We start from the raw sequence: 57,671 nt of genomic DNA on the forward strand, positions 1-57,671 counted from the left end.
CGAAAAACAGTAGAAGTGAAGCAGTTAGAACGGTCCATCTTATGTATGGTTTCATTGTGAATATCTTCATAAAACTTCTCTCCATAGAAACAACGATAGGAGACATTCTCCTATCGTTGGCATTATTTTTCTAAATTAAATCGGTCATATAAATCATCTAACATAAGGTTGGCAGCACGAATACCTCCAGCCATGTTCCAAGTGACTTGATCGACGTTGTAAACTTGATCATTTTTCACCGCATCAAGTTTCTGCCATAGAGGGTGCATTGTCCATTCATCGTAAGTTTCTTTCACTGTGGGCTCATCTTCCATGAAGATATAGAATACATCCGCATTCATTTCGGTAATGCTTTCTTTATCCGAAAGTTTAATTCCCCATACATCTTCCTGTTGATTTTTGGGGCGAGTGAACCCAGCTTCTCTCAGAATGGAACCGGCGAAACCGTCAAAGTATATACGAGCATGATCACTGCGAAAGTTGATGAGAGAAACGTTCTTCGGCCATTCGTCTACTAACTTCTCGGTTGCTTTCGTTTGGAAATCTTCAATACGGTTATTCCAGTCTGAAAGGATCTCATCTGACTTGTCTTGTTGATTCAGAGCATCTCCCATCAATTCGACAGTACCTTTAAAATCATACAGTTCTTCAATGGCGATCGTCGGCGCAATTTGGTTCAGCTTTTCGTAAATTTCTTCATGACGCGTTTTTGAGGCGAAAATGACATCTGGTTTCAATGCTGCAATTTCTTCCAAGTTCGGCTGTGTTTCTTCTCCAATAATCTTAGTTCCTTCCAGGTCATCAAGAAGGTATTTGTAAATTGGCTTTTCCACCCAAGATTCCACAATTCCCTCAGGATCTATATCGAAAACTGTGGCTGCATCTGTAGCTCCCTGGTAAAGCGTCACCACTCTTTCTGGCGTTCCTTCAATCGTTGTGGTCCCCATCGCATGTTCAACATCACGAATATTCGACTCATTTGATGTAGAGTTTCCGGATGTCTTCCCTGAATCCGATGAATCGTCAGAAGAAGCGGAATTGCCGCATGCGGCTAGAAGAACAGTAAAAAATAAACCGATAAGTAATAGTCCCCATTTGGACGAGTGTTTTATCATATGTATCCCACCTTGTTTGAAATTGAGAATCATTCTCATCTTTGTATAGCTTATTCTAAATGAGAATGGTTGTCAATGGTAGAGTGGGCACTCCTATTAGTTTCATAGAAGTAAATAGCCAGCGATCACTATGAATCTGCTGAATTATCGTTTAATAGTAACTGGATAATTGACCCTGTATCTCGAGATTCAAGTTTTCCATAATCCTGACCTTTAACGGCATAATATTCCATTTGAAGATGAACCTTCTATGTCCTTTGTTCATCCTAAAAAAAGGAGTCTCACAGAAAAGATAATCTTTTTCCATCAAAAGGTGCCACTTCTATTTATACCATTCAAAGGCACTATCTACAGTCATCCGTTCTTAAGGCTCTTCACCATATTTACCCAGCAAATTCGCTTACTTTTTTTAATTTTCCCTTCCATCATCAAACAAATGAATATTTGCTTACGCCTTTTCTGATAAAAACGCATAGGAAATGTGAGCTCTGCCCAAGCGTATTGGACAAAGTTGCATAGTATATAGTAAGTCGGGGTTTTACCCAGACAACTTTCTAGAAGTTAGGGGGATTTATGATGTGGTTCCCATTTTCCAATCGGTGTGAAAGAGATAGAAGAGATGATTTTCATTGTTGCCGTTTTTGGGACAACTTGATGTTCATCCATTGTTCATGCGGTGATGACCATGATGTTTGCGACAAGCCAAGAAGAAGAGAATTCGATGAAAAAGAAATAAAATGTTTTAAAATAGAGGATAAACATGATTGTGACTGTCATAAAAAAGATCACCATCATCGTGATTGCGGATGCTTTAAGAAGCATGAACACCATTGTGGCTGCCATAAAAAGAAACATCACCATAAGTGTAATTGTCATCGATGCAAACACGATTACTAATTAATCAATCTGTAATGCTGGACCCACCCTGGTTGGGATGGGCTCTTTTTTTATTCTCTATTCCATTACTTTTTCAAACAACCCATATAAAATTGAAGAAAGAAGAATTATATTTTACATAAATTCAGATTCAACTTACTCCTTTTCCCCACTTAAAAAACCCCAGATTCAGTATAGACTTATTCTGAAAAAGAGGTTTTTATAGAATATGAGAGTATGTTGTTTACCATGCTCTTTATTTTTAAGCAGGATATTTATTCAGTATGTTTTACCGAATAATACTTAACGGGGTTTGTTTGGGAGTTTTTAATAACCTTAGAGATTGCTCCTGTAAGACTGTATGACCCTTTTGCATCCAGTCCTACCTCCCAGATCATCATTCCTCCAAATCCGTTGTATAATGCCAGGCTTGTTTTCTTTTGCATGGTTGCTTCACCATTATAGTAGTAAGTTGTGCCGTTCATGCTGATAATGTCCTTGTCGTCAATTTCCGGATTATGGTTAATAATAGCTTCATATGATACTGGCTTAATTGAGGGGTCTTCAGGCTGTCCATAGAAAGGAACTCCTAGAACCAGCTTATTCCTTGGAATGCTATGTGAATCAAATAGGCTCCCCCAATAGTTTACGATTTTCTCAGTAAAAGGATAAGGTGCCATATTGGCCGCATTATAGCCACCATCCCACTGTCCGTCGTATGCCATGATGTTTACATAATCAACATGCTGAAACATGGAAGCATCGTAATTTACAAAGTCAGTCTCAGTGCCAGTAACACTATGAATCTTTGCATGGACAGCAACCGACAGCTCCTTATTCACAGCATGGAGCTTTTTACTTAGATCATTGATGAAAGCGGCAAGATATTGAGCATCCTTCTTTGAACGAGGATGCTCAATATCAATATCGATGCCATCTAGATTTTCCCTGTTAGCGGTGCCAACAAGTTCATTCGCCAACTTTTCCCTAGAAGAAGGGCTTGCTATCGCCGATTTAAAGTAGTCATAGGATTCCCCGCCTTTTATATGGAACCATCCGCCTACTGCCAGGATTGCTTTTGCATCATGTTTATGTGCGTTAGAAACCGTACGGCGCAGATTATTCATAGCAGTATCACCATTAAAAGTAAGGCGTCCATCTTTTTCAGGGTGTGCGAACGAAAATATTACATGTGTTAAATTCGAATAATCAATAGCGGATGGGTCACGATAATCCTGCACGTAACCAATCAACACCTTAGAAGGTGCATCCGATATCGTTTTAGGTGAACTTTTTAGAACTGGATTTTTAGTAGATTGTTCTGCTGTCTTTGCTAGTTTTGTGGACACCTGGTGAACACTATTTTTTGTGAAAAATGTCCCTGCAGTAAAACCGATAGCAAAGATGGTCGCAATCATAATTAGAATCTGAACTTTTTTAATCATAAACACTAACCTCCGTATTGAAACCCTTTAAAGTGTAACAAAAAAGGGGGAGGTCAGGTTATGGTAATATATTGCTTGCATTCCTTAACTGTTAATAATCTGTGCATTTCCGATTGCCCATTTATATTCTGTTTGTTATTTCTCCATTAAATGGTATCATATTACCCAAAAGGAGGTGGAATGATGTCATCATCTGTTTTTATGGCACTTTATCGTCCCAAACCAGGAAAAGAAAGAGAATTAAAGGAAATTCTTAAAGTGCATATCCCTACTCTTCGAGAAGAAGGATTGATTACAAATCGTGAATTATTAACGCTTCAAGCGGAAGATGGGACCATTATTGAAATTGCTGAGTGGAAATCTAATGAGGCAATAGAAATGGCACATCAATCAAAAAATGTGATGTCCATTTGGGATAAAATCGGTTCAGTTGCTGAACTTACCAACCTATCCACGCTTAACGAGTCAAAGGAACCTTTTCCTAATTTCAAACCTTTATAACCTTACATCTTGACTCTACATATTTCTGTTACTGATATATAAATCAAATATATTTACAACACCTCTCTTGGTATAGTTTCATTCCTTTTTTGAGACAATAGTAAATGGAGGTGGATAAAAAATGTCAAGTCATCGCAAAGATTTTACATCATTTAAATATAGTATATGGAATACACGAACAGAAGAAAATCTCCATGGTTTTAAAGAAAAAAAGCTGACAGAATCAATTGAAAAAGACAACAACCATTCAATTAACGAAAAACAGAAATAACCATGTACAGCAAGCATAACCGGTTGCTTTTTGTTAATGATTTAACTTAATAAAAGGTATTCATATAAAATCCTTCTTCGTTATATTTATTTATATTTCTACTGCTTTGTATTCAAATAGAATAAATCACCAGGAATCTGCAAAATTTAATAAACATAAAGTAGTTCGAAATCCAAATGAATATTTTACACAATGCTCATGTTATATAATCGAATCTTATAACAAGTAAGGATGGATATTATGCAATCATTGGGTCATACAATACATCGCCCATTCCCACCACCTGAAAAAAAATGGATCATGCAACAAACATGGTCGAATCTTTTGTTTGTTCATTTTCCAGTATCAATAAACTCATTAAAAGAAGTTGTCCCAAGATCATTATCCATAGATACTTATACAGAAGTAGCTTGGGTAAGCCTTGTACTATTTACCATCGAAAATATATCTTTTAAAAACTTTCGAATGTTTACTCTGATACCATCATTTGCTGAAATGAACATTAGAACGTATGTAACCTATAAAGGTAAACCAGGTGTATATTTCATCAGCTGTGATGCAGGGAATCGATTCGTCTGTAACGTCGTCAAACGTTGGTATTCTATCAATTTCTATTTTGCAAAAAATATACTGATAAAGAAAAATCATAATAATCAACTATTCTTTAAAAGTAGCCGCATGGATAAGAACATGAATGATCAAAACATCGAAGCTCTATATCAACCAACATCATCCGTAATTTCTCACGCTAAGAAAGACACACTTGACTACTTTCTAACAGAACGTTATTGCCTTTTCAGCTGTAATATTAAGAATGACCTTTTCATTGGAAATATTCATCATGACCAATGGCCTCTTCAGCCTGCATATGCGGAACTTAATACCCCGGAGATACAAATATCCAATGACGTTTATATTCCTGTTTCTCCTACTAAGCTTCACTATGTTAAAAGGATGGATGCCCTATTTTGGAACATAGAAAAACTATAGATATTCACTTCATCCCACTTTGTGATGCTATTCCCTAATCATTATAGGTATTAAATGAATAGGGAATACCTAAATATTTTGCTGTTTTTTCATCATAAGAAACGATGTCAGTTGAAGATAATTGTTTTAAAGATGTTTTCCCCATCGCTCTCAGTGCCACTTTCATTTCTTCTGTACATGCTGTTAAGAATTTATGCCCTGCTTCTGCCCCCTTCTCAACGTCGAAACGATCTTCATATTTACCTCCATACCACACAAGCTGTGTTGGCGGCTCCCAAGGCATGGATTTGTTTAGTTGACTATGAGAAATCGCATATAGCATGGATGATCCTAAATAAACCGCATCTGCACCCATTGCAATCACTTTTAAGAAATCACCAGGAGTCGTCAAACCTCCCGATACAATCAAACTTATTTTCTCTTTCACTCCTCTAGCTTTTAAATAATTGGATGCACGAACGACGGCATGTAAAGTGGGGATTCCAAAATCATCTTGAATGATCGTTGGAGAATCGTGAGTAGATGCTTGTCCTCCGTCAACTGCAATAAAGTCAATGTCCAATTCAATTATTCGATTGAGGTCTTCCTCTAATTTCCCACCTGCCCCTATTTTGACCCCTATTGGGACCCCTTTTGAAAATTTCCGCAGATCTTCTACCAACTCCTTAAAATCCTCTAAGGTTTGATTTTCGAAGAAATGCTCATGGATGATCGCATCTTCTCCGTCTTTTATATTCATAATCTCTCTTGCTCTTCCTTTAAGCTTTTCAGGTGGGATCCTTGCTCCCATACCACCAAGGGCACCTTGGCCCAGCTTGATTTCAATCATCTTTGCTTTACTAATTTCATACTCATCTTTTCCCCAAGATGTTTTTGAAAACTGAAGAATGAAGTTTTCAGCTGCTTCTACTTCCTCCGGCAAAATTCCTCCTTCACCTGAATTAATAGCCGTGCCTGCTTTTGTAGCCGCTTGTGCCAATGCTATTTTTGATTTTTCACTTAATCCAACTCCATACCCCATCCCACTAATAAGCAAGGGAATTTTTAAATGAAGTGGTTTCTTAGCTTTTGGCCCGATAGTAATTGAGACATCGATATCAGTTTCATTACTTGTAGGAAATGGAAAAGTCTGTGCAGGGATAAATGTAATCGTTTCAAAGTTCGGCCAATTGCGTGGAGATCCCATTGGCCGATGAAGGACGTTTCCTCCTTCAGCACGCAAGCTATTTTCAATGATGGTCAATAGTCCAAATCGCTTCGTTCCTGGAAATAACTCTGCTACATTTTCGTCATAGGCATCGGATAAAATTCTTTTCATCATCATGTGATATATGATCGAAACAAGCCTTTTCCAATTCAAGAGGATAATAAAAAAGATGACATTCGATAGAATGAGAATGGCTAAAAGAATTTCAGTAACCATGGTCCCCTACTTCCCTCCTTTCATGAAATGAAATGTCCCTAAATATGAAGTCTTTCTGGTTCATTACTATAATAAAAAAATGAGTTTATTCTTGTTTATTAATCTTTCTACCCTGTGTTTGAAACTGTCGAATATGTACATTCACTTTAGTATCGATTTCTGTATCAACAAACCGTTCTTCCCAGTCTTCTTTTATTTTCTTCCACATTTTCGGGTGATGGATACGTAAACTATCTCCGAAGCCGGCGACATCAACCCTCAAGTCTTGTTGCGTTTTCATTAATCCGGATTCTATCATCCGTTTGATTTCTTTTTTTATTTGTTCTTCTGCTTTTTGAATAAACTTTTCATCAAATGCATCGCTGCTTTCAATCCAATCTTCTGATAATCGTCCTTCCGTGTCGATGTTTACATTAAATGAAATTTCTTCACCTTTCACCTTTGGAACAATTCTGCTCCTCAGGTTGTCAATTTCATAAGTAATGATTTGATCTGTTCTATCATCTTTCCCTGTAATAGCACCCGCTTTCGCTTCTCCAGTCACGAGATTTATTCCAAAGGTTTCCTCATCATTTAACTCTCCTATCATTTTATGGGTGTGACCTTTAATAATAGCTGTACCGATTACTTGAACTCCTCCATTAATTGCTTTTACTTTTTGTATCATAACACTGGAATTCGAAGACATTTTTTCAGAGAAATCCCCCAAGGTCGAGACAGGAGGCATTTTTCCTGTTTTTGTTTCCATATGTTCTGAAATAGAATACAAAGTTAAGGCAGGGATAGGTTCGATCCCTCCCTTAATATCTAAGATTTCACTTGCATCTTCTTCGGAGATTAATACATGGACGGTCCTTCTTATTTCATGATCGCGAAAAAAAAAGTTCAATAATTGAAGCAAATTAATGGATCGAGCAAATTTTTTACTGATAACCAAGACTTTCAAATGGGCATAATTAGGACTGCGGCTTGTGACTGTCGAATGTGTTCTACCACCTTCAAACAAAGAAGATTCCTGGATCGAAACGTTATGGAATGGCAATTCCTGGCCACCACCCTTTTCACCAGCCAACACGCTGGGTACAACATACTGTAATGTGAATTGGGGTGTGTGACGTTCATCTTCCATGTTATCAAGGGCTACACCAATTACCAGCCCGGTATCTTCAATTTCAACACGATCCCAACACCCTGTCGTGAACAGAAGAGAGAGGCAACAACAAGAAACCAATAAACCTTTTTTTACTCTTATCATGTCGCACCCTCCTTTTTTCATCTGGTAATAAATCAATCAGGATAATGAGAAAGTCATCTTTATTAAGATTCCTCGGAATTTGCTTTTCTACTTTTCTTCTTCACTAATGTTATGAACCATAAGGATAGTGGGAAGATCCCGCTGACTAAAATTCCAAAGTAACCAACATAATCACCATATTTAAATACGCTATTAATATCCTGTGGATACATCGCTGCTAAATAAATGACAGGTATTAAGACATACGTAATGATTGAACTCTTCTTATTAAAGGTTTGTTGCCAACCTAAAGAGGCAATGTACAAAGAAATAGTGAAAGTTGTGAAGGTAGTGATCACCCACATAATAATAAAGAATGTTTCAAACCTTTCCAGGAAAAACCCTTTAAGTTCAATCGATTTTACCAGTTCCATTGTAGGGAAGGTAAGGAGCCGCACCTCTTCTACAGTTAGTGCCCCGATAACCAGGACCAACATGATCAAATAGATGACCATGGTTAATCCAATACCCATTAATGTTGTGTAGAGGGCCTTTTGTGGCTTGTCCATATAGGCTGTTAAAATAAACATGATTTCAAAACCGAAATACGAAAGTGCTGTCGGTTTAATTCCTTGAATGATAGGCCTTATCCCGTCACCTAAGACAGGTCTGACATTATCTACTTCAAAGTTGGTAAAACTTAAGATAAACATAAATAGAAAAAAAACAAGAATGATTGGAAAATAAAGTTCAAAGAGTTTAACAATCGGCTTTATCCCTCCAACCACTAAATACACACCTACACTGATAAAGATGGACATTGTCACTTCAATCGGTGTTTGGTCCAATAAATAACCACGAATAACCTCTGCCATTGCACGCACTTCATATCCAGATAATGTTATGAAATAACTTGCGATGGTCAAGTTAAGCAGGAAGCCAATTGGCTTTCCAGTGATATGACGGCTATATTGGTAAAACGTTTGCCTTGGGAACTTCCTGCTGAGACTGACGACGAAAAATGCAAAAATCATTGCAATGCATCCTGACAAGATCACACTTAACCAAATATCGGGTGTTTTAACAGCTTCTGCACTTACCCTTGGGAGTGATATGATTCCTACACCCATGATCATCATAAACACTGCAACCGAAGCTTGAACATTTGTGATCTTGTTTTGTGAATTCGGAATCATTCAACTCACCTCCAACTATTAAAACGGTTAGTCCATGCGTTTGGAGTCTTTTGGTTTAAACATATCCGGTCTTTGGGTTAAAGACTTTGTTGGAAAACGAACGATCGCATCTTTCCAATCGCTGAATGAATATGGAACGAGAGGAGAGGTGTAATCCACACCAAAGCTTTTTAATTTCACGAGATGGATAGATATGACCATGGCAAACATGATAATGCCGTACAATCCAAGTATGGCAGCAGTTAACATCATACCAAATCGTAGTATTCGGATTGCAATCCCAACTCCATATTGTGGCAATGCGAAGGAAGAGACAGCTGTAAGAGCTACAACAATAACCATCATTGGACTTACTAAACCTGCTGATACAGCTGCCTCACCGATGACCAGTCCACCAACAATTCCTACGGTTTGCCCAATTGGTTTTGGCAATCTTACCCCTGCTTCGCGTAGGATTTCAATTGTCACTTCCATCATTAAAGCTTCCGCAATGGACGGAAACGGGACCCCTTCACGGCTTCCTGCAATGGAGATCACCAAGTCGGTTGGAATAAGACCGGGATGATAAGATACAAGGGCCACATATAAAGAAGGAGCAAACAATGAAACGATCACTGCGCCAAATCTCATTAATCTCAGGAGTGTTCCCACGAACCATCTTTCATAGTAGTCTTCAGGTCCCTGAAGAATGGATTTAATGGTTATTGGGAGTAGCAGAACAAACGGAGTTCCATCTATTACAATCGCTATGCGTCCTTCTAATAGACTAGTCGCCACTTTATCTGGCCGTTCAGTTGTCAAAATCTGTGGAAATGGTGAATAGATATCATCTTCAATTAACTGCTCAATGATTCCTGATTCAGGAACTTGATCAATGTCTATTTGATCTAAGCGTTTTTTTACCTCTTTGATCAGCGTTTCATTAGTAATATCTTTCATATATGTAAGAATAACCGTTGTTTTACTCCTTCTTCCAATGGTATATTTCTCAAACATTAAATTCGCATCTTTAATTCGCCTTCTAATTAAAGATATGTTTACAAGAAAATTCTCTACAAATCCTTCTCTAGAACCCCTGACCGTAGCTTCAGTAATGGGTTCTTCTATTTGTCTTGAAGGCCACTGTTTCGTTCCCAACAGAAGAGCAGTATCACACCCGTCAATGAATAAAGCTGTATCTCCACTTAAAATGTCCATAAGGCCATCTTCAATTTCTTTAACTTCCTTGACATCGGTTAAGGTAACGACATGTTTATTTATTTCATTTATTATGGAACCGCTATTCCATTCTTTATTATCATTGTTCCCATGCTTATCAAGATCTAACATGATGGATTTTAAAATTTGCTCATATATTTGCTCTTTATCAACAAGCCCTTTAATAAATACAATGGCAGCATTGACGTTAAAAACATCAATATAAAATTTCCGAATGGCGAAATCAGGATTATTCCCTAAAATCATTTGTAATTGTTCGAGATTAGAATTCAGGCTCGATGAAAAGAACTCTTCACTTGATACCATAGTCGTTTGTTGTTGAGAAAAATGAATCTGTTTTTTCTTCTTTTGTGACCAAACCCATTTATTCATCCCCTTCACCACCTTCTATAAATCATAATTAGATTCGAAAGGGTTACAAGCCCGTAATATTTCTTCGGTTACATCCTAACTTACATTTCCTTCTTTTTTACTTGAGTTCCGTAACCACCTTGATATCCTCGAAATCGTAAATGGAATAATAAACGCAATAAAAGCCCCTACTATATGATCCCATTGTGGGAGATAAGCCAATACTTTTTCCATAACTGCATCACCTACTGCTTATATTTCCCAATCTATCCTTATTCATTCAGTTCAATAATCGTTTATTAGCCTCTTATCTTTTTGTAACGGGTCAATAGATCTTCTCCTAAGTTGATCACGATATTGAGAATACTTTTTTAAAAATTTTCCATGCCTATGAAAAAAGAAAGAGGCTGGGACAAAACTAAAAAACCACGATAAAAAGACGAACAATAGAAGTGTAGGTTCTTCATACCGCTAATGATTTCCGTGCAAGACTACGCTTTCCGCGGGTAGCCCGTGAGCCTCCACGGCAAGCCTGCGGGGTCTCACATAAGCTACTTTCCCGCAGGAGTCTTCGTCTTGCACTCCAATCAACCGCTGGAAACAGCTAAAATCAAATGATTCGAAAATAAATAATAAACCCGAACAAATCTGCTCACTAAGAAGCAGGTTTGTTCGGGTTTGACTTAGGATAAAAAACTTTTGTCCCAGCCTCTTTCTTCTAATCACCCATTCTATTAAGGAATCTAAAAATGATAAACCCTACTAAACAAAGTCAAAGCCTCAATCTGATTGAAATCCGGCTCATAACCGATTCCTGGCGTTTCAGGTACAGCAATGTATCCGTCCTTCATGGATACCTCCGGCTTAATGATATCCCGTTTCCAATAATGTGATGAAGGAGCGGTATCTCCTGGAAGAATAAAGTTACTCAGTGAGGTAATGGCGAGATTATGAGCTCTTCCAATCCCTGCTTCAAGCATTCCACCGCACCACATCGGAATATGATTCTCGACACATAAGTCGTGAATTCTCTTTGATTCCGTAAGCCCGCCTACCCGACCGATTTTTAGATTCATGATTCTACAGCTTCCAAGCTCAATCGCCTTTCTCGCATCCTCATAGCTGTGGATGCTTTCGTCCAAGCAGATGGGCGTTTTAAGCTGAGACTGCAGCTTGGCGTGGTCAATGATATCATCATGATCCAATGGCTGTTCAATCATCATTAAATCGAATTCATCCAGAGCTTTGAGGGTTTTAATGTCTTTTAGAGAATAAGCGCAGTTTGCATCGGCCATGAGTGGGATATTCGGAAATTCCTGTCGAATCGATCTAATGATTCCGGTATCCCATCCTGGTTGAATTTTCACCTTGATCCGCTTATAGCCTTCTTTCAAATAATCTTCAATTTGCTTTAACATAAGGGTCTCGGATTGCTGAATACCTACACTTACTCCTACTTCGATTCTGTCTTTCGTCCCCCCCAGAGCTTTTGCTAGCGAGAGGTTGTTCTCCTTTGCATATAGGTCCCAAATCGCACATTCAATGGCCGCTTTGGCATTATAATTGCCTCTGATTTTCTTAAATCTGCTGTATGCCTCATCAGGATGTTGGACCGCTTCCCTCTGCAGAAGAGGAATCAAGTGGTCGCTCATCATATGCCAGTTGGTTTCCACCGTTTCTTCGTTATAGATCGGCTGGGTAATCGCAACCGACTCCCCCCATCCTGATAAACCTGATGCTGACTTCACTTCAACAAGAATAATCGTTTTATCTGTTTCCGTCCCTACACTCGTCGTAAAAGGATGCAGTAAATCCATCTTGATCTGTCTAAGAATGATTCGTTTGATTTCCATATTGATGTTCACCTTTCTCCATGAGGTATAGGTATTGCCCGTGATGTTCTTTATCTTCGACGAGGTCTGTCACGATCCAACCATGATTTAAGTAGTGAGAAAAGACTTCTCTTGTTTTTTTCCGCCAATCGATAGCAAGTGAAAGATTTGCCCTTTTGATTTCCTGGAAATGGCCAGGAACCGAAACGGAAATGTGATTTTGGTTGAGGGTTAAATCTACCTTATCTACAAGCCAACCATGTTCACATTCTTTTAAATCAATAGCACAATGAAGGTTTTTCCCTGTCACGCTATTACGATTCGTTTGACGTACCCACCACTCTACAAGAAACCTGTCGGTCGCTATTCCCGCATTCAATTGATCAGACATTTCTCCATAAATATTGGGGATATACTTACGGACAACAGCCCCAAGTTTATGTAAGTTCAGGTTACCGTTCACGGTTTCCAACGGATCATATGTCCAAGTGATGACATCATACCCCATCTCGCCAGCCGTATTTTTTTGTGCTCTTTTCAGGATTTCTCCAATCCCAAATTTCCTGAAATCGGGATGGATTCCTAAACTATGTGATACAAGATACACCTTTTTTCCATCAAAACCGGGAAAACTATATTGAAAGCCGATAAGCTTCTCATGATAATAGGCTCCAAGAATGAATCCGCCATTCTTTACCACAGCTACACTTTGATTAACCGGTACAGAATCTTCAAAACTCCACACAAGTGACTCCAATCTTCTGACAGCCTCTAAATCCTCTAGAGAGTGCAGCGTCCGGATCTTCAATGATGTTTGTATGTCTTGTTTCACGATCTTTACCTCCTCATTACCAGTCGTGTCGATCCGCTACTAATAACATCTCTATTAATATCTTTGTTCCATAAACCAGAGATTCTTGATTAAATTCCATGTGAGGATGATGTAATCCTGGTGAGAGACCACATCCAAGCCCGATCATAGTCGAAGATAAACCAGGATGTTTGATCGAATAAAAATGAAAGTCTTCTGCTCCAGGAGAAATACATTCTAATACCTCATTTTTCTCTCCAAGAACCGAACGAATTGCTTCACGAGCTAGTTCGATTGCCCGTGGATCCTTTACAGCAGCTGGCAGATATTCTTCCACTTGATAGGTGATGTCGGTATCCGTCTCCTGTTGAATATCTGAAATCAGCTGTTCTGCTTTTTCCAATAATGCTGTCATGGTGTCATTCGATTCAGCTCTTAAATCGAAGGTGAAATGTGCATTTTCCGGAATGGAGTTGGATGATTCGCCTCCGTGCAGCTCAGTGATCTTAATGGAATAACGATTTTTGACATTCAATCTGATCTGCTTGACCGCTTGAATCAATAAAGACGCAGCCTCCAGAGGATTGTTCCCATGTTCCGGCCTTGCTGCATGTGCAGGTATTCCTTTAATCGTTCCCTTTAGCGCTGCAGTAGAACTATGAACGATAACAGGAGCAGCCATTTCATAAGGGACCTCCATTTCTGGTCGAAGATGAATTCCGCCAAGAAACTTTACATCATCGAGAACATTCTCTTCTATCATTTTCAGTGCCCCCGCTGCCTTTTCTTCAGCTGGCTGAAAGATGAAGCGAATCGTATAATTTAATTTTCTTTTCGCTAGTGCAAGAGCTGTATACAAAACCATCGTACTATGGGCATCATGACCACAAGAATGATTCGGTTTAACCACTCCATCCACTTCTTGAAGCAATGCATCCATATCGGCACGAAGAGCAATTACCTTTGACTGCTCACCCTTTAACTCTGCAATAAATCCGAAATGCCCTTCGTACGTTTTAACAGAAAAGCCGGCTTCTAAAAGTTTAGTTTTTAAATAGGTGGATGTCTTTTCTTCCAACCAGCTCGGTTCAGCCAGTTGATGCAGCTCCTGATAGGTTTTTAGAATCTCATAACGATGTTCATTTACAAAGTTCATAGTGTTTCTTCCTCCTATCAAAAAATCATATGTGCAATCACTACGACAATAGGTAGAGTAATGCATGTCCGGATTAAAAAGATCAAGATCAAATCTACGATGCTGACAGGCAGCTTCGAACCAAGAAGCAATCCACCCATTTCAGACATATAGATTAATTGTGTAACAGATACACATGCAATGACAAACCGGGTAAGTTCACTTTCAATTCCACTACCGATGACCGCGGGAAGGAACATGTCGGCAAATCCGACTACCATGGTCTGGGCCGCTTCACTTGCTTCAGGAACCTGCATGATGGTAAGGATAGGTTCGAAAGGTTTCCCAAGATAGGTGAAGAGAGGTGTATAATCTGCTATCACCAGTGCGACTGTCCCTATCGCCATAACGATCGGTAAGACCCCCAGCCACATATCCAATACGTTCTGAACGCCTTCTTTTACGACAGAAACAGGTCCATTATTCTTTTTAGCCTTTGTTACAGCTTGATGAAAACCCCATTTAACAACGGAAAAATCGGATGGAATCCCTTTTTCGTTCTTTAATTCCGTTCTTTCATAACCAGTATTCGGTTTTCTTGACAATGGTGGTATACGTGGCATGATCAATGCCGCTACAAGCCCGGCAAAGATGATCGTTGCGTAATAGTGCAGGAAATATTGCTCTAAATTCAAATAAGAAATGACTACAATCGTAAACGTAATCGAAACAACAGAAAAGGTAGTGGCAATCACAGCCGCTTCACGTTTGGTATAATACCCTTCTTCATATTGCTTGGTCGTCAGAAGAACGCCTATTGTGCCATCTCCCACCCACGATGCCAGACAGTCGAGTGAAGAACGGCCAGGTAATGTAAAAACAGGTCTCATCACTTTCAACAACAAGGCACCAAAGAACTCTAATAAACCAAAATTAAGAAGGAGAGGAAGCAGTAGACCTGCCAGTAGAAAAGTAGAAAATAGTATAGGAATCAGATCATAGATTAAGAGTCCACCAGTGTTTTCTGAGAAAACCATCACTGGTCCAAATTGATAAATCGTCATCACAGCAAACAATGTGCCGAGGACACGTGCAACAAGCCAAAACGGACTAATGATTAAAAGAGTGCTTAAATATCGACTATTTGTAATAAAAGCTGGTTTGATCGTTATCGCTATGAGTGACCCTATGACAGATAGCGCCATAATTAGCGCTGTTATTGCAGGGATAACTTCACCTAGATACACATTTATTTGTCCAGCTAAATAAGCGACAGGAATCGTGATGCCATCTTCTGTTGTAATCGGTACAATAAATAATAGGATTCCAATTAATGATGGAATCAGGAATTTCCATATGTCACTGGTAGTATATGCTTTCGCTTCTATTTTTTGATTCGTTTGTGATGCCCCGTTCATAAATTCTCCACCCCTCTATTTGTCTTATTCAATAAATAATCCCTCATTTGTATATAATTGCTCTAGCTTCCTTTGCCGAATACTTATGTTGTCTTGATCTCGATGTTGAAGACCTATTAAAATGAGTTCGACTAAACTAACGACAGATGCAATCGAATGATGTCCTGAATTCATCCCTTCCTCGGTTGTGAGTGTAAGGTCAGAAATTTGTCCGAGGGGTGATAATTGTCTATTGGTGATCGCAATGACATAAGAACCTTGTTTTTTTGCCTTCTCCACAAGCTCAATGGATTCAGTGCGGAACCGGGGAAACGAAAACATAACCACAGTAGAACGTTGATCCAAATCACATATATCTTCAGGGGGAAATCCTGCTGGACTAGAGAGGAACACGTTTGTCCTGTATTGTTTTAACGTATAATACATCCAATAAGCCGCTCCATAAGAACTCCCAAATCCACCAATATAAACTCGCTCTGATAGTTTTAAGCGATCAATGGTTTTCCATATTTCTTTCACGTCTAATTGACTCATTAGCTGCTCCAGTACGGATTTTTCTTTCTCAATGACCTTGCTGAATACACTCTCCTCATCACCATCTGTTGAGGATGAAGGAAATGATTCATTTTCATTAACCTGCTTCTTCTCTAACCAATCCCTTCGCACCACTTCCTGCATTTCAGAATATCCTTTAAAGCCTAACGCGTATCCTAATCGAATCACAGTTGTTTCACTTACACCAACTTTCCTCCCCATCTGAAAAGCCGTGAGTATCGCTGCTTCACCTTGCTGCTGAAGAATCAACTCAGCGACTTTTTTTTGCCCGGCAGATAAGGAAGAATAGTTTTCTTTAATAATTCGTGCAATTGATTTTTGAACCATGACTACTCCTTTCTGTGCACCGAAGGAAATCCTTCGTTTTTTATAGTATAGTGTATGATATACTTCATATTCAATGAGAAATTTTATAATTCTGATATTTCCAAGTAAAAAGAATGCAATCGATGCGAACTACATTCTTTTAATAAGATTTCACAACCTAAAAATGGCGTCCGATATAATACCAGACGCCATTTTATGGAAAATCATTGAATGATCTCTTGTTTATTCAACCTAGTTACTTTCTTGAGATCCTTTATATTGTTTTGGTTTCTTGATAGGCTCTTTGCTTGGTTCTTTTGTTGGTTCTTTCACTGGTTCCTTGGTTGGTTCTTTGCTTGGTTCTTTCACTGGTTCTTTGCTTGGTTCTTTCGCTGGTTCTTTACTTGGTTCTTTAGCTGGTTCTTCAAATTTTACAGGACCTTCTTTTTCAGGCTTTTGTTCTTCTCCCAAGTCTTCGTCTTTTCCTTGGCCATCACCTGCTCCTTGACCTTCACCTGCTCCTTGACCTTCGCCTGCTCCTTGACCTTCACCTGCTCCTTGACCTTCGCCTGCTCCTTGGCCTTCACCTACTCCTTGGCCTTCGCCTGCTCCTTGACCTTCACCTGCTCCTTGGCCATCACCTGCTCCTTGCCCTTTACCTGCTCCTTGGCCATCACCTGCTCCTTGGCCTTCACCTGCTCCTTGACCTTCGCCTGCTCCTTGGCCTTCACCTGCTCCTTGGCCTTCACCTGCTCCTTGGCCATCACCTGCTCCTTGGCCTTTGTTTTTACCACCACCTGATGGTGATGGGAACTTTAGTTTAGAGTAAGTATAGGTAATTGATTCAAACGTTTTACTATCCACTGCACCTGTTGCTGGGAGGCCATGTTTTTTCTGGAAATATTTCACTCCCTGAACAGTGGTACCATCATACTTCCCATGAATTTTACCTGCGTAGCTCCCTATGGACTTAAGCATTCCCTGAATGACGTAAACATCAGGTCCTTTTGCATCTTTTCCAACAGCATTACTGACTGATGACATGGAAAGTAGCAATATAAGAGCCAGAACAAAAGTACCAACCCCCTTAATGATTTTATCCCCCAGACTCCTTTTTTCTTTGTAAGATTTTTTGGTTAAATACTTTTTCATTTAAGTACACCTTCCTTATGTTGAGAGTTATAGTTACAAATCTTACTATCCCCAAAATATCTCGTATCATGACGCGAATTCCAGACTTTTTTCAATTAACCTTTACCGGCCTTTATGTACTTTTGAAAAGAAATCCTAACCAGCATATTTGTACTTTAATTAAAATTTTCCATCACCATTTTTTTAAATAGGCGATTTGAACAGAGAAAAAAACAAAAAAAAACACTTGAAAAATTCAAATGTTTTTTTGTCCGAGATTTTCAAATCAGTATAAATATATCCTTACTACCCTTGCAAACCTGATTGAAATACAGTTGGACAATCAGTACGAGTAGGCTGATAAAAGCAATGACTTTTAAATCTGCCTGAGTTTGCTTGATTATACCATTTACTTGGACAATTACCAGATGGCTTGAAAAACCACATGCTAAAACTAGCAGGATGTATTCGTCGGCCATTTATTACTTTTCTAGCCATGTCGAGTTCGTTACTTCTTGCCCTTTGATAAAAGTATCCTTTTTGCGTTGCTTCAAATCCTCCAGGGCTTTGGTAGACCATTTGCTTGATACTTCTGATTTTCTTAAAATCCAAACAATCCCCTAATACCCGATTAACACCTACATTACCGACCATCATCATCCCTTGATTTCCTTCACCCTCAGCTTCTGCCCTCATTAATCTGGCAAGAAGTTTAACTTCTTCTTCATTGTGTTTTATTAATGGCACTTTTATCAGCCTCCCTCATATCCTCATATCAATATATGGGTGGTCAGACTGTCCTATACTAGGTGCAGACATCATCATATAATGAAAATAAGGTCCCACAAAGGACCTCATTTCGTTATCGTGTATTTTCTTTCCGGTAAATATTTTCTCGAAGTAAAAACTTTTGAATCTTACCACTTGCATTCCGAGGAAGTTCTTCTACGAATATATATTCACGAGGCCTCTTATAATCGGCCAACAGATCCCCATTTTTCATAAAGAGATCGAGATCTTGCGAAGACAATGAAGGATTTTTGGACACGACAACGGCAATCACCTGTTCTCCCCATTTTTCATGAGGCCGACCGAGTACCGCAACATCTACAATATCTTCATGGGCGTGCAAAGCATCCTCTACTTCACGGGGGTACACATTTTCTCCTCCCGATATCACCAAATCATCCACCCGATCAGCGACGTATAGATACCCGTCCTCATCCATATAGCCTAAATCACTGGAATGATACCAGCCTTTATACAATGCTCTTTCCGTCGCTTCCTTGCGATTGAAATATTCAAGCATTGTACAGGAACCACGAACAATGATTTCCCCGACTTCACCAGGCTTGCAAAGTTCATCCGGTTCAGAAGGGCCGTTTTCATTCGGTTTGACTACACGTATTTCATGATTATAGGCAGCCCTTCCTGCCGAGCCTGTCTTGATTAGCTGCTCATCCTGAAGGAGGAAGGTAACCGCTGGACCCATCTCAGTCTGACCATAGGCTTGTATCAAGTCAATCTTCATTTTCTCATGGAGAGCACTCACAAGGACTGGTGCCATTGGGGCAGCCCCATAAAGACCAACCCGTAAAGATGAAGTATCGTAATCATCCACCCCGTGTTGCAGAAGCATATTCCACATCGTTGGAGCGGCAAAAAAAGAACTGACCTTTTCCCGCTCAATCACTTCCAATACGGTTTGCGGATGAAACTGATGAACGATAATATTCTTCGCTCCCGCTTGAACACGTGGAAGGAAACAGCAATGAAGCTCTGCACAATGAAACATAGGTGCTGTAACTAGCCCTATGTCATTAGGTGTCAGTCCCATAACAGACGTACAAATCAAGCTCTGCTCAGCCATATCCCTATGCCTGTGCAGCACACCCTTTGGTCTTCCGGTTGTCCCGCTCGTATACATAATCGCATATGCGTCCGTTTCTTTTACCGGGATGTCTATTAAGACATTCGAACATTGATTCACAACTTCTTTATAGTTTTGAGAAAAAATAGGGGCATCGTCTCCAACATACCAAAAAAGGGTCTGTCGAAAATCTTGTGAAATCCGCTCAATCGGTAGGGTGAGGGCTTCTTCAAAAATCACTACCTTTGGTTCGGCATCTTCTAAAATGTAGTGTATTTCTTGAGACTTCAATCGGAAATTAATTGGGTTAATCACCGCACCAATCTTTCCACACGCAAAGTACACAGTTGCTAACTCCAGAGTATTAAATAGATACGTCGAAACCCGATCTCCCTTTTTCACACCTGCCTTTAGCAACGCATTGGCTGCACGATGAACTTCATCCTGCCACTGTGCAAATGTTAACCTGGTACCTGTTTTCTCTTCTACAATCGCCTCTTTGTTCCGAAATTTTTCTACCGTTTGATCAAAAATGGATCCTGTGGTTGCGTACATATTTCTCCTCCTTTTAAGTATGGGATATCCCATTACTGTAATATTCCCTAATCAATTATGTTCGAGATTGTTGTACGTATACCCTCCTTTAATATCTGATAATTCAGAAATATATTCATAAAGAAAAACGTCACCTTCTACTTGAGAAAAGGTGACGTTCTTTCTGCAACAATGATTACGAAGCTTTCTGCTCATTCAACACAACATTGAGCTTGCGTTTAGAAAACACGTTAAAAAACATATTCAGTCCAATGGCTGTTATACTTCCAGCAACAATCCCGTTATCCGTCAAGATTCGGATGCTGGATGGCATCTGAGCAAATAATTCCGGAACAGCAGTTACTCCTAATCCCATTCCAACTGAACAGGCGATAATCAATAGATTTTCTTGAGATGCAAAATTCACATGGCTAAGCATCTTAATCCCATAAGCTACCACCATCCCGAACATGGCCACCATCGCCCCGCCTAATACTGAAGCAGGAATCACTGTCGTTAAAGCACCAATCTTTGGTACCAATCCAAGGATCACGAGAAATGCTCCTGTTGCATAAATCACACTGTTGCGCTTCACACCTGAAAGCTGAACCAAACCTACGTTTTGTGAATAAGCGGTGTAAGGGAATGCATTGAATAAACCACCTAGTACGATTGCCAGCCCTTCAGCACGGTAGCCCCTTGATAAATCCTCTTCTGTAATCTCTTTATCGCTGATATCTGCAAGAGCAAAATAAACACCTGTTGATTCCACCAAACTCACCATCGCTACTAAAATCATGGTTAGTATGGCTGTTATTTCAAACGTCGGCATCCCAAAGTAGAAAGGTTTTGCCATATGAAACCAGGATGCATCCCCAACCGCACTAAAATCTACTTTGCCTAAAACAAATGCAACGGCTGTTCCTGCCATCAACCCGAGTAGAATGGAGACAGAGCGAACAAAACCGGTAAAGAACTTATAAAGGATTAAAATAAAAAATAACGTTCCAAAAGCCAGAGACAAATTTTCCAATGATCCGAAATCAGCGCTCCCTTGTCCTCCTGCCATATTGTTCATGGCTACTGGAATCAAGGTAATCCCTATGATCGTTACTACAGAACCAGTCACTACAGGAGGGAAGAAACGAACCAGTTTCCCAAAGTACTTACTGATTACAACAACGAATAATCCTGAAACCAGTATGGAACCGTAGATCGCTGAAATACCATATTGCCCACCAATCGCGATCATTGGCCCTACTGCCGTAAACGTACATCCGAGTACGACCGGAAGTCCTATCCCAAAGAAACGATTCTTCCATACTTGAAGCAAAGTTGCGATCCCGCACATAAAGATATCAATGGAGACCAGATAAGTGAGTTGTTCTCCCGTTAATCCTAATGCTCCTCCTACGATCAGAGGAACAATGACCGCTCCCGCATACATAGCGAGAACGTGCTGAATCCCGAGTGACGCGAGTTTGATAGGCTGATTTTTCATTATACCCGCGCCTCCTCTTGCTTGAATGTCACTTTCCCATTTTCAAGGGATTGGATTTCCGCTAATGATTCAACTCTGAATCCTGTTTCACGAACGAGCTTGCCTCCGTCTTGGAAGGACTTTTCAATAACAATCCCGATTCCGGCAACATGGGCGCCTGCTTGCTTAACTAAATCGATTAATCCCAGGGCCGCTTGTCCATTTGCTAAGAAATCGTCAATTAATAGGACACAATCATTTTCTCCTATGTATTTACTAGAAATAGAGATTGTGTTTTCTTCCTGCTTTGTGTAGGAGTAAACTTTTGATGTAAGAACCCCTTCTGAAAGGGTTAACGATTTGCGCTTACGTGCAAATACAAGCGGAACATTTAATTGAAGAGCAGCCATCACGCCAGGAGCAATTCCGGACGACTCAATGGTTAACACCTTCGTAATTCCCAGATCTTTGAAACGATGTGCAAATTCTTTCCCGATCTCCATCATCAATTCAGGGTCCACTTGATGATTCAGAAATGAATCTACCTTTAATACAGTATCCGAAAGGACGACACCTTCATCTTCAATTTTATTCTTTAATAAATTCATAATCAAACGCTCCTTTACTGTAATAGAACCTGGAAGTCTACAAAAAAACCCAAAGGCTATTGTTCTCTGGCTAGAGTGAGACAATGACCTTTGGGTTAGGCAAAGAGCGTCCGTATTGACGGACAATCCATTGCTCACTCATAGTCGAATCATTTACGGTAATCCGGTAGAAACTCGCGAGCCATATCCCCGCTATTATATGAGTGAAAACGAATATTGATTTGATATTGGATAGTATAACGGGAACTCAGCAGTTTGTAAAGGTTCATTTCTTAACAATATGTGCATTTTATATAAAAATGTTCGTATAATGAGTAAACGGGCATAAAGTTTCATCCACTTTACACCCGTTCAGATAGTTCCTTTAATCGTTTCCTTTTCTCCCCATCAGATAAGTCTGATGCCTTGATTTCTTTTCTCTTTGTGGCAATGAAATCTAGCTTTTCTATATAGGAATCATCAAATGGTTGGAAGATTTGATTGGTAAGCCTTTTTGCTAAGAATGGACTAGCTCCGCCGGTGGAAACGGCAATCGTTAAGTTCCCTTTTTGTCTAAAGGAGACCATCTGCAAATTTCCGCAATCACCGTCATCCACCACACATAATAGTTGATTTTCCTCGGATTGCATTTTCACCTGTTCATTCACCCATCGTTCATTCGTGGCAGCGATGACGATAAAAGCACCTCGTAAATCATCACGTTCCACTTCTCTTTTGATCCATATAATTCTTTTTTCTTCATGTAATGCTTGAATTCCATCAATAGCGTCAGGACTGATGACTGTTATCATCGCTCCCTGCTCTAAAAATACAAAGAGCTTCCTATATGCCACTTTCCCTCCGCCTACAATCGTAACTTGTTTTCCGTTCACATCAATCATGACAGGCAGCATGTAATTCTCCTTTATCGCATAGGGTTTCATTCACGCGGTCCAGAAATGCTTCTTCCACAAGGGGGTCATACCCTAAATAATCACCCAGAATAATATGCTCATTTTTCGTTTGGCTGATCTCCCTTTCAATTCCTTTCATGAGTAAACCGGTAAATAGCAAGTAGGGAATGAAAATGACGTTTCTCTCTGTATTCTTGACAGATTCCAAGGTGTCTGAAAAGCTTGGTGAGGCTGCTGTTAAGTAACAGGTCCTCACATCTGCTAACGGGCTATTTTCATACACAAGTTCAGCTAGGGCCCCTAAATCCTTTGTAACATCAGGGTCTGAACTACCTCTACCTATCAATATGGCAACGGTAGAAGAGTCAATTGAAGCTGCATCGTGTATTTTCTTCATGACACTTTCAGCCATCTTATTGTGAACCCCAATAGGCTTTCCATACTTTACCTTAATCCAAGGATAGGCTTCTTGACATTTTTGAACTTCATCTGGAATGTCTTTTTTTGCATGAACCGCCGTCAAAAGGAGAAGGGGAACGACGGAAACGTGTGAAGCTCCTTTTTCCACGCATGCTTTAAACCCTTCTTCAATGGTAGGTGATGCAAGCTCAAGAAAGCTTATTTCCTGAATATCCGCTTCCACTTGGTTCTGGCATCTTTTAATAAAATCAATGGCTTCTTCACGGGCTTTCACAATACGACTTCCATGACAGACGTATAAGATCGCGCGTCTCACTTAGAGTGCCTCGCTCATGATCGATTTCTTTTCAAAGGCTTCTTCAAACCATTGAATCTTCTCCCGGAAACGGACCACTTCTCCGACGATGATCATACTTGGATTCTCAATTTTTTCTTCTTTCACAATATCGATTATCGTTTCCAGCGTCCCTGTTACAGTCCTTTGTACTTCTGTTGTTCCCCAGTGGACGAGAGCCACAGGAGTATCCTTGCACTTCCCATAATGAATGAGCTTTTCTTTAATGTAAGGGAGATTGCCGACTCCCATATAAATGGCCAGGGTATCGATTCCTTTGGCCAGACTCTCCCACTTTTCATCTTCTTGTTGATTATTTTGTTTATGCCCGGTAACAAAGGCGACACTTGAACTGGCTTCCCGGTGTGTAACGGGAATCCCTGCGTAGGCTGCCGCTGCTATTCCTGAAGTGATACCGGGGACAATTTCAAAGGGAATCCCTTTTTTTGCAAGTGCTTCAGCTTCTTCTCCACCCCTTCCAAACACGAAGGGATCTCCACCTTTTAATCTCACCACTACCTTGCCGCTGGAAGCATATCGCACGAGAAAATGATTGATCGTATCTTGTTTCATTGTATGATAGTTTGGCAGTTTCCCGCAGTATATCAAATCGGCTCCTTTTTTTGCATCGGAGAGAAGCTCTTTATTCACCAGACGGTCATATAATATGACATCTGCCTTTTGTATTGATTTCAATGCTTTTAGTGTGATTAATTCAGGATCTCCAGGACCCGCTCCCACCAAGTAAACTTTCCCCATCCATTATTCCTCCTTAAGATTTGATGATTGTTTCTTGTTCATGCAGAACAAACCCTGCACCATTTCCCCGGATTCTACGTTTCTCGTAAAGAGAGATGTCTATCACATCAGGCTTTTTCAAAAAATACTTCTCAAGTTCAATTTCTACAAGATCAAAGGCTTTCTCATCTGATTCAGCCGCTACTACGACAATCGTGACAAATACGTGAGTAGTGACTTCAAATCGATACAAATTCATCCCATGTGCCTCCTTAAGCTTCCTGAAGTAATTGATCTAACGATTCTTGAAAGGGAGCGGTACCAACCCGGTTGATATAGTCAAAAAAGGCTTCTCCAGGTTCTTTTGTTTGCTTAAAATGAAGGAGGAGTTGCTTTACCACTCCTGTCAAATTGCCAGCCTCCACTTTCCCTTTTAACTTTTCATTCAGCTTTCCACCGTCTTGAAGTGTTCCTCCGACATATATTTCAAATGCTTCGATCATCTTCTTATCTTTCGTTCTCATTTTAATTCCTTGAAGACCGATATCTGCGATTTGTCGTTGACCGCATGAATTAGGGCATCCGACCATGTGGATTCTGACAGGGACATCCAATGAAAGTTCCTGATCCAATTGATTCGCGATTTGTCTCATCCGTTCCTTCGTTTCCACTAAAGCTAGATTACAATATTCGATCCCTGTGCATGATACAGAATACCCGATGAAGGATAGGGGACTTGTTGAAATGCGATCAAAGATTTTCTCAGAAAGCAAAGCATCAACGTGTTCATCTGGTATGTTGGGAATGATGAGATTTTGAGAATTACAGTTTCTCAGTTCTCCATTCCCATATTTCTTGGAAATCCTCGCAAGTTCATATACTTCATCAGAATTTAAGCGTCCAACCGGTACATTCAGCCCCACATAATTGAGTCCTTCCTGTTTCTGTGGATGTACTCCGTAGAAATATCCCGCATTCCACCCTTCCACGGCATCAACTCCCGCAGGTAAAAGTTCAACATACTGTAATAGCGTTTCCTTGAATTTCTCTGGTCCCCAATCGGCCATTAAGAATTTCAACCGGGCCAAATGTCTTTTTTCCCGATAACCGAAGTCGCGAAAAATCGTGGTGACCGCTATCGCAACTTCCTTCACTTGATGAGGAAGGATGAATACATCCAACTCTTGGGCGAGGAATGGTCTTGCGGACAATCCTCCACCAATCTTCAGATGGAAGCCGGCTTCTTCTTTACCGTCTATCTGCTTTTTTGCCGGAACAAAGGAAACACAATTGATTTCAGCATTCGACGCATTATTGATATTTGCGGAGATTGCTACTTTATATTTCCGCGGTAAATTTGAGAAATCTTCGTTGTGCTGAAAGAAATCATATACTTCTTTCACAATGCTCCTTGTATCGAAAAGTTCATCAGGATCGATTCCTGCCAGGGGGTTCCCGACGATATTACGTGTGATATCACCGCATGCACCGGCAGAAGACAATCCAACTTTTTCCAGACGTTTAAAGATGTCGGGAATCTGTTCAATCTTTAACCAGTGAAATTGGATCGCCTGGCGGGTGGTGATGTCATAGACGTCTCTTCCATACTCTTTACAAATGGCAGCAAGTTCCCGTGACTGTTCATAGGTCAAAATGCCCGACGGGACGTTCACTCTCATCATGAAATAGCCGTCTTCCTTTGGTCTTTGTAAATACAAACCTGCCCATTTAAACTTATCCCACTCTTCTTTCGGAATCGAAGAGAAGCCATTTTCCGCATAGTACGGAATATCTTCAAAGATAGACAACCCGTCTTTCTCCAGTTTCCATTGTTCCGTTTTGTTTAATTTCTCATTTGACTCCCAAGATTTTGAATATGCCATGATTTCTCCCCCTATATAAGCTGTTTTTGATTCAATACAGTTAGTAAGTACTCCACGCATTCTTCAATTGAATGTTTCTCTGTATCCAGTACCACTTCCGGTTTTTCAGGTGCCTCATAAGGAGCACTGATTCCTGTGAAATGAGTGATTTCCTCATTCCGAGCTTTTTTGTACAAACCTTTTGGGTCACGTTTTTCACATTCTTCTAATGAACAATGCACATATACTTCGATGAATTCATCTTTCTCCACTAAATTTCGTACGAGAGCACGGTCTTCCCTATATGGTGAAATAAAGGCCGTTAGCACAATTTGTCCGCTATCGATGAAAAGTTTGGACACTTCGCCGATTCTCCTGATATTCTCCTTACGATCTTCTTCCTTGAATCCCAAATCATGATTTAATCCATGACGGACATTATCTCCGTCCAGAACATAGACTTGTTTTCCTTGATGGAAAAGGGAGTGAGACAATGCATTGGCAACACTCGATTTCCCTGAAGCGGATAAACCCGTGAACCATAAAATAAAGCTTTGATGTCTATTTTTTTTTCGTCTCTCTTTTTTCGTTACTGCGGTTTCATGCCATACGATGTTTTCTGTTTTTTCATTCAACCCTGTATCCTCCTTAAGTCGTTTGTCCAGCTTCTTGTTTTAGACCTTTAATTAACACTTCGATCACTTCAGGGCGACTGAATGTTGAAGGGGGAACTTCCCCGTTTCGGAGCATCCCTCTCACTTTTGTCCCTGATAAAATAACGTGATCGGTCTTATCATGAGGACATGTCTTCGTAGTCGCCATCCCTTCGCATCTCTCACAGTAAAAACTATGCTCAAAGCGGAGAGGGATAATACCAATCTCATCTTCACTGAACTGATTAAATATTTTCTGCGCATCATAGGTACCATAATAATCCCCAACACCTGCATGATCTCTCCCGACGATAAAATGCGTGCATCCATAATTTTTCCGTACCAGTGCATGAAAGATGGCTTCCCTTGGACCTGCATACCTCATAGCAGCAGGGAAGACTCCTAAAAACACACGATCTTTAGGGTAATAGTTCTGTAACAGAACTTCATAGCTCTCCATTCTGATGCCGGCTGAAATATCATCCGCCTTTGTTTCGCCTACCAACGGATTTAAGAAGAGTGCATCAACGGTTTCCAATGCCGTTTTTTGAATATATTCATGGGCCCTGTGAACAGGATTTCTCGTTTGGAAACCGACAATCGTTTCCCATCCCTTTTCCTTAAACAACTTTCTGGTTTCACTTGGGTCAAATGTATACTCGGTGAAAGGTTTGGAAAGACGTTTAATAAGGGTGATCTTCCCTCCTACGTACGCATCTCCGCGTTGGAATAATTTCTTGACACCTGGATGATCAACGTCGGTCGTTCCGTATACGAGAAGGGCTTCTTTCTGTTTATCTGGTTCATAAATATCCTCGACCTCAATGAGTCCATAGGTTTCTCCCTTATAAACAAGGCGACTCTTTAAGCCTTTCTTTACGTCTCTTGCTTTTTCTATTCCAATGGGGAGGGTAATCGGGATACTCCACACATTGCCATTTCGCAATCGTAATGTTTCCACCACATGTTGATAATCAACTTCGGTCAAGAAACCATTTATAGGGCTGTAGGCACCTATTCCAATGAGTTCCAAATCACTTAACGCGGTTTCGTCTAAAGGGATCTCATTGAGAATATCCTCATAAGGTTCTTCTGGTAAATATGATTGAACAAGCTTTCCTCCGTGGGGCTGTAAACTCATTATTTATCCTCCTTAACATATTGTTTTAATCGGAATTAAGATTAAATTCCGCCTCCGTCTTCGTGAACGGATCGCCTTTCTTCATTGATCACACGCATAAGGGATAATGCTCCCACAGTAGCGATAATGACGCATATTGGAACCACGATCGAATACAGATCGCTATCAATCACGAGCTTTACTAAAAAATATGAAATACTGAGTGAAATAAGGGGAGAAACCACCCATATTTTGACGATTTTTTTGACAATTTTCTTTTGCAGCATATGTTTGCCGTTCTTCGCCATCCCGAGGCCTATGATAGAGGACGAAGTAACCTGAGTTAGCGGGATCGGTAATCCGTACAGTGAGCTCATCATCACCAGGATCGCTCCCGTAAAGGAAATGAGAATTCCTTCGGCTTTTGAATATTGTGTAATTTTTTTCCCGTTTGTTTCCACTACTTTTTTCCCCAGTAAGACAGCTCCGAGGGCAACGAATAATCCACCCAGCCAAATCCCACGGGAGGGAGACAGTAAACCCGCACCCACTAATGGACCGACGGCGTTGGCTACATTATTCATCCCTGCCGAAAAGGCTTCAAAGAACCCGGCGATAATCAAAAGGTACGCAAGCCATTTTTTTTCAAAATGGAAACCGCGCTTTTCAAGTTTTACTAATCCTGTACCGAATACCCATGTAACTCCGAAGGCAATGACCGGGACGATCACCCAGAATGACATAATCGTTAAGAGTGACTTCACATAAAGAACTTGAAATGCGACTCCAACTCCTACAACCGCTCCGACCGTTACTTCACTTGTAGACAACGGGATTCCAATCACATTTGCCAGAAACAAGGAAATGGTGGCGGATAACAAAATGATAACCACTATTTTGATGGAGAGTACATGCTGAGGGATAATCCCTGAACTTATGGTTTTAACTACTTCCCCACCACCTAAAACCGCCCCGCTCAGCACACCGGCTGCGCATATCCATAATGAAACCCTGATGTTTTTTATGGCTCCTGCACCATACGCAACCCCCATCGATGCTGCCGCTCCACTGGCACCGATGTTCATAGCGAAAAACAAACTTATGATCAGGGCGAATACTTCAATCAAAGAATGTAACCCCTTTTAATGAAGACCGCATTCGGTTTTCCCTTTTCCTTGCCATCTTCCGGAGCGGAGATCATTGATGTCTATGGCTGGAGTTGTACAATGGAAGCATCCGATACTTGGATACCCCTGATCATGAAGTGGATTATAGGATAGGTTATGTTTATGGACATACCTCCAAATCTCCTTCCAAGTCCAGTGAATCAAAGGACAAATCTTAACCGATTGAAACTTGTCATCCTTATTGATGAATTCAACCTGACTTCTTGTCGGTGATTGCTCTCTTCTTAATCCTGAAATCCAGGCATTTCCTTTGGATAAGGTTTCTTTTAAAGGGTTGAGCTTTCGAATTTGACAGCATTGGTTCGCATTTCTCTCCCACAACTTATCTCCATATGTTTCTGCTTGCTCTTGGAGCGTTAAATCAGGCTTTTTCATATAAATGGTGATACCAGGATACTTCTCCTTCACCTTTTCAATCGTTTCGTAGGTTTGCTTGAAATGAACACCTGTATCAAGAAATACTATGGTTGCTTCCGGTTGTACTTTGGTTAAAAGGTCGATTAATACGATCCCTTCTATCCCAAAACTGCATGCATATACGACACTTTCACCGTAATGATCATACGTCCACTCAAGTACGTTTACAGCTCCTTTATATACCGGATCAATTTCAAATTGGACAGATGGTTTATTCCAAGTTTGATAGGTTAACATGATACACCCCTTTCCCGCTCATCCAAACAAAAAGAGGCGATAACAAGATATAGGGATTTCCCTTATCTGTGTTATGCGCCTCTAGTTTGTCTAGTCAGCTTATTTAATTCGCACTTTCTCGTTTTTCTCTAATTGAATGACTTTACCGTCCTGAACCACAATGGTAATTGATCCAAAACTCATCGTCTTCAACATCGAAGTGATTTTCTCGACTACTACATCATACTGTGCCTCTTGATTATTTTCTTTAGTCACATGATTCCCCCAATTTTCATCTTATCCAGAAAATCATGAATGAAAAAACAACCTTCCATTTTGGAAGGTTGTTCAGGTAAGGATACCTTATCTTCCAAAATGACTTCACATTTTGCTGGAATTAGCACCTTACATACGTAGGTTGCTGGGCTTCGCGGGGCCAGATCCCTCCACCACTCTGGATAAGAGTTATTATTTTTAATATTCTAAATAATATCACATTCTGCAGGGAAGTCAACCCGAGTTTTTCTATCGGATTTAAGTCTTTTGACTTATTTTTTCTTTCAGAACATTAATTCTCTTTATTTCTATTCGCTCTATGAAAGCTATAGGACACAATTTCACATGAATGCTCAAAATAGTTGAAACATCAATTTACCCTCGATCACTTTCTTCTGGTCCTGATTGACGGCAAAGACTTTAAAATGTAAGAGATCATCCTGTTTTTCTGATACTTCTGCAAACATTGTAATGACATCGTCCAAAAAAACCATCCCTTTAAAGCGAACGGTGTAATCTTTGATAAATCCTTCTTCATAATGATCACTAAAAAGCTTGGAGACATTGCCCATTGTCCACATGCCATGAGCAATGATTCCTGGAAGCCCCAGTTTATGGGCTTCCTCATCGATCGTATGAATGGGGTTATAATCCCCAGATGCTCCTGCATATTTGATTAAGTCGATTCTCGAGACTGGAGCTAATTCGACAATGGGAATCGTTTCACCTATATTAATGGATGATAGTATAGTCATTTTCCCAACCTCTCTCTGACCGCTTCAGTGATAATGACAATCGCCTCGGAGGTGAAAATCCTTTTCCCTCCTGAGTCTTCACCTATATCTTCGATTACAAGAAAGCCTAGTGTTCCACCCGATCCTTTCCGCTCATAGTAATCTTTTATCTCTGTATAACACTGAATACGTTCCCCAACCTTCAGTGGTCTTACATAGTGAAAAGATTGTTCCCCATGAATTAACCCGATATTCGGTAGATGAAAACCCTCAATTGTTCCATAGTCAAATACTCTGGGAAACGTGGGGGGAGCGATATTCCCCCTGTATTTAGATCGCTTTCCTGCTTCTTCATCCACATAAATGGGATGTAGATCTCCGATGGCTTCGGCAAACTTATGAACCGCTCCTTTTTCTACACAATTTTCTACGGAAGTTGAGCGTTTACCGATATAAGATTGAAACATATCCTTCACCTCTTTCTCCCATTAGGCTTTCGGCCCTCCAGCTACGTAGAGGATTTGTCCATTAACGAATGACGATCTTTCATCCGCAAAAAACGCCACTGCATTCGCTATATCTTCCGGCTGCCCGCTTCTCCCGACAGGAATACCTTGAAGACTTGCTTCCACCAATTCTTCAAAGGTAATTCCGATTCGCATAGCTGTTTCTCTAGTCATATCCGTTTCGATGAATCCGGGGGCTACTGCATTGGTCGTAATACCAAGAGGACCAAGCTCTATAGCCAAAGTTTTCGTTAAGCCTTGAAGACCCGCTTTAGCCGTAGCGTAATTTGCCTGACCCCGGTTACCGAGTGCCGAGGTAGAAGAGATATTAATCATCCGGCCATACCTATTCTTCACCATATAACCTTGCGCTGCTTTCGCTACGTTAAATGCTCCTTTCAAATGCACATCCATGACCGTTTGCCAATCTGTATCAGTCATTTTAAACAACAGGTTATCTCTGATGACTCCTGCATTGTTGACAACAATGTCAACGGACCCGAAAGTTTCAAAGACTTCGTTGACGGCCTCTTCTACTTCTTTGAATTCTACTACATTCGCAATTCTTGTATATATTTCATACTCTCTCAATTCCTCACTGACTTCCAAGAGTGCCTCTTCATTCACGTCAATGATGGCAACCTTTGCCCCTTCTCCTGCAAAGAGCTTGGCAATCGCTTTACCGATCCCCCGGCTCCCGCCTGTTACTAAAGCTACTTTCCCTCTGAATCTTTCACCCATTTACATTACCTCCTTATCCCTTTAAACAAATTGGCCCACTTTCACATGCCCTTTTAATAGATTCCGAGAAATGATCAGTTTTTGAATTTCATCAGTACCATCATAAATACGCCACAATCTTGCTTCACGATACCAGCGTTCAATCGGAAGTTCTCTTGTGTAGCCCATCCCTCCGTGAATTTGAAGGACCCGATCCGCTACCCGATTTCCCATGTTCGATCCGTACAGTTTGGCAATCGATGCAACATGGCGATTATCTTCTCCTTGATCCAGCGTGAATGCTGCATTTAACACAAGCCATCTGGCAGCTTCAATTTCCACGGCAGAATCAGCAATCTGCCATTGAATCGCCTGTCGATCCGCGATTGGCTTTCCAAATGTCTCTCTTTCCTTGGAATAATCAATCGCCATTTGCAGTAAACGTTCTGCTGCGCCTACCGCTTGTGCACCAACAATCCAGCGTGCGAACCCGATCCATTCCAGTCCCAAATTGTAACCACCATCGATTTCACCGAGAATATTTTCTTCAGGTACCCGCACGTCATCAAAAAACAGACTGGCCGGTCCCCATTCCCCCATGGTATGAATGTATTCGGATGTCCAACCCATACTTCGATCGGCTATAAAACAGGTTACTCCTTCCCGACCCGTTCTCCGATGCTTTTCCTTATCGGTCACCGCCATGACCATGACAAAGTCTGCTTCATTTCCGCCAGTAATAAACGTTTTTTCACCATTTAATACCCACTCATTTCCATCCTTCACTGCGGTCATCCGAATGTTTTGAGTATCGGATCCAGCTCCCGGTTCCGTCATGGCAAAGCAGGACTTTTTCTCTCCGTTTATCGTGGGGATCAAATAGTTCTTTTTCTGTTCTTCGTTGGCATAGTATAGGATGTTATCTGCATAACCACCGAAACTGAAAGGCACAAAGGTTTTAGAGATTTCCATATAAACAATGGCCATCATCATTTGCCCGAGATCCGCTCCGCCGTACTCTTCTGGTGTATTGATCCCCCAGAACCCTGCTTCCTTTGCTTTTAACTGCAGCTCGCTCCTTTTTTCCGGGGAAAGACTTGGTTTTCCTTCCCGTTCATTTCTTAGCACTTCATTTTCTAAAGGTATTAGTTCTTTCTCAACAAATTTACGGATGGTTTTTTGGATCATCCTTTGTTCATCTGATAACCGTAAGTTCATCCCGGTTCCCCCCTATAAGATGGATCGTATACTAACTGGTTAGTATTATGGCTGCAGGATTACCTTTCCTACCGTTTTTCTTGCTTGCATGAGTGTATGAACCTTAGCTGCATCTTCTAAAGGAAATACATGTCCAACCGTTACTTTCAATTCCCCGGACGCTACATAATGAAAGATTTCATGAAGGGTTTTCTGGGTCAGTTCAGCATCTCTCATGAGAGGAGGTAGGAAGAACCCGATAACAGACTGATTCTTTGCCATCAAAGAAGAAGGATAAAATCTGCTCTGCTCTCCGCTTGCTACTCCGTAAATCACCATTCTTCCGAAATAGTCAAGACATTTTAACGTTTTATAGAAAACATCACCGCCTGCCATTTCCAATGCCAGGTTTACACCCTTTCCATTTGTGGCTTCCAGAACTTCTGATTCCCAGCCCTCTTGAGTGTAGTTGACTAACACATTCGCTCCCATACCCTCAGCCAGACGTAATTTTTCTTCTGTGCTGGCCGTAGCGATGATCTTACCTGCACCAAATCGTTTTGCCAGTTGGACGGCAAGCAGGCCTACTCCACCAGCCGCTGCATGAATGAGGACGGTTTCTCCCTGCTGCAACCTTCCCAAGGTTTTTAATATGTGATAGGCACTTAATCCTTGAACAGGGATGGCGGCCGCTTCTTTGAAATCCAATCCATATGGGAGGGGGATCAATGAACGCTCATCTGTCAGGGCAAATTCTGCATAGCCTCCGGAATCCAACATGGCTACAACCCGGTCTCCTTTTCTTACTCTCTTCACATCTTCTCCCACTTCAGTGACGATTCCCGCCACTTCAGAACCCGGGATATATGGGAGTGGAGTTTTCACCACATATTGCCCTTCCCGTCTTGCTGTATCAGCATAATTGACTGCAGATGCATGAACATCAATAAGGACTTCTCTCCCCCGAGGCGTCGGAACATTTATATCCACATTTTCTAATACATTAGGGCTTCCAAACTCCCTGAACTGAATGGCTTTCATCCTAATCCCTCCTATTTTCCAGAAAACGATGGTCTTCTTTTGTTTTTAAATGCTGAAACTCCCTCACCATGATCTTCAGTTGTAATCATCAAGGTTTGTGTGATTCGTTCTTGTTCAAGTATCTCATCCAAAGATGAGGTGAATGAACGATCAATCATTTTCTTCATCATTCCATAAGCTTTACTTGGCCCTAAGGCTAACTCTCTAGCCCAATCAGTTGTTTCCTTATCAAGTCTTTCAAAAGGGACAATACGGTTTACCACACCTAAGTTATACATTCTTCCGGCAGCCACAGGTTCTCCTGAAAAGAAGAATTCTTTCGCTAAATGTGGGCCTATGATGCGTGGAAGAAAATACGAACCTCCGCCATCGGAAATAAGACCTACTTTAGAGAAGCTTAAAGCGAATTGACTATCTTCTGAAGCGATAATCAAATCACTGGCCAGGGCTAAATTAAAACCGGCACCTGCTGCAAAGCCGTGTACCGAGGCGATGACCGGTTTATCTATTTCTTTTATTGCTTTAATGCATGTATTTAATATCCCGATGTGTTCATAGACTTCGGTTGAAGTGGCACTCCCCATCGTTTTCACGTCGCCGCCTGCAGAAAAGGCCCTCCCGGCACCGCGAATCACAATGGCTCTGATTTCCTGATTATGCTCTGCCTGCTCTAGTGCTTCAACGATTCCCGTAAGCATGTTCTCATCAAAGGAATTCAAGCTATCCGGTCTATTTAATGTCAATGTCAGTACCCGGTCAGTTGTTTCTAGTAGTAAAGAGGATTTCATCGTTTTCGTTCATCTCCTTGTCTTTATTCCTGGCGATCAAATGCAGCTTGACTTCCCAGGGTGATCAACGATTTCGCAAACCGATCAAATTGAGAAAATCGTGAATCGCTGGTTTGCCCCATCTTAAAGCGGTAATAGATTTGTTGCACAATGACTGCGAGCTTAAAATAAGCAAAAGATAAATAAAAATGAATATTGTTCACGTCTCTACTGCTTTTCCTGGCATATTCTTCGATAAATTGTCTTCTGCTGTAAAAACCGTCCATGATCGTTACTGGAGGCTTCCCAAGACCAAATTTTAATAACTCTGGATCATCATTTTGTATCCAATACCCCATAGCGACACCTAAATCAGCAAGAGGATCACCAACGGTCGCCATCTCCCAGTCAAATAACCCCACCATAGATTTAAGGTCAGAAGAAAACATGGAATTGTTTAATTTAAAATCATAATGAATGATTGTCGATTCAGCATTTCCTGGAACATTCTTTATCAACCAGTGTGTCAGGTGATCCACTTCGCGAATCTCACTTGTTTTGGCACGCTCGTAACGTTTGATCCATCCATATACTTGTCTTTCCATAAAGTGTTCGGGCTTACTGATTTCATGAAGAGTTGTTTTTCTGTGATCAATGGAATGAAGATCGACCAGTTTAGAAACCATTTCCTCCGATATTTTCCTGCAGATATCTGGTGTCACATGGAGGTGAGGGGGAAAGGAAGTATCAAATACTTCACCTTTTATTCGCTCCATGATGAAAAATGGGCTGCCTACGATCCTTTCATCATCAGAGAATACATACGGCTCAGGTGTAACACAGAATAATGGTTGAATTTCTGAAAGAATCCTATATTCTCTTTTCATATCGTGAGCCTTCGGGGCGACAGGTCCTAATGGAGGACGTCTCAGTACACCTTCCCATTCACCCATTTTAAGTAGATACGTAAGATTTGAGTGTCCTGCAGAAAATTGTTTAATAGAGAGCTCTTCATGAAGGAGGTGAGGGAAATGCTCATTCAAAAAGCTTTTTAGATTGGTAGTATTCAGCTCTTCTCCTTCTCGCACCGATACCGTTTCATACCCAGTTTTTTCAGACATCTTACCCCTCCAACATTAAGAATATTCAGTTTTCTCTGAGCGCAAATGAGTGTTTAACTGCGCCTTTAACAACTCAGGGATCATTTTGCTTTGCTGCTCAAGAAAATCAAAATAAACGATCACCGCATTTCCCTTTGCAATCAATTGATGGGTGTTCGCACATAAGATATCATGCTCTAACTGAAAGCTCTTCGATCCAATTTTTGATAGATAGGTGGTGATCTTTAACTCTTGATTAAAATACCCTTGTGACACAAAGTCACATTTGGTTGAAGCGAGAATAAATCGCCAGTCTTTCACCTCCATATCAAATCCGAGTGATTGAAAGAATTTAATTCTTGCTTCTTCTAAATAAACAAAATAAGTTGTATTGTTGATATGACCTAATGCATCCGTTTCGCAAAATCTACTCGTTACCGTAATGGTTTCCATTAGCCCGCCATCTCCCTATATAAATACTAACCAGTTGGTATGTTATTCATAAGGAAATCCTTTAGATGATTTCCCATTTACTCTGTCTCAATCCCTTTTAATACCATATCGACAAAAGTCTGGGCAATTTCCTGATCGGATTTCGCACCATCAGGCTTATACCATTGATAGCTCCAATTCATCATACCGAGAATTCCAAAAGCTACAATCGATACGTCAAAGTCCTCATGAAAGTCTCCGTTCTTCCTACCTTCTTTCAGGAGAGTTTCTATATTATAGCGATACATATCCCGCTTAGGCTCAATTGCATCCAGACTTTCCTTGCTCAAGTGCCTCATTTCTCTAAAAAATACTTTGGCACTGGCCCCTTGCTCTTTAATGTCCAGAATGGAAAGATGGACAATATCATAAAGTTTTTCCATGTAGCTCTTCCGATCATCTCCAAGAACTCTTTCCTGTTTAGATAATAAGCCATCAATATAGCGCATGTGAATTTCCTTTAACAGCTCTTCCTTACTGGAGAAATAGTAATAGAATGTTCCTTTTGTTACACCAATGGATTCTACTATGTCCTGAATGGAAGTAACGGTAAATCCTTTTTCATCAAATAAGCGTACAGCATGTTCTGTAAGTTTTTCTTTCATCTGAAATCCTCTCAATCTGCAAATATCACCTAAATTATATCATATTACCTCACGTTTTCACGCAGGGCTCTTCGTAATATTTTCCCAACACTCGTCTTTGGAAGCTCCCCACGAAACTCAATGATTTTTGGAACCTTAAATGATGACATGTTCTCCTCACAGAAATGAACCAATTCTTTTTCAGTTGCCTGTTCCCCTGACTTTAAGACGATCACTGCCTTAACCGTTTCGCCTCTATAAGAGTCCGGGACACCGATTACGACAGCTTCCTGTACGCTTGGATGCTCGTAAATGATTTCCTCGACTTCCCGGGGATACACATTGTATCCTGATGCAATGATCAGATCTTTCTTTCGGTCCACAATCGATATATACCCTTCTTCATCCATTCGGGCGATGTCTCCTGTGTAAAGCCAACCATCTCGAAGGGCGTGAGCAGTCTCTTCAGGTAAATTCCAGTAGCCTTTCATTACTTGAGGGCCTTTAATAATGAGTTCGCCCACATCTCCTAAAGGAACCTCCGTAGTGCCTGTTGCTAAATCAACTACCTTATAGTCTGTGGATGGAAATCCAATTCCAACCGTTCCCGGCTTTCTTTCTGCAAAAGCGGGGTTGCAATGAGTCGTTGGTGAAGCCTCTGATAATCCGTATCCCTCTAATATTTTCGCTCCTGTTTTCTTTTCGAATTGATTCAATAACTCAACTGGCATCGGGGCGCTACCGCTATTACAAATTTTTATTGAATCAATGCCGTACTCTTCTGCCTGTGGATGATTGGTGATCGCCACGTACATAGTCGGCACACCTGGAAACAGGGTGGGCTGTTCGTTCTTAATGGTGGTTAGCACTTCTGACAATTCAAACCTTGGAAGTAAGATCATTTCATTTGCTGAATAAACCGCAAAGTTCATACATGAATTCATCCCAAATACATGAAAGAACGGAATCACACTCAGGCTTCTTTCTTTCCCTGTTTCAATGCTGTCTTTAAAGAAGAGTTGACTTTGAATGACATTTGAAAGGATGTTTTTATGAGTGAGCATGACTCCCTTGGATGCACCGGTAGTTCCACCAGTATATTGAAGGACTGCCACATCTTCTTCAGGGTTGATCGACACCTGGGATACTTCACCATCCCCTACCATCAAAAATTCATCAAAGTCATAGTCTGGTGGGACAAGTTGGTATTCTCCCTCAAAGCTTACTACAATAATCCTCTTGACTTTTGTCTCCTTTTGAATGGAATGGACCATTGGATAAAAACGGTCCAATACGACGATTGTCTCAGCTCCCGAGTCATTGAGCAGATGGATTAATTCCCTTTCAACTGACATCGGATTCACCTGTGTGACAATTCCCCCGGAGGTAAGGATTCCATAATAAGAGATCACATATTGCGGACAGTTCGGGAGCATGATCGCCACCCTGTCTCCTTTCTTCACTCCAATATGTTGAAAGGATGAAGCAAGCATGGAGACGGCACCTTGAAGTTCACCATACGTTATCCGTTTTTGATAAAAGCTAATACATGGATGAGCCGGGAATGAAGAAACGGTATGTCGAAGCATTTCTGGTATTGAAAAATCAACCTCAGGAATTTCAGTCTCATACGCTTCAGGGTAATGACTGAGCCAAGATTTAGTTGTCATAAAATCATTCCTTCCATTTCAGATTTCTCATATACTAATTCTGCATGTACCTTAAAAGATTAATCCTCCACCATCAACAGATAGTGTGGCACCGGTTATAAAGGACGCCTCATCAGAAGCTAAAAACAGAATCGCTGATGCGACTTCTTCTGGATTTCCAATCCGTCTTAGAGCATTTGATTGAGAGATCGCCGACCATTTCCTCTCATCCTTCTTCCAACCATTGATGATGTTCGTATCTATAACCCCAGGCGCTACTGCATTCACTCGAATATTATCCTTTCCATATTCCAGGGCAGCATTTTGTGTCAGTAGTATGACACCACCTTTTGCCGAATTGTAGGCTGACACGTATTTGCGGCCCTTTAAACCGAGAAGGCTCGATACATTCACAATTACACCATCTTTTTTCATCAATTCAGGTATGGCATACTTCATTCCCAGAAAAATGCTCTTTAAGTTTGTATCCAATACGGCATCCCATTCGTTTTCGTCCAGATCAATACTCCTGACTTCCGACTGTCCGATTCCTGCATTATTGATAAGGATATCGAAACCTCCGAAATGTTCCACCGTAGTATGTACGAGGGATTGAATGCTTTCACTTTCCCGCACGTTCGTTTTGATAAAAAGTGCAATTCCTTTTTTTTCGTGAATGAGTCTGACCGTTTCTTCACCTCTTGCATCATCCAAATCTGCTACGACCACAGCAGCACCTTCTTTCGAGAACCTTAGTGCTGTAGCGCGCCCAATTCCTCCGCCTCCCCCTGTAATAACGGAAACTTTCCCTTGTAATCTCATCAGCATCCAACTCTCTTCCTAGCCTTCTACAGGAGAAGCTTTTTCGTGTTTTCTCAATTCTAATTTTGCCAATTGGGCACGGTGTACTTCATCAGGTCCATCAGCAAGTCGCAGTGTACGGGCATTTGCCCATTGAGCTGCCATCGTGTAGTCATCCGATACTCCTGCTGCCCCGAAAGCTTGAATGGCCCGGTCGATCACACGTAAAGCCATTGAAGGAGCCACCACTTTAATCATGGCGATTTCCTGTTTCGCTGCTTTATTGCCGACGGTATCCATCATGTAGGCTGCTTTCATCGTAAGAAGACGGGCTTGTTCGATTTCAATCCTTGAATTCGCAATCCATTCTCTTACGACCCCCTGACTTGCCAATGCCATTCCGAATGCATCACGTCCCTGAACACGCTTACATAATTCTTCAAGTGCCCGCTCTGCTGCACCGATCAATCTCATGCAATGATGAATTCGCCCAGGTCCCAACCTTCCTTGAGCAATAGCGAAACCTTTTCCTTCACCCCAAATCATATTTTCTAAAGGAACTCTTACATCGGTAAAGGTGATTTCTCCATGACCATGAGGGGCATGATCGTAACCGAACACAGGAAGCATGCGCTCAATTTTCACACCTGGTGTATTCAGCGGGATGATAATCATTGATTGCTGTTCATGACGACTCGCCTTGGGATCTGTTTTCCCCATTAGTATGGAAAAGGTGCATCGAGGGTCACCGGCGCCTGATGACCACCATTTCTTCGCGTTAATGATGTATTCGTCTCCATCCCGGATGATACTCGCCTTAATATTCGTTGCATCGGAAGACGCGACATCAGGCTCGGTCATAGAGAAACATGAACGGATATCACCATTTAGCAGAGGGATAAGATACTGTTGTTTTTGAGTAGGAGTCCCATAACGTTCCAACACTTCCATATTCCCTGTATCAGGAGCATTGCAATTAAACACTTCCGGACCGATCAGGGATCTCCCCATGATTTCACAAAGAGGGGCGTATTCGACATTATTAAGCCCGGCACCATATTCGCTTTGAGGAAGAAATAGGTTCCATAATCCCTGTTTCCTCGCTTCAGCTTTTAGTTCTTCCATGATTGTGGGAACCCCGCTCCAGCGGGTTTCTTGCTGATTGAGCTGATTTTCATAGAGAGATTCATTCGGGTACACGTATTCTTCCATAAAACGGGATATTCTATTTTGATATTCTTGTACTTTTGGAGAATAGGAGAAATCCATTACATCCATCCTTTCTTAACCAAAACATGTAATACTCCGCACTCGGTTACATCGCTGAGGATCCACCGTCTACGACGAGAACTGAACCAGTGACAAAATCAGATGCACGAGCCGCCAGGAAAAGTGCCGCTCCTTTAAGATCATTCTCGGTACCGAATCGATTTAATGGTGTTCCGTTTAAAATGGCTTCCCCTGCATGAGATAGAATTCCTTTTGACATTTTTGTTGGAAAGAATCCCGGTGCGATTGCATTCACATGAATCCCGCGGGAACCCCATTTCACGGCTAGATCCTTCGTGAAATTGATGACCGCTGCTTTACTCGTGCTATAGCCAATGGCATCCATATAACGTGGGTCTGTACCTTGAAGACCTGCTACTGAAGCAATATTAATGATTTTACCTTGCTGTTGCTCGAGCATTAATTTCCCCACGGCCTGTGACATAATAAAAGTCCCATTTACATTCACATTGATAACTTTATGCCAAGCGTCAAGAGGCATTTCTTCTGCAGGTGCCCCCCAGGAAGCACCACTGTTATTCACTAAAATATCAATGCGGCCAAACACCTTCTTCGATTCATCTACAACACGCTGTACGTCTTCAGGATTAGTGACATCACACTTCAATGCCAGTGATTGGACACCTATTTCTTCTAATTCCTTCTTCACGTCTTCACATGCTTCAACGTTTCTCGAGCATACTACAACGTTTGCCCCCGCTTCAGCAAACCCTGTCGCGATTTGTTTCCCCAACCCTCTGCCTCCTCCGGTCACAAGGGCAACTTTACCTGATAAATCAAATAATTCATTCACATGCACGTTCGTGCCTCCTCATCTTTACAGCATTTCATTTACATACCTCAGATACTAACCAGTCGGTATGTTTAATTCTATAGTAAAGAATATAGTCTGAATTTTCAATTATAATTACTCAAAATAACTAAATTTATTTTCATACAAAAGAAAAACTGACTCATATATGTATGAGCCAGCCCACTTGTTTAAGCTTCTGCTTCAATGATTTCTTTGTTATACGCTTCGTTATCCAAATCACCTGTCACTTTACTTGTTATGATTCCAGATGTCATTGCACCACTCACATTTACTGCTGTTCGCCCCATGTCAATCAAAGGTTCAACAGAAATCAATAGACCCGCTAACGCTACTGGAAGATCCAAGGCGGATAGAACAAGGATAGCAGCAAATGTAGCTCCGCCTCCAACGCCAGCAACACCGAAGGAGCTAATGGCCACCACTACGATGAGCGTAAGAATAAAGGAAGGGGTTAATGGATTAATCCCGACAGTCGGTGCAATCATCACTGCAAGCATGGCAGGATACACACCTGCACAACCGTTCTGACCGATGGATAACCCGAATGATCCCGAGAAGTTGGCAACCCCTTCTGAAACACCCAATTTATGCTTTTGTGTTTGAATGTTAAGTGGCAGTGTTCCGGCACTGGATCTCGACGTAAAAGCAAATGCTAATACAGGAAATACTTTTTTCATGTAAGTGACCGGATTTAAGCCCGCAAGAGTAAGCATGATTAAGTGAATGGCAAACATGATAATCAAGGCCACATAAGATGCTCCAACAAATTCTCCAAGCTTCATGATGGCATCAAAATTACTTAATGCAACCGTTTTAGCCATGATGGCCAACACACCGAATGGAGTGAGTCGTAACACCAAAGTCACAATTCTCATGACTACAGCATAGACAGAATCAACGATTTTCTTGAAGAATTCAGCAGCCTCAGGCTCTTTGCGCTGAGCCCCCAAGTAAGCGATACCGATGAAAGCTGCGAAAATCACGACAGCGATCGTCGAGGTTGCTCTTTGTCCCGTAAAGTCCAGGAACGGATTCGCAGGTAAAAGCTCGAGAATTTTTTGAGGATAACTCTGACCTTCTAAAGATGTCGCTCTCTCCTCTAATTGAACTCCCCTTGCCGTTTCTGCCTCTCCTTGATCAATCTGGATCGCTTCCAAATCAAAAGCCACGGTCGTAGCAATCCCGACAGCTGCAGCAACGGCTGTTGTGCCTACCAGCAATCCAATGATCAGCACAGAGATCTTCCCTAAATTATGAGACCGTTTTAATTTAGAGAAGGCTGAAATAATCGACACAAATACTAAAGGCATGACAATCATTTGCAGAAGTTTAATATAGCCGGATCCGACGATGTTAAACCATTCAATCGATTGTGTGACATTTTCATCCCCGGCTTCATATACCCACTGTAATCCAAGACCAAATAATATCCCCAGCCCCAGAGCGGTAAACACCCGTTTTGAAAATGAAACATTTTTCCTTTGCATATAAAGTAATACACCGATGAGAACAAGAAACACCAAAATGTTTAACAAAACAAACCAGACATTCATTCTTACCCCTCCCTCTTATCATTGATGTTGATACAAGTTAGACCGAGGTCTACTGTATAGTATGATGAGGGAGTAAGAGATATGTTGCTATGGTGGTTTTATTTTTCATTGTGGACCGATTACAATCGTAATAGCTTTTGTTGGACAGCTTGGGCTAAGTTTTCTGTGCGAAAGGGATGTTTTGAAATCGCAGAAATGACTGCGACACCGTCCGCACCTGCTTCCAATACTTGAGAAGCATTACTGTAATGAATGCCTCCAATCCCGACAAGGGGGATATCGATACCATTTGTTCTTATTAATTGGATGATTTTCGGGCCACGAACCTCTCTACAATTATTCTTTGTATTGGTAGGAAACATTGGACCAACTCCAAGATAGTCTGCTCCGGAATCCAAAGCTAACCTGGCTTCATTCACGTCATGAGAGGAGACACCAAGTATTCTATTTCCTATTTTCCGACGGACTTTTTCGATAGGTTCATCCTCCTGACCTATATGTACTCCATCTGCGTTCATTAATAACGCCAGCTCCACATCATCATTCACGATAAAAGGAACACCGTGTTTACGACATAAACGCTGTAGCTCATGAGCCAGCTCAACTTTCGCATCGCCTTCTAAACCTTCCATACCTTTTTCACGAAACTGAAACATGGTAACTCCGCCTAAAAGGGCTTGCTCTAATACTAGTGCCGGATGCTTATCACAATTATAGCTTCCCATCACAAAATATAACTGTAAACTTTCTCTGAGATTCATACATTCATACCTGCGTGGTACGCCCAATGATTCGTTGGGCCGTGTTCACTCCCAATGCCCAGTGAGTCACTGATCGCTGCAGTAATAAATTGTTTGGCAGTATGGACAGAATCATAGACCGTATGTCCTTTTGCTAATTGCGATGTAATCACAGCAGAGAATGTACACCCTGTTCCGTGTGTATGTGGTGTGAAGACTCTCGGACTGCTAAAATCATAAAATCTTTTTCCATCAAAGAGGATGTCAGTCGCTTGAACAAATTGAGCATGAGATTGATGCCCACCTTTAATCACCACATGTTTTGCCCCCATTTGGAACAATACCTCCGCCGCTTTCTTACGATCAACATCATTCAGGATGTCTATCCCTGTCAATGCCTCAGCTTCAGGAATGTTCGGCGTTACCACGAACGCAAGGGGAATCAATTCATTGATTAATGCATTAACGGATTCCCTCTCCAATAAAGATGCCCCCCCTTTTGCTATCATGACAGGATCTACTACGAGCTTCTTCCAGGAATGTAATCGAACAAAGTCTGCAACATGAGAAATAATGTCTCCGTTCACCAGCATGCCCGTTTTGATGGCTTGGGGAGGTAAATCTTCAGCAATCGATGTTAATTGATCAATGACAGCATCCGCTGACAATGGATACACGCCTTGTACACCTCTTGTATTTTGCGCCGTCACTGCTGTGATGGCAGACATTCCATAGACATTCAGCTCCTGAAACGTCTTGAGGTCTGCCTGGATTCCAGCCCCACCGCCACAATCCGATCCGGCAATCGTTAATGCTTTTTGAATCATGCTGTTCTCCTCCCTTTATCCCAAATAACGATGATAAACCGATTTTGCTTTCCTTATATCTTTTGTTCCGTGAATGAGAGTACGTCCATCACGAAAGAGTACGATTCGATAAGATTCAACCTCGAATGAAATCAGATAAGGATTTCTATCTACTTGTTTTCCCTGAAGTTCTAAAGATTTTGATCGTTCCAAAAGATTCACATCTTGTTTTACAGCTGGTCGGATTTGAACAGAATCCCTACCACAGAGGACGGCTGTTTTGGTTTGATTTTCGTATTTCAGACCGGGGAATGTATGATGCTCTCCACATGAAAGGCATTCATCCCTTTTCAGCTTGCTCACATCCAGCGAAGTATGCTCATTTTTCCATAAATCAAAAGAGACCACTTTATTACCCAGTGCCTCCATGTCTTCTACCAGTATCTTTAATGCTTCAGTAGTTTGGTAGGCCACAACCGTGGACACGGCAGGGCTGATGATGCCCGCTGTATCACAGGTCATTCCACCCATTGGAACAGTGTCGATCAAACATTGAAGACAGGGAGTGATACCGGGAAGGATAGTGAATGATATTCCATAACTCCCAACACAAGCACCATAAATCCAAGGAATGGAATATTTTTGAGAAATATCATTTATGATCATTCTCGTATCAAAGTTATCCGTTGCATCGATGATAAGATCTACGCTCTTGGCAAGTTTCAACATCTCTTCTGGCATAGCATCGAGTATATGTCCTTCGATTTTCACAGTTGAATTAATCGCTTGGAGTCTTTTTTTTGCCGCTACAGCTTTGGGGATTCGGTTTCTTGCATCTTCCTCGTTATACAGCTGCTGACGTTGTAAATTACTCCATTCTACATAATCACGATCCACAACCGTCAACTTCCCTATACCAGCACGTACAAGTGCTTCTGCATTGCCTGTTCCCAGTGCTCCCGCCCCGATCAACAACACATGTTTATTTCTTATTAACTTTTGTCCCTCTGTTCCGATGGGGTGAAACAGCGTTTGTCTTGAATATCTATCTTCTTTCAAACACTCATCCCCTCCATTGGGCTGCTTGCTGTTGCATAACGTTTCTTCGGAATTCTTCCAGCCTCATATCCGAATCGTCCCCCTTCAATCGCAAGCCTCATGGCATTCGCCATCATAACGGGATCGTTAGCCGAAGAGACGGCTGTATTGAGCAATACAGCATCAGCCCCGAGTTCCATTGCAAGAGCTGCATCTGAAGGAGAACCAATTCCGGCATCCACAATGACCGGTACCTTTGTTTGCTCAATAATGAAACGGAGATTGACTGGATTGATGATTCCCTGTCCAGATCCTATAGGGGAAGCACCGGGCATGATGGCATGTGCCCCTAACTCTTCCAATCTCCTTGCAAGAACAACATCGTCAGACGTATAAGGAAGCACTGTAAAGCCTTCTTTTATTAATTCTTCAGTTGCTTTCAGTGTTTCGACGGGATCGGGCAGCAGCGTTTTATCACATCCGATCACTTCTACCTTAATCATGTCACAAAGCCCTGAAGCTCTCGCTAATTGTGCATGTCGAACCGCTTCCTGAGCACATTTAGCCCCTGCTGTATTCGGTAACAATGAATAGTTTTCAAGATTCAGTTTTTCTAAGAAATTAGGTTGACCAGGCTCAAAGATATTCATGCGCCTTACCGTGAACGTAAGAATTTCTGCACCGGAAATCTCGACAGCTCTTTTCTGAATATCAAAATCAGGATATTTTCCCGTTCCCAGTAAAAGTCTTGAATGGAATGTATACTTTCCGATTTTCAACATTTCAACCGCCTCCTACAAATTGTACTAACTCTAAGATATCCCCATTTTTCACTTTGGTGATCTTATGCTCCTGTTTTTCAAGGATGGTTTGGTTCTGTTCAACGATGATCATTCGATTTTCCAAGTTAAAATGATGAATCAATTCCAATACTGTTGAAATGGATTCCGGCACCGTGACCAACTGTCCGTTTATTCGTAATTCCACCTTCTCAACTCCTTAAATATGAATGCAGGGGATGGGATTCCTTCCCCTCTATCAGATCTGCCATCAATACTCCTGTTATGGGTGCCAAGAGTATACCATTACGGTAATGCCCCGTTGCAATGGAAAGCCCTTCCCATTCCTCACTCCTCCCCATAAACGGCACTCCTTGTTCTGTTTGAGGCCGTATCCCGGCCCACGCTTTTTCCCACTTGGCATCAACCAATTCTGGAAGGATGGTTGTGGCCAAATGCATTAGGTTCATTAATCCACCTATGGTAATCGTTTCATCGAAGGTATAGGGGTGCTCCGTTGCACCGATTAAAAGGCGCCCACCAACTTTTGGAACAATGTAGCATCCTTCTGTGAAGATGGTCCGCTCCAGTATTTTACCGGGGACCTTAACGGAAAAGCATTCACCCTTGACTGGAAAACTTCTGAACTTCATTTCCAGTCGTTCCATGAGGAATGGACTCCAAGCACCGCCCGCTACAATCGTTTCGTCTGCATAATAGTCTCCTTTAGACGTCTTGACCCCAGTGATTTTGTTTCTCTCTTTCATAAAATCATACACGTCTGTATATTCACTAATTTCTGCACCCAGCATGATCGAAGCCGAACCTAAGGCTTGTGTAAGCTTTGATGCTGAGACGTTTCCATCCTTCGGGATATATAATCCCCCTGACACATCCTTTGAAAGATGAGGTTCATAGGTAAATAGAGTGTGGGGTGAAAGCCATTTAACTTGTTCCCCTGGTGATGTTAAGGAAGCCGTTGTTACTAATTCTTGTGCTTCCTCCTCCGTTCTCGCCAATTTAATCATTCCATTTTCAACATATTCAATGTCCATTCCACTGATTTCTTTTAAATCCCTTGATAAGGAAGGATACATATCACGGCTTGCCTTCGCCAAATGATACAGAGGATCGTTTCCCTTCAATTCGCTTTGAACGCCAAGCATGCCTGCAGCTGCTTTCGATGCTTTTCCCGCCAATTGATTTCTCTCAATCAGGAGAACTTTCTTTCCTCTTTTGGATAATTGATACGCAATGGAGCAGCCAATTACTCCTCCACCCACAATCAAAGCATCATACTGTTTTACCAAGCTACTTCACCCCCTGTGTAATTGTTTATAATAGGATCGGGCTGCATCTAATGGATCCTTTGAAAGCAAAATACCTGATAAGACAGCGATCCCTTTTGCTCCGGTTCCCGTAATTTCACACACGCGTTCAGGAGTAATGCCTCCTATGGAAATAGTTGGAATCGGGACGGATTGAACCACTTTTTCTAAGTTTGCTACACCTCTGCCAGGCTTACCTGCCTTTGAAGAGGTAGCATAGATATTTCCATAAAGTAGATAATCCGCTCCTTTATCCATTGCCTGTTGTGCTTCTTCCAGGGAATGTACAGAAGCTCCAATCTGTAAGGAAGGAAAAGCACTCTTCACTAAGCTGATATCCGCACTTTGATGGCCAAGCTGAACCACTCTTACATGCTTCATAAAGGCAATGTCTGCCCGATCATTGACACATAATTTTGTTAATGGGACTCCTGCTGCTACTAATCGATCAATGGCCACAGCCATTTCTTTCCCCGTCCACTGCTTTTCGCGAAGATGGAGCATGTCGAGAAATGGATAAATGGACTTCGAGATTTTCACTAATTCTTCCACTGATTGTTTTCCTGTTGAAATCACATGTAATTGTTTTCTCGTTTCAATTCCCATAGCGAACATCTCCCGGCGGAAAAATAGGTAGATGGGTAGAAAAATAATAACTGAGCACAATCATGAAGAGAACGCTCCCCAAGAAATATCCATCATATTTCGAAAAGGTTACTCTGTAGTAATAGGTTCGTTGCCCACTTCCTTTAAAACCCTTTGTTTCCATAGCCACGGCAATTCTGTGAGCTCTTCTGATGCTCTGGGCAAGCAGGGGAATGGAATACGATTTCATTTTATGGAATATGTGCTTTATTCCTTTCCGTTCTTCAACTCCCCTGACTCTCATGGCGTTTCGTATCGTGAAGAATTCTTCAATCATAATAGGGATTAATCTGAATCCGGCCATAAAACTATACGCATACTTAGGTTTTAATCTCAGTTGCTGCATGAGGGAGTAGAAAAGCTTCACCGGTCTCGTTGTAAGAGCAAATAATAATCCCAATATAGCGAATACGATGGTACGCAATCCAACATGGATCCCCCGATAAAAACTCTCTTCAGTAATGTGGATCAATCCAAATTTCATCCATGTTGTTTCACCTTTCCCAAATAAAATCATTGATGAAGCTGTAGAGATGAAAACAAGGAAAAAGGGTAGAATCATTAAACTGACCGTTCTATATGAATATCCTGAGAACAACCATAATAGGAGAAAAAAGAGTAAGCTCAAATATAACAACCAGTTAAGATAATGAATAAAAAGCAGTAATACAAAAAGCCCGATCAAGGTCATTAGCTTGAAGCTGGGATTGATTTGGTGAAGCCAGGTTTCACTATACTCGAGTTCTATATTCATATTGCCTTACTACCTGCAATCTCATTATAGAAATCCTGGGTGAGACGCCCATTTTCAATTACCCATACTCTGGATGCAAAGTGAGTAATGATATTTTCATCATGTGTCACCATTAGAATGGTACAACCTTCTTTTTGATAGTTTTGAAGCATCTCAAGTAACGCAAACGTATTTTGGGAATCCTGGCCAAAGGTCGGTTCATCCAATAATAGAATATCTTTATTCCTGACAAGGGACGCTGCGACGCTTAATCTGCGCTTTTGCCCCATGGATAAATGATAGGGATGATGATGTTTGTATGGATCAAGCTTGAATCGCTTCAATAGTGCATGCACCTTTTCCTCCACTATTCCTTCATCCACTTTCTTGAGCCGAAAGGTATACGCAACTTCATCAAACACACTGTGTGTCACAAACTGAAACTCGGGATTTTGAAAAACAAATGTACATTCCTCTGGAACATTCTTTCCTTTTACCTGTCTTCCATATAATTCATACGTTCCGGTCGTTTGGATGAATTTCATAAGACTGTGGAGTAATGTTGATTTCCCAGCTCCGTTCTTTCCGGTGATTGCAATCCATTCACCTTTAAGGCTGACGGCATTTTGAAGGTGGATCTTCACCTCTTTTTGTACATACCCTTTGAAGTTCTCTAGCCTTAAATTCTCTTTCCCAAACGGGGCAACCTTCTCCGGAGGGTGGGAAGAAAGATAATCTTTCCACGCTTCCGGATACCATACCCCAACTGATTTCAATGTTTCCTTGAAATTTGATAAAATGTGAGCCTTTGGACCATCAGCCACTATCCTTCCATTAGCATCGAAAAGAATTATACGATCAATGATCTCCAGTACGTGACTCAGCTTATGCTCAACGATAAGTAACGTTTTATCTTTACATGTCGTTTTCACTGTTTCCCATACAGATTTTGTACTCTCATCATCCAACATCGCTGTAGGTTCATCCAAAAATAGTGTATGGGGATGGAGCGCAAGGGCAGAAGCAATGGCCAATTTTTGTTTCATCCCCCCTGATAGAGAGGAGATTTTCGTATGGGAATCCCCCAGACTTAAATTCACCTTCTCCAACAGTTCTTTAATTTCCTCTGGCATTTCGTCTCTTGGAATTTGGTTGTTCTCCAAAACAAAGGCAATTTCCTCATCAACATAGGGCATACAAAATTGAGCGTCCGGATCTTGAAAGACATACCCGAAAGATTCAGGACGCTCAATCGAGTCAGCTTTCATCGGCACATCTATAGAATGGGGTATCACACCGGATAAAACCTGGAGGAGTGTAGATTTGCCACAACCAGAAGGTCCGAGTAGCAATATCTTTTCCCCGTCTTTTATCGAAAGGCTTACGTCTTTAAACATCAGTTTCTCTGAACCGGGAAATGTAAGGCGCAGATTTTCAACATGCATCGTCATTCCCTCCTTTACTGATTCAGGGCATCATAATCTTTTTGGTCCGCACGTCTGACCAAACTGGTTACCCCCGTTTTCTCCAGAGCCTTAACGAGATAGAAGGCACCTATGCCTGCTATCACGATGGATCCGATTAACCTGGCACCGATAAAAAGTGATAAATTCCACAGAACCAAGTCTCCCATGTATCCCTTAAAGTAGTCCATCAGGATTGAGCCAATTGCTGAGCCCACAGCTGCAGTGCAAATGATGATGACATCATAACGCTTATAGCCGGTGATAAGAAAAATCAACTCTGCAAACAAACCTTGAATCAGACCGAATAGGAGTACCTCTAGGCCCCATTCACTCCCCATGAGAAATTCCCCTGAAGAAGCTGCAATCTCTGCCAGAAGTGCGACGCCAGGTTTCCGAATGATTAAAAATGCCACGGTTGCCGCCATGAACCACATGCCATAGATCAGTTGATCAGCATGCAATCCAAATGGCTTTAACAAGTTGTAAACCGGTCCCCAAAGCTTATATATAATCCCAAAACCTATTGAGATGACGACCGTTACTAAAATATCCGTCAGCTTTAATTTAGACATGTATTCTACCTTCTTTACCTAGAGATGTATGAAACGGCCACTTCTCAAGTGTGTATGCCATTTCCCAAAACTGTAATTCATAAATGCTGCTCAAAATAAAATTCTCTCTCATTCTTTCCTTATCTGTTTCCGTCATCGTTTCTGCCAATCCATCCAGTCGCTGGATCTGTTCTTCTACTAGTTCCCCAAACCACTCTCCACCATAAGCTGCGATCCATTCCTGATAAATAGCTTCCTCAGGTGTACATGATTTCAAGCGTTCACCGATCTCATAATACAACCAGTAGCAGGGAAGTATTGCCGCCAGAATATCTGCGAGACCTCCATACTGTGCGGAACGATACATATGAGACGTGTAGGCATAAGCCGTAGGAGCAGGTTTAAACTGCAGTTTTTCTTCTTCCGTAATCCCTAAACGGTTTGAGAAATTTTCATGAAGGGAAAGCTCAGCTTCATTTGTCCCCACAGCGTGTGTTGCCATTCTCGATGTAGTATGTAAGTCTGTTGCTTTGGCTGCACCAAGTGCCTGCACCTTCGAAAAGTGTGAGAGGTAATAGGCATCCTGGAGAAGGTAGTATCTGAAGTTTTCAAGGGGGAGGGTTCCATCCCCAATTCCTTTAACGAAAGGATGGTTAAAACTTGCTTCCCAAATTTCCTTCACTTCGTTTCTTAAGTACTTTGTAAATGTCATATTATCTTTCTCCTTTTCCAGACGACCCGAAATGGGCAACAAAAAAGCCACTTTCATTATGCATACCGCATACAGAAAGTGGCTTGAGATCAGTTTGATAGAATTCGATTCTATGTGACCGTCAAACACCACTTCCCTACGCTGGTCTCAACCAGATCAGGTTCAAAGGGTCTTAAAGTCACACTTTAATCTCAGCCTTTTATAAGGCACCCCTAGTGGATCGTCCTATGAAATTTTGTATTCGATGTTATCGTACCATGATTCTTTTACTTGTCAACACCAAAAAGAAAACCTTTCATCATTTTCCCATTGCCCTTTCCATACAAAACCAATCGTAGCAAAGGGTACTCCCTATGAAAATTTAAATGAAATTCATTTAGAATAAATCTCTTGTAAAGCAAAATTAAGAGTCTGCTGGAGTTGTATAAATATACACCCTTTAGATAATGGCAATACAAAACTACCATAAAGGCAGGGACGGACCTCCATGTTGGAGCTCCGTCCCTGCACATCATTTAAACCATCCTTTTTCTTTAGATTGAGTGATGGCTTCGATTCGATTTTTAACTTCAAGCTTATCGAGTATGGTTGAGATGTAGTTTCGGACGGTACCCGTTTTGAGGCTAAGCTCATCGGCTATCTCCTTCGTGTTTTTCCCGTCAGCAACCAGCTCCAACACTTCTTTTTCACGGTCTGTCAGGGGGTTCTCTTCACTATACACATCGTCCATGAGCTCTGGTGCATAAATACGTTTACCCTCCATGACAAGACGAATCGAGTTCGCCAGTTCTTCACTTGGGCTGTCCTTTAACAAATAACCCTTCACCCCACCTTTTAACGCACGCTGGAAATAACCGGACCTGGCAAAAGTTGTCAGGATAATCACTTTGCAATTTTCGCCTTTTAATTCCTCTGCTGCTTCAAGACCGGTCTTTTTAGGCATTTCAATATCCATGATACAAATATCCGGCTGCAGCTCGTGGACGAGGGCAATGGCTTCTTCTCCATTGCCCGCCTTTCCAACCACTTCCATATCATCCTCTAAACTAAGTAACGAGCCTAAGGCACCTAATAGCATTCGCTGGTCTTCTGCTATAACAATTCGAATCATTCCATTCCCTCCCTGTCTGTTTGCTTGATTACTTTCGGCACTCTCATTATCAAAGTGGTCCCATTCTCGGAAAAAACGTCTAAGCTCCCATTTACAAATTCTAACCGTTCTCTCATTCCGATTAAGCCGCTGCCTTTAGACTGTGTGTAATCTCCCTCGATTCCCATACCATCATCCTTCACTATGATAGTCATCTCTTTATCCGACTCTTCGATGGTTAGCTTACAGTACGACGCCTTGCTGTGTTTGACAACATTCGTCACGGCTTCTTTTAGACACATGCTCAAGATATTTTCCAGAAAGAGTGATGCTTGGGGCAGCATGACCTCATCATCCATCACGAATTCAATTTCCGCTGCCTTTAACAGCTGTTTGATCCGGACGATTTCATCTTTTAATCGAATGCCCCTCATTTGAGATACCATTGTCCTTACTTCACTCAAAGCGGTTCGTGCCGTTTGCTGAACATCCTTTAATTCACTCCTGGCCTGCTCTGGATCCTTGTACACCAATTTTCTGGCCAGATCGCTCTTCAGACCGATAAGAGAAAGCTTTTGACCCAAAGTATCGTGTAGATCACGGGCAATCCTCTGGCGTTCTTCCTGCTTGACCAAGTCTGAAATACGTTTATTAGCATCTTCCAACTGATCTTCGAGCTGCACCTGTTTATTTCGATTATAAATATTAAACGGCAACAGAATGACGCTTATCCAAATGATCAGAATAAAAGGAAATTGAGATAAAAATAATTCATCCTGTATAACAAAATTATAATTGATCGATGCCGTCGTTAACACAAGGTGGATAATATAAAGGGTTAAAAACGCCACCCGGTTTTTTATATTCCCATTATAATAGGCAATGTAAAAAGCAAAATAGATAAAATTAAATTGAATGGTCATGGTAATGGATATCGCTATTAAAATCGATGTCCATAAATAAACCGGCCAATCCTTTGAAATAAAAGCAAATCGTAAAGAAATAAAGAACATGATGGTCAAGGAAATCCCTACAACAATTTCGATCGTAGAGGAGGACTGAAAGATAAAATAAAATGGCAGGATGCTGATGATGCTCCATATATACGGGGAAATACCAGAACCTTTTTGAATATTGATTAACTTTTTCGGCATTTGCACAATATAACCTCTTTTACTTTCAGTTTTTTAACTATGTAACCTATAGTATGACATAAATTATACCAATTTTCATACAAACGGTTTAAGAATTCCCCCACCGTATAGACAAGAAAATCGTATAAAATTCTCCATTAAATAATACTAATATTTCCGATTTTGAATTACTTTTTGCTTCTGCATGATCTCATAGGATTTATGGATGATATCTGTTAACACATCACCTTTGTAAACTCTTCCAATTTTCGTGTTTTGCTGATAGTATTCAACAATTTCATCCAATTTCTTTGATGTTTCCTTATCAACTCTTACATTAAGCTGCATTCTTCCTTGATCTGACAAGGTTCGCCCTCCTTCCGTATCAATATGCTAGCAACTGATATCACTTTGTTATCACTAGTATATCAGATGCTATCAGTCAAATATACCGGCCATATGAAATAAAAAGTTATCCGCACTTAAAAAGCCCCGAGCTTCAATTCGCCCAAGACTCGCGTTTAATTCTATTTGTAAATAAACGAAAAAACACCCTTTACATTCGTTTAGTATCGAACATAAAGGGCACACGCCTCACTCTTATCTGATATTTTCCTCGCAATAAGAAAGAAGGAGATTTTCTTCATCTTCTTCTAATTCAAAATCAAGATACATCTCAGTATTTCGTTCTATAATGGTCGACTGTACGATCCTGGAACCGTTCTCGTCTCGAACAAAAATGACCTTTATGTAAATACCCTGAACTCTATAAAGCTCATCATCCTCGGGTACTTCAATATCAAGAACAACTTCATATCGATCTCCATTTAGTATTCCGGTAGGATCTTTCAGTTCCTCGGCACTATGACTGGTAATGTTCATTTATATAACTTCCTTTCAAAGTGAAACAATTTCTTTCATCATCCTATTATACACCTAAACCGGTGGATATTAAAAACGTATTCCTCTAAACAGCCTAATAAGTAAATGAATGGGCTTGCTCCCCAAACTTCGTTATAATAGAAGTAGATACGAAGCTTAAGGAGAGAATGCAATGAATTCTAAAGAGATGCAAGAAAAAATCATTGAAAATTATCAAAAGGACGAGCATATGATGATTCTTGTGTTTGCGCAGTGGTGTGTGAATCATGACCTTGACCCTGCTGCCCTTTATCAGAAAGCTTACCCCCATCAAGGGGAAAATCCCGCATTATTGCATGGAATTGACTTAACGGTCCCTAAAGAAGAGTCTGAAGAAATTCCCGACACGACTTTACTGGGTGTCCTCTCCCTATTCGGTAATGATGACCTGGCCCATGTCGTAACAGAAGAAATCAACATGCGCCCTGGTAATAAGGGATAATAGTAAGAGGGAATGAGCTATGCAGGGTAAATATATTTATATTTTACTAACAGACACGGGAACTTTGTTCACCAAATCCATCAAGAAATATACAAAGGCACCTTACAACCATGCCTCAATCTCCTTTGACCGAGACTTGAACGAACTATACAGTTTTAATTGAATACGAACCAATCAAACGAAAAAGAGCAAAAAAATCCCCCCTCGATCGTGAATACGAGGGGGATTTTTTCTTTAAGCCTCATCCATCGTTTGAAGAAGATGAAAAAGGAAATCGTATATGAGCTCGTAGGAAACAAGCATCGTCAGTCCTTCATGAAAATCAGGGAGATCGTTTAAAGTAATGTTTAAATCCCATAATCCATCCTCACCATTAAACAATAAGTCATAAGATGATTCGTCTTTAAGGGTATTTTCCAAGTAATGCTCTATTTGACTGCGGTATCTTTTTTGAAGTTTCAACCCCAGCATTGCATCATACGTTCCAAACACGTCATCCACTTCAATTGAAACAGCCTCCACACCGATCACATTAAACCATTCCAATTCCAGGAAGACGAACTCGTTTTTATGTTTTTTTAAGTAAGTGATCGGCTGATTGAGGAATATGAATGATTCTTGAGCGATTAGTTCTTCCGTTTCTTTCTCGCAACGTTCGATATAAGCTTCTTCAAATCGTGAATCTGATTCCCGTGTCGCTATCTTGTCAGCATCCAGTAATCCATGCTTGACTGCATATTCTTTTTCTTGTGGAAATAAAACAACGCTACCACTCGATTCTTCGATATACTGCAGAAATCTCTTTCTTAACATCCTTTACCCTCCACAAATGTAATTACTCTACTTCTTTTATGCACTACTCTAACTCTAAGTATACAGGACAGTGATCACTTCCGAGTATTTCAGAGTGGATCTCTGCAGCCTTTACAGCAGATGTTAAACGGTTTGACACAATAAAGTAGTCAATTCTCCACCCAATATTCCGTTCACGGACATTACTCATATAGGACCACCAACTAAAGGCATCTTCCTTTGTTGGATGGATATATCGAAAGCTATCGATAAACCCTCCCTGCAGGAGCATGGTCATTTTCCCGCGCTCTTCATCTGTAAAGCCTGAATTCCCTCGATTTGATTTATCATTTTTCAAATCTATTTCGGTATGTGCTACATTTAGGTCCCCACATAGAACAACAGGTTTATGTTGATCCAAATCAAGAAGATACTCCCTTAATGTATCCTCCCACTCCAGACGTTCACCAATTCTCGACAGATCCCTTTTGGAATTAGGGGTATATACATTCACCAAATAAAAAGAATCAAACTCACATGTAATGATCCTTCCCTCTGGCTCTATAAGGTCATCATTGAAACCATATGAGACAGACAGTGGCTTCTTTTTAGTGAAAACTGAAGTTCCTGAATATCCCTTTCGCATCGCATAGTTCCAATATTGATGGTATCCCTCTAACTCTAATGAGATTTGCCCTTCTTGAAGCTTTGTTTCTTGAAGGCAAAAAATATCTGCGTCCATATGTTTAAAATAATCTAAAAATCCTTTTTTCACACACGCTCTAATTCCATTTACATTCCATGATACTAATTTCATATTAATCTATTTAA

At 41.1% G+C, this 57,671-nt stretch carries 64 protein-coding genes and 3 riboswitches (1 of these 67 cut by a window edge); of the genes, 5 read left to right on the forward strand and 59 right to left on the reverse strand.

The window, feature by feature from the left end; translation table 11 throughout:
* Together F0342_RS10990 and F0342_RS10995 are read right to left on the reverse strand one after the other, a co-directional pair.
* Window positions 1–55 carry the beginning of a FecCD family ABC transporter permease gene (locus F0342_RS10990; RefSeq protein ID WP_262481702.1) on the reverse strand. The gene continues 947 nt to the left of window position 1, outside the view, so the window shows 55 of its 1,002 coding nt (coding positions 1–55); the start codon lies at window positions 53–55; its stop codon lies beyond the left edge, outside the window.
* A gap of 67 nt (window positions 56–122) precedes the next feature.
* Complete coding sequence (locus F0342_RS10995) at window positions 123–1,115, reverse strand: ABC transporter substrate-binding protein (RefSeq protein ID WP_149155963.1); 993 nt, start codon at window positions 1,113–1,115, stop codon at window positions 123–125.
* Between the two features lie 760 nt (window positions 1,116–1,875).
* On the opposite strand from F0342_RS10995, the gene F0342_RS24835 reads away from it, so the two are divergent.
* Window positions 1,876–2,016, forward strand: a complete 141-nt coding sequence (locus F0342_RS24835; protein WP_188048496.1) for a hypothetical protein — start codon at window positions 1,876–1,878, stop codon at window positions 2,014–2,016.
* Between the two features lie 250 nt (window positions 2,017–2,266).
* Here F0342_RS24835 and F0342_RS11000 read toward each other — a convergent pair whose 3' ends face one another.
* A complete protein-coding gene (locus F0342_RS11000) occupies window positions 2,267–3,436 on the reverse strand; it encodes a glycoside hydrolase family 18 protein (protein ID WP_149155964.1) in 1,170 nt (389 codons plus the stop codon).
* Between the two features lie 183 nt (window positions 3,437–3,619).
* Here F0342_RS11000 and F0342_RS11005 point away from each other — a divergent pair, with 183 nt between their 5' ends.
* The 3 genes from F0342_RS11005 to F0342_RS11010 all read left to right on the forward strand — a co-directional run bounded on the left by F0342_RS11005 (window position 3,620) and on the right by F0342_RS11010 (window position 5,198).
* Entirely contained in the window at window positions 3,620–3,937 is a 318-nt protein-coding gene (locus F0342_RS11005) for an antibiotic biosynthesis monooxygenase family protein (RefSeq protein ID WP_262481703.1), read from the forward strand.
* Between the two features lie 121 nt (window positions 3,938–4,058).
* A complete protein-coding gene (locus tag F0342_RS24840) occupies window positions 4,059–4,208 on the forward strand; it encodes a hypothetical protein (RefSeq protein ID WP_188048497.1) in 150 nt (49 codons plus the stop codon).
* A 231-nt stretch (window positions 4,209–4,439) separates the two neighbouring features.
* Window positions 4,440–5,198 carry a YqjF family protein gene (locus F0342_RS11010; RefSeq protein ID WP_149155966.1) on the forward strand — a complete coding sequence of 253 codons (759 nt, stop codon included), beginning with the start codon at window positions 4,440–4,442 and terminating at the stop codon, window positions 5,196–5,198.
* Between the two features lie 34 nt (window positions 5,199–5,232).
* On the opposite strand, the gene F0342_RS11015 is transcribed toward F0342_RS11010, so the two are convergent.
* From F0342_RS11015 to F0342_RS11275, 54 genes are all read right to left on the reverse strand, one after another.
* Window positions 5,233–6,621, reverse strand: coding sequence for an FMN-binding glutamate synthase family protein (locus F0342_RS11015; RefSeq protein WP_149155967.1), 1,389 nt, complete (start codon window positions 6,619–6,621; stop codon window positions 5,233–5,235).
* 85 nt (window positions 6,622–6,706) lie between these two features.
* Window positions 6,707–7,876 (reverse strand): Ger(x)C family spore germination protein, encoded by a 1,170-nt coding sequence (locus F0342_RS11020; RefSeq protein ID WP_188048498.1) that lies wholly within the window; start codon window positions 7,874–7,876, stop codon window positions 6,707–6,709.
* A gap of 62 nt (window positions 7,877–7,938) precedes the next feature.
* Entirely contained in the window at window positions 7,939–9,051 is a 1,113-nt protein-coding gene (locus F0342_RS11025; RefSeq protein WP_149155969.1) for a GerAB/ArcD/ProY family transporter, read from the reverse strand.
* Window positions 9,052–9,078: 27 nt separating this feature from the next.
* Window positions 9,079–10,641, reverse strand: a complete 1,563-nt coding sequence (locus F0342_RS11030; RefSeq protein ID WP_149155970.1) for a spore germination protein — start codon at window positions 10,639–10,641, stop codon at window positions 9,079–9,081.
* 75 nt (window positions 10,642–10,716) lie between these two features.
* Entirely contained in the window at window positions 10,717–10,854 is a 138-nt protein-coding gene (locus tag F0342_RS24845; protein WP_188048499.1) for a hypothetical protein, read from the reverse strand.
* 509 nt (window positions 10,855–11,363) lie between these two features.
* On the reverse strand, window positions 11,364–12,473 hold the full coding sequence (menC, locus tag F0342_RS11035; protein WP_149155971.1) for an o-succinylbenzoate synthase: 1,110 nt from the start codon (window positions 12,471–12,473) through the stop codon (window positions 11,364–11,366).
* On the reverse strand, window positions 12,448–13,284 hold the full coding sequence (locus tag F0342_RS11040) for a GNAT family N-acetyltransferase (RefSeq protein ID WP_149155972.1): 837 nt from the start codon (window positions 13,282–13,284) through the stop codon (window positions 12,448–12,450). The genes menC and F0342_RS11040 overlap by 26 nt, the downstream gene beginning before the upstream one ends.
* Before the next feature lie 16 nt (window positions 13,285–13,300).
* Entirely contained in the window at window positions 13,301–14,419 is a 1,119-nt protein-coding gene (locus F0342_RS11045) for an amidohydrolase (protein WP_149155973.1), read from the reverse strand.
* Window positions 14,420–14,436: 17 nt separating this feature from the next.
* Window positions 14,437–15,816, reverse strand: coding sequence for a YjiH family protein (locus F0342_RS11050; RefSeq protein WP_149155974.1), 1,380 nt, complete (start codon window positions 15,814–15,816; stop codon window positions 14,437–14,439).
* A 24-nt stretch (window positions 15,817–15,840) separates the two neighbouring features.
* Window positions 15,841–16,698 (reverse strand): MurR/RpiR family transcriptional regulator, encoded by an 858-nt coding sequence (locus F0342_RS11055; protein WP_149155975.1) that lies wholly within the window; start codon window positions 16,696–16,698, stop codon window positions 15,841–15,843.
* Between the two features lie 231 nt (window positions 16,699–16,929).
* Window positions 16,930–17,829, reverse strand: a complete 900-nt coding sequence (locus F0342_RS11060; RefSeq protein WP_149155976.1) for a peptidoglycan-binding domain-containing protein — start codon at window positions 17,827–17,829, stop codon at window positions 16,930–16,932.
* Window positions 17,830–18,114: 285 nt separating this feature from the next.
* On the reverse strand, window positions 18,115–18,504 hold the full coding sequence (locus tag F0342_RS11065; RefSeq protein WP_395940680.1) for a cell wall hydrolase: 390 nt from the start codon (window positions 18,502–18,504) through the stop codon (window positions 18,115–18,117).
* Window positions 18,505–18,670: 166 nt separating this feature from the next.
* Window positions 18,671–20,233: a long-chain-fatty-acid--CoA ligase gene (locus tag F0342_RS11070; protein ID WP_149155978.1), complete on the reverse strand. Its 1,563-nt coding sequence runs from the start codon at window positions 20,231–20,233 to the stop codon at window positions 18,671–18,673.
* Between the two features lie 175 nt (window positions 20,234–20,408).
* Entirely contained in the window at window positions 20,409–21,713 is a 1,305-nt protein-coding gene (locus F0342_RS11075) for a nucleobase:cation symporter-2 family protein (RefSeq protein WP_149155979.1), read from the reverse strand.
* Window positions 21,713–22,300, reverse strand: coding sequence for a xanthine phosphoribosyltransferase (locus tag F0342_RS11080; RefSeq protein ID WP_149155980.1), 588 nt, complete (start codon window positions 22,298–22,300; stop codon window positions 21,713–21,715). The genes F0342_RS11075 and F0342_RS11080 overlap by 1 nt, the downstream gene beginning before the upstream one ends.
* A gap of 121 nt (window positions 22,301–22,421) precedes the next feature.
* Window positions 22,422–22,523, reverse strand: a riboswitch (purine riboswitch).
* A gap of 118 nt (window positions 22,524–22,641) precedes the next feature.
* Complete coding sequence (locus F0342_RS11085; RefSeq protein ID WP_149155981.1) at window positions 22,642–23,193, reverse strand: precorrin-2 dehydrogenase/sirohydrochlorin ferrochelatase family protein; 552 nt, start codon at window positions 23,191–23,193, stop codon at window positions 22,642–22,644.
* Window positions 23,174–23,929 (reverse strand): sirohydrochlorin chelatase, encoded by a 756-nt coding sequence (locus F0342_RS11090; protein WP_149155982.1) that lies wholly within the window; start codon window positions 23,927–23,929, stop codon window positions 23,174–23,176. The genes F0342_RS11085 and F0342_RS11090 overlap by 20 nt, the downstream gene beginning before the upstream one ends.
* Window positions 23,930–24,706, reverse strand: a complete 777-nt coding sequence (gene cobA / locus F0342_RS11095) for a uroporphyrinogen-III C-methyltransferase (RefSeq protein ID WP_149155983.1) — start codon at window positions 24,704–24,706, stop codon at window positions 23,930–23,932.
* 13 nt (window positions 24,707–24,719) lie between these two features.
* Window positions 24,720–24,944 carry a DUF3906 family protein gene (locus F0342_RS11100; protein ID WP_149155984.1) on the reverse strand — a complete coding sequence of 75 codons (225 nt, stop codon included), beginning with the start codon at window positions 24,942–24,944 and terminating at the stop codon, window positions 24,720–24,722.
* 13 nt (window positions 24,945–24,957) lie between these two features.
* Window positions 24,958–26,568, reverse strand: coding sequence for a nitrite/sulfite reductase (locus F0342_RS11105; protein WP_149155985.1), 1,611 nt, complete (start codon window positions 26,566–26,568; stop codon window positions 24,958–24,960).
* Window positions 26,569–26,579: 11 nt separating this feature from the next.
* On the reverse strand, window positions 26,580–27,182 hold the full coding sequence (gene cysC, locus F0342_RS11110; protein ID WP_149155986.1) for an adenylyl-sulfate kinase: 603 nt from the start codon (window positions 27,180–27,182) through the stop codon (window positions 26,580–26,582).
* A 13-nt stretch (window positions 27,183–27,195) separates the two neighbouring features.
* Window positions 27,196–28,341, reverse strand: a complete 1,146-nt coding sequence (gene sat / locus F0342_RS11115) for a sulfate adenylyltransferase (RefSeq protein WP_149155987.1) — start codon at window positions 28,339–28,341, stop codon at window positions 27,196–27,198.
* 41 nt (window positions 28,342–28,382) lie between these two features.
* The gene (locus tag F0342_RS11120; RefSeq protein WP_149156090.1) at window positions 28,383–29,444 is read right to left on the reverse strand and encodes a sulfate permease; all 1,062 of its coding nucleotides are present in this window, start codon (window positions 29,442–29,444) and stop codon (window positions 28,383–28,385) included.
* A gap of 18 nt (window positions 29,445–29,462) precedes the next feature.
* Window positions 29,463–30,161, reverse strand: a complete 699-nt coding sequence (locus tag F0342_RS11125) for a phosphoadenylyl-sulfate reductase (RefSeq protein ID WP_149155988.1) — start codon at window positions 30,159–30,161, stop codon at window positions 29,463–29,465.
* A gap of 99 nt (window positions 30,162–30,260) precedes the next feature.
* Entirely contained in the window at window positions 30,261–30,416 is a 156-nt protein-coding gene (locus F0342_RS25410; RefSeq protein WP_262372569.1) for a YezD family protein, read from the reverse strand.
* An 84-nt stretch (window positions 30,417–30,500) separates the two neighbouring features.
* A riboswitch (SAM riboswitch) is annotated at window positions 30,501–30,605 on the reverse strand.
* Window positions 30,606–30,769: 164 nt separating this feature from the next.
* A complete protein-coding gene (locus F0342_RS11135) occupies window positions 30,770–31,171 on the reverse strand; it encodes a MaoC/PaaZ C-terminal domain-containing protein (RefSeq protein WP_149155989.1) in 402 nt (133 codons plus the stop codon).
* On the reverse strand, window positions 31,168–31,617 hold the full coding sequence (locus F0342_RS11140) for a MaoC family dehydratase N-terminal domain-containing protein (RefSeq protein WP_149155990.1): 450 nt from the start codon (window positions 31,615–31,617) through the stop codon (window positions 31,168–31,170). Before F0342_RS11140 ends, F0342_RS11135 begins: the two co-directional genes overlap by 4 nt.
* 21 nt (window positions 31,618–31,638) lie before the next feature.
* Window positions 31,639–32,397, reverse strand: coding sequence for a 3-oxoacyl-ACP reductase FabG (gene fabG / locus F0342_RS11145; protein WP_149155991.1), 759 nt, complete (start codon window positions 32,395–32,397; stop codon window positions 31,639–31,641).
* Window positions 32,398–32,418: 21 nt separating this feature from the next.
* On the reverse strand, window positions 32,419–33,594 hold the full coding sequence (locus tag F0342_RS11150; protein WP_149155992.1) for an acyl-CoA dehydrogenase family protein: 1,176 nt from the start codon (window positions 33,592–33,594) through the stop codon (window positions 32,419–32,421).
* A gap of 45 nt (window positions 33,595–33,639) precedes the next feature.
* Window positions 33,640–34,614 carry a quinone oxidoreductase family protein gene (locus F0342_RS11155; RefSeq protein WP_149155993.1) on the reverse strand — a complete coding sequence of 325 codons (975 nt, stop codon included), beginning with the start codon at window positions 34,612–34,614 and terminating at the stop codon, window positions 33,640–33,642.
* Between the two features lie 11 nt (window positions 34,615–34,625).
* The gene (locus F0342_RS11160; RefSeq protein ID WP_149155994.1) at window positions 34,626–35,402 is read right to left on the reverse strand and encodes an enoyl-CoA hydratase/isomerase family protein; all 777 of its coding nucleotides are present in this window, start codon (window positions 35,400–35,402) and stop codon (window positions 34,626–34,628) included.
* A 23-nt stretch (window positions 35,403–35,425) separates the two neighbouring features.
* Window positions 35,426–36,502 (reverse strand): phosphotransferase family protein, encoded by a 1,077-nt coding sequence (locus F0342_RS11165; RefSeq protein WP_149155995.1) that lies wholly within the window; start codon window positions 36,500–36,502, stop codon window positions 35,426–35,428.
* Window positions 36,503–36,517: 15 nt separating this feature from the next.
* Complete coding sequence (locus tag F0342_RS11170) at window positions 36,518–36,934, reverse strand: acyl-CoA thioesterase (RefSeq protein ID WP_149155996.1); 417 nt, start codon at window positions 36,932–36,934, stop codon at window positions 36,518–36,520.
* Between the two features lie 77 nt (window positions 36,935–37,011).
* Window positions 37,012–37,578: a TetR/AcrR family transcriptional regulator gene (locus F0342_RS11175; protein WP_149155997.1), complete on the reverse strand. Its 567-nt coding sequence runs from the start codon at window positions 37,576–37,578 to the stop codon at window positions 37,012–37,014.
* Between the two features lie 44 nt (window positions 37,579–37,622).
* A complete protein-coding gene (locus F0342_RS11180) occupies window positions 37,623–39,227 on the reverse strand; it encodes a long-chain-fatty-acid--CoA ligase (RefSeq protein WP_149155998.1) in 1,605 nt (534 codons plus the stop codon).
* Window positions 39,228–39,278: 51 nt separating this feature from the next.
* Window positions 39,279–40,028 carry an SDR family NAD(P)-dependent oxidoreductase gene (locus F0342_RS11185; RefSeq protein WP_149156091.1) on the reverse strand — a complete coding sequence of 250 codons (750 nt, stop codon included), beginning with the start codon at window positions 40,026–40,028 and terminating at the stop codon, window positions 39,279–39,281.
* Between the two features lie 18 nt (window positions 40,029–40,046).
* Window positions 40,047–41,276, reverse strand: a complete 1,230-nt coding sequence (locus F0342_RS11190; protein ID WP_149155999.1) for an acyl-CoA dehydrogenase family protein — start codon at window positions 41,274–41,276, stop codon at window positions 40,047–40,049.
* A 46-nt stretch (window positions 41,277–41,322) separates the two neighbouring features.
* Window positions 41,323–42,096, reverse strand: a complete 774-nt coding sequence (locus F0342_RS11195; RefSeq protein ID WP_149156000.1) for an SDR family oxidoreductase — start codon at window positions 42,094–42,096, stop codon at window positions 41,323–41,325.
* 182 nt (window positions 42,097–42,278) lie between these two features.
* Window positions 42,279–43,664, reverse strand: a complete 1,386-nt coding sequence (locus tag F0342_RS11200; RefSeq protein ID WP_149156001.1) for an L-cystine transporter — start codon at window positions 43,662–43,664, stop codon at window positions 42,279–42,281.
* Window positions 43,665–43,783: 119 nt separating this feature from the next.
* Complete coding sequence (thiE, locus tag F0342_RS11205; protein WP_149156002.1) at window positions 43,784–44,425, reverse strand: thiamine phosphate synthase; 642 nt, start codon at window positions 44,423–44,425, stop codon at window positions 43,784–43,786.
* Window positions 44,422–45,231 (reverse strand): bifunctional hydroxymethylpyrimidine kinase/phosphomethylpyrimidine kinase, encoded by an 810-nt coding sequence (thiD, locus tag F0342_RS11210; protein ID WP_149156003.1) that lies wholly within the window; start codon window positions 45,229–45,231, stop codon window positions 44,422–44,424. The genes thiE and thiD overlap by 4 nt, the downstream gene beginning before the upstream one ends.
* 15 nt (window positions 45,232–45,246) lie before the next feature.
* Complete coding sequence (locus F0342_RS11215) at window positions 45,247–46,269, reverse strand: thiazole biosynthesis adenylyltransferase ThiF (protein WP_149156004.1); 1,023 nt, start codon at window positions 46,267–46,269, stop codon at window positions 45,247–45,249.
* Window positions 46,266–47,030 carry a thiazole synthase gene (locus F0342_RS11220; protein ID WP_149156005.1) on the reverse strand — a complete coding sequence of 255 codons (765 nt, stop codon included), beginning with the start codon at window positions 47,028–47,030 and terminating at the stop codon, window positions 46,266–46,268. Before F0342_RS11220 ends, F0342_RS11215 begins: the two co-directional genes overlap by 4 nt.
* A gap of 1 nt (window position 47,031) precedes the next feature.
* Entirely contained in the window at window positions 47,032–47,235 is a 204-nt protein-coding gene (gene thiS, locus F0342_RS11225) for a sulfur carrier protein ThiS (protein ID WP_149156006.1), read from the reverse strand.
* 4 nt (window positions 47,236–47,239) lie between these two features.
* A complete protein-coding gene (gene thiO / locus F0342_RS11230; RefSeq protein ID WP_149156007.1) occupies window positions 47,240–48,337 on the reverse strand; it encodes a glycine oxidase ThiO in 1,098 nt (365 codons plus the stop codon).
* Window positions 48,338–48,343: 6 nt separating this feature from the next.
* The gene (locus tag F0342_RS11235; RefSeq protein WP_188048500.1) at window positions 48,344–48,961 is read right to left on the reverse strand and encodes a thiamine phosphate synthase; all 618 of its coding nucleotides are present in this window, start codon (window positions 48,959–48,961) and stop codon (window positions 48,344–48,346) included.
* On the reverse strand, window positions 48,951–49,754 hold the full coding sequence (locus F0342_RS11240; RefSeq protein WP_149156009.1) for an energy-coupling factor transporter transmembrane component T family protein: 804 nt from the start codon (window positions 49,752–49,754) through the stop codon (window positions 48,951–48,953). The genes F0342_RS11235 and F0342_RS11240 overlap by 11 nt, the downstream gene beginning before the upstream one ends.
* A complete protein-coding gene (locus F0342_RS11245; protein ID WP_395940675.1) occupies window positions 49,751–51,178 on the reverse strand; it encodes an ABC transporter ATP-binding protein in 1,428 nt (475 codons plus the stop codon). Before F0342_RS11245 ends, F0342_RS11240 begins: the two co-directional genes overlap by 4 nt.
* Before the next feature lie 14 nt (window positions 51,179–51,192).
* Window positions 51,193–51,771 (reverse strand): ECF transporter S component, encoded by a 579-nt coding sequence (locus tag F0342_RS11250; protein ID WP_149156011.1) that lies wholly within the window; start codon window positions 51,769–51,771, stop codon window positions 51,193–51,195.
* Window positions 51,764–52,462, reverse strand: coding sequence for a thiaminase II (gene tenA, locus F0342_RS11255; protein WP_149156012.1), 699 nt, complete (start codon window positions 52,460–52,462; stop codon window positions 51,764–51,766). Before tenA ends, F0342_RS11250 begins: the two co-directional genes overlap by 8 nt.
* 116 nt (window positions 52,463–52,578) lie before the next feature.
* A riboswitch (TPP riboswitch) is annotated at window positions 52,579–52,686 on the reverse strand.
* 287 nt (window positions 52,687–52,973) lie between these two features.
* The gene (locus F0342_RS11260) at window positions 52,974–53,573 is read right to left on the reverse strand and encodes a response regulator transcription factor (RefSeq protein ID WP_148968912.1); all 600 of its coding nucleotides are present in this window, start codon (window positions 53,571–53,573) and stop codon (window positions 52,974–52,976) included.
* A complete protein-coding gene (locus tag F0342_RS11265) occupies window positions 53,570–54,706 on the reverse strand; it encodes a sensor histidine kinase (RefSeq protein WP_149156013.1) in 1,137 nt (378 codons plus the stop codon). The genes F0342_RS11260 and F0342_RS11265 overlap by 4 nt, the downstream gene beginning before the upstream one ends.
* 147 nt (window positions 54,707–54,853) lie before the next feature.
* A complete protein-coding gene (locus tag F0342_RS11270) occupies window positions 54,854–55,051 on the reverse strand; it encodes a hypothetical protein (RefSeq protein WP_149156014.1) in 198 nt (65 codons plus the stop codon).
* A gap of 234 nt (window positions 55,052–55,285) precedes the next feature.
* Window positions 55,286–55,567, reverse strand: coding sequence for a DUF6509 family protein (locus F0342_RS11275; protein ID WP_149156015.1), 282 nt, complete (start codon window positions 55,565–55,567; stop codon window positions 55,286–55,288).
* 172 nt (window positions 55,568–55,739) lie between these two features.
* On the opposite strand from F0342_RS11275, the gene F0342_RS11280 reads away from it, so the two are divergent.
* Window positions 55,740–56,048 (forward strand): hypothetical protein, encoded by a 309-nt coding sequence (locus tag F0342_RS11280; RefSeq protein ID WP_149156016.1) that lies wholly within the window; start codon window positions 55,740–55,742, stop codon window positions 56,046–56,048.
* Between the two features lie 234 nt (window positions 56,049–56,282).
* On the opposite strand, the gene F0342_RS11285 is transcribed toward F0342_RS11280, so the two are convergent.
* On the reverse strand, window positions 56,283–56,861 hold the full coding sequence (locus F0342_RS11285) for a branched-chain amino acid aminotransferase (RefSeq protein WP_149156017.1): 579 nt from the start codon (window positions 56,859–56,861) through the stop codon (window positions 56,283–56,285).
* Between the two features lie 43 nt (window positions 56,862–56,904).
* Window positions 56,905–57,657 carry an exodeoxyribonuclease III gene (locus F0342_RS11290; RefSeq protein ID WP_149156018.1) on the reverse strand — a complete coding sequence of 251 codons (753 nt, stop codon included), beginning with the start codon at window positions 57,655–57,657 and terminating at the stop codon, window positions 56,905–56,907.
* Window positions 57,658–57,671: the final 14 nt, after the last annotated feature.

This window comes from Bacillus sp. CH30_1T (assembly GCF_008364765.1).
Lineage (GTDB): Bacteria > Bacillota > Bacilli > Bacillales > Bacillaceae_B > Rossellomorea.

Coding starts and splice junctions, on each gene's coding strand:
- F0342_RS10995 (WP_149155963.1), bottom strand. CDS start 1,115: ATGATAAAACACTCGTCCAAATGGGGACTATTACTTATCGGTTTATTT.
- F0342_RS24835 (WP_188048496.1), top strand. CDS start 1,876: ATGATTGTGACTGTCATAAAAAAGATCACCATCATCGTGATTGCGGAT.
- F0342_RS11000 (WP_149155964.1), bottom strand. CDS start 3,436: ATGATTAAAAAAGTTCAGATTCTAATTATGATTGCGACCATCTTTGCT.
- F0342_RS11005 (WP_262481703.1), top strand. CDS start 3,620: ATGTCATCATCTGTTTTTATGGCACTTTATCGTCCCAAACCAGGAAAA.
- F0342_RS24840 (WP_188048497.1), top strand. CDS start 4,059: ATGTCAAGTCATCGCAAAGATTTTACATCATTTAAATATAGTATATGG.
- F0342_RS11010 (WP_149155966.1), top strand. CDS start 4,440: ATGGATATTATGCAATCATTGGGTCATACAATACATCGCCCATTCCCA.
- F0342_RS11015 (WP_149155967.1), bottom strand. CDS start 6,621: ATGGTTACTGAAATTCTTTTAGCCATTCTCATTCTATCGAATGTCATC.
- F0342_RS11020 (WP_188048498.1), bottom strand. CDS start 7,876: ATGATAAGAGTAAAAAAAGGTTTATTGGTTTCTTGTTGTTGCCTCTCT.
- F0342_RS11025 (WP_149155969.1), bottom strand. CDS start 9,051: ATGATTCCGAATTCACAAAACAAGATCACAAATGTTCAAGCTTCGGTT.
- F0342_RS11030 (WP_149155970.1), bottom strand. CDS start 10,641: ATGAATAAATGGGTTTGGTCACAAAAGAAGAAAAAACAGATTCATTTT.
- F0342_RS24845 (WP_188048499.1), bottom strand. CDS start 10,854: ATGGAAAAAGTATTGGCTTATCTCCCACAATGGGATCATATAGTAGGG.
- menC (WP_149155971.1), bottom strand. CDS start 12,473: ATGGAAATCAAACGAATCATTCTTAGACAGATCAAGATGGATTTACTG.
- F0342_RS11045 (WP_149155973.1), bottom strand. CDS start 14,419: ATGAACTTTGTAAATGAACATCGTTATGAGATTCTAAAAACCTATCAG.
- F0342_RS11050 (WP_149155974.1), bottom strand. CDS start 15,816: ATGAACGGGGCATCACAAACGAATCAAAAAATAGAAGCGAAAGCATAT.
- F0342_RS11055 (WP_149155975.1), bottom strand. CDS start 16,698: ATGGTTCAAAAATCAATTGCACGAATTATTAAAGAAAACTATTCTTCC.
- F0342_RS11060 (WP_149155976.1), bottom strand. CDS start 17,829: ATGAAAAAGTATTTAACCAAAAAATCTTACAAAGAAAAAAGGAGTCTG.
- F0342_RS11065 (WP_395940680.1), bottom strand. CDS start 18,504: ATGAGGGCAGAAGCTGAGGGTGAAGGAAATCAAGGGATGATGATGGTC.
- F0342_RS11070 (WP_149155978.1), bottom strand. CDS start 20,233: ATGTACGCAACCACAGGATCCATTTTTGATCAAACGGTAGAAAAATTT.
- F0342_RS11075 (WP_149155979.1), bottom strand. CDS start 21,713: ATGAAAAATCAGCCTATCAAACTCGCGTCACTCGGGATTCAGCACGTT.
- F0342_RS11080 (WP_149155980.1), bottom strand. CDS start 22,300: ATGAATTTATTAAAGAATAAAATTGAAGATGAAGGTGTCGTCCTTTCG.
- F0342_RS11085 (WP_149155981.1), bottom strand. CDS start 23,193: ATGCTGCCTGTCATGATTGATGTGAACGGAAAACAAGTTACGATTGTA.
- cobA (WP_149155983.1), bottom strand. CDS start 24,706: ATGGGGAAAGTTTACTTGGTGGGAGCGGGTCCTGGAGATCCTGAATTA.
- F0342_RS11100 (WP_149155984.1), bottom strand. CDS start 24,944: ATGAATTTGTATCGATTTGAAGTCACTACTCACGTATTTGTCACGATT.
- F0342_RS11105 (WP_149155985.1), bottom strand. CDS start 26,568: ATGGCATATTCAAAATCTTGGGAGTCAAATGAGAAATTAAACAAAACG.
- sat (WP_149155987.1), bottom strand. CDS start 28,341: ATGAGTTTACAGCCCCACGGAGGAAAGCTTGTTCAATCATATTTACCA.
- F0342_RS11125 (WP_149155988.1), bottom strand. CDS start 30,161: ATGTTAACCTATCAAACTTGGAATAAACCATCTGTCCAATTTGAAATT.
- F0342_RS11135 (WP_149155989.1), bottom strand. CDS start 31,171: ATGACTATACTATCATCCATTAATATAGGTGAAACGATTCCCATTGTC.
- F0342_RS11140 (WP_149155990.1), bottom strand. CDS start 31,617: ATGTTTCAATCTTATATCGGTAAACGCTCAACTTCCGTAGAAAATTGT.
- fabG (WP_149155991.1), bottom strand. CDS start 32,397: ATGGGTGAAAGATTCAGAGGGAAAGTAGCTTTAGTAACAGGCGGGAGC.
- F0342_RS11150 (WP_149155992.1), bottom strand. CDS start 33,594: ATGAACTTACGGTTATCAGATGAACAAAGGATGATCCAAAAAACCATC.
- F0342_RS11155 (WP_149155993.1), bottom strand. CDS start 34,614: ATGAAAGCCATTCAGTTCAGGGAGTTTGGAAGCCCTAATGTATTAGAA.
- F0342_RS11160 (WP_149155994.1), bottom strand. CDS start 35,402: ATGAAATCCTCTTTACTACTAGAAACAACTGACCGGGTACTGACATTG.
- F0342_RS11165 (WP_149155995.1), bottom strand. CDS start 36,502: ATGTCTGAAAAAACTGGGTATGAAACGGTATCGGTGCGAGAAGGAGAA.
- F0342_RS11170 (WP_149155996.1), bottom strand. CDS start 36,934: ATGGAAACCATTACGGTAACGAGTAGATTTTGCGAAACGGATGCATTA.
- F0342_RS11175 (WP_149155997.1), bottom strand. CDS start 37,578: ATGAAAGAAAAACTTACAGAACATGCTGTACGCTTATTTGATGAAAAA.
- F0342_RS11180 (WP_149155998.1), bottom strand. CDS start 39,227: ATGACAACTAAATCTTGGCTCAGTCATTACCCTGAAGCGTATGAGACT.
- F0342_RS11185 (WP_149156091.1), bottom strand. CDS start 40,028: ATGAGATTACAAGGGAAAGTTTCCGTTATTACAGGGGGAGGCGGAGGA.
- F0342_RS11190 (WP_149155999.1), bottom strand. CDS start 41,276: ATGGATTTCTCCTATTCTCCAAAAGTACAAGAATATCAAAATAGAATA.
- F0342_RS11200 (WP_149156001.1), bottom strand. CDS start 43,664: ATGAATGTCTGGTTTGTTTTGTTAAACATTTTGGTGTTTCTTGTTCTC.
- thiE (WP_149156002.1), bottom strand. CDS start 44,425: ATGAATCTCAGAGAAAGTTTACAGTTATATTTTGTGATGGGAAGCTAT.
- thiD (WP_149156003.1), bottom strand. CDS start 45,231: ATGATTCAAAAAGCATTAACGATTGCCGGATCGGATTGTGGCGGTGGG.
- F0342_RS11220 (WP_149156005.1), bottom strand. CDS start 47,030: ATGTTGAAAATCGGAAAGTATACATTCCATTCAAGACTTTTACTGGGA.
- F0342_RS11235 (WP_188048500.1), bottom strand. CDS start 48,961: ATGGGAATTGAAACGAGAAAACAATTACATGTGATTTCAACAGGAAAA.
- F0342_RS11240 (WP_149156009.1), bottom strand. CDS start 49,754: ATGAATATAGAACTCGAGTATAGTGAAACCTGGCTTCACCAAATCAAT.
- F0342_RS11245 (WP_395940675.1), bottom strand. CDS start 51,178: ATGCATGTTGAAAATCTGCGCCTTACATTTCCCGGTTCAGAGAAACTG.
- F0342_RS11250 (WP_149156011.1), bottom strand. CDS start 51,771: ATGTCTAAATTAAAGCTGACGGATATTTTAGTAACGGTCGTCATCTCA.
- tenA (WP_149156012.1), bottom strand. CDS start 52,462: ATGACATTTACAAAGTACTTAAGAAACGAAGTGAAGGAAATTTGGGAA.
- F0342_RS11260 (WP_148968912.1), bottom strand. CDS start 53,573: ATGATTCGAATTGTTATAGCAGAAGACCAGCGAATGCTATTAGGTGCC.
- F0342_RS11265 (WP_149156013.1), bottom strand. CDS start 54,706: ATGCCGAAAAAGTTAATCAATATTCAAAAAGGTTCTGGTATTTCCCCG.
- F0342_RS11275 (WP_149156015.1), bottom strand. CDS start 55,567: ATGAACATTACCAGTCATAGTGCCGAGGAACTGAAAGATCCTACCGGA.
- F0342_RS11280 (WP_149156016.1), top strand. CDS start 55,740: ATGAATTCTAAAGAGATGCAAGAAAAAATCATTGAAAATTATCAAAAG.
- F0342_RS11285 (WP_149156017.1), bottom strand. CDS start 56,861: ATGTTAAGAAAGAGATTTCTGCAGTATATCGAAGAATCGAGTGGTAGC.
- F0342_RS11290 (WP_149156018.1), bottom strand. CDS start 57,657: ATGAAATTAGTATCATGGAATGTAAATGGAATTAGAGCGTGTGTGAAA.